At 63.4% G+C, this 57,671-nt stretch carries 47 protein-coding genes, 1 pseudogene and 1 riboswitch (2 of these 49 only partly in view); of the genes and pseudogenes, 26 read left to right on the forward strand and 22 right to left on the reverse strand.

Annotated elements, in window-relative coordinates; genetic code table 11:
- On the forward strand, positions 1-282 hold the 3' portion of the coding sequence (locus OVA12_RS16065; RefSeq protein WP_268139442.1) for a vitamin B12-dependent ribonucleotide reductase. Its footprint begins 3,417 nt before the window's first position; only the last 282 of its 3,699 coding nucleotides appear in the window; the start codon falls outside the window, past its left edge; it ends in the stop codon at positions 280-282.
- 284 nt (positions 283-566) lie between these two features.
- Here the strand turns inward: OVA12_RS16065 and OVA12_RS16070 are convergent, their stop codons facing one another.
- The 4 genes from OVA12_RS16070 to OVA12_RS16085 all read right to left on the reverse strand — a co-directional run bounded on the left by OVA12_RS16070 (position 567) and on the right by OVA12_RS16085 (position 3,666).
- On the reverse strand, positions 567-1,430 hold the full coding sequence (locus OVA12_RS16070) for a CBASS oligonucleotide cyclase (RefSeq protein ID WP_268139083.1): 864 nt from the start codon (positions 1,428-1,430) through the stop codon (positions 567-569).
- A gap of 7 nt (positions 1,431-1,437) precedes the next feature.
- Positions 1,438-2,208 (reverse strand): hypothetical protein, encoded by a 771-nt coding sequence (locus OVA12_RS16075; protein ID WP_268139085.1) that lies wholly within the window; start codon positions 2,206-2,208, stop codon positions 1,438-1,440.
- Positions 2,209-2,225: 17 nt separating this feature from the next.
- A complete protein-coding gene (locus OVA12_RS16080; protein ID WP_268139087.1) occupies positions 2,226-3,074 on the reverse strand; it encodes a nucleotide-binding domain-containing protein in 849 nt (282 codons plus the stop codon).
- Positions 3,075-3,147: 73 nt separating this feature from the next.
- Positions 3,148-3,666 carry an SMODS domain-containing nucleotidyltransferase gene (locus tag OVA12_RS16085; RefSeq protein ID WP_268139089.1) on the reverse strand — a complete coding sequence of 173 codons (519 nt, stop codon included), beginning with the start codon at positions 3,664-3,666 and terminating at the stop codon, positions 3,148-3,150.
- A gap of 744 nt (positions 3,667-4,410) precedes the next feature.
- On the opposite strand from OVA12_RS16085, the gene OVA12_RS16090 reads away from it, so the two are divergent.
- The 4 genes from OVA12_RS16090 to OVA12_RS16105 all read left to right on the forward strand — a co-directional run bounded on the left by OVA12_RS16090 (position 4,411) and on the right by OVA12_RS16105 (position 9,669).
- Positions 4,411-4,836, forward strand: a complete 426-nt coding sequence (locus OVA12_RS16090) for a hypothetical protein (protein WP_268139091.1) — start codon at positions 4,411-4,413, stop codon at positions 4,834-4,836.
- Positions 4,837-4,857: 21 nt separating this feature from the next.
- The gene (locus OVA12_RS16095; RefSeq protein WP_268139093.1) at positions 4,858-5,241 is read left to right on the forward strand and encodes an NHLP leader peptide family natural product precursor; all 384 of its coding nucleotides are present in this window, start codon (positions 4,858-4,860) and stop codon (positions 5,239-5,241) included.
- Between the two features lie 164 nt (positions 5,242-5,405).
- A complete protein-coding gene (locus OVA12_RS16100) occupies positions 5,406-6,536 on the forward strand; it encodes a hypothetical protein (RefSeq protein ID WP_268139095.1) in 1,131 nt (376 codons plus the stop codon).
- 262 nt (positions 6,537-6,798) lie between these two features.
- Positions 6,799-9,669: an adenosylcobalamin-dependent ribonucleoside-diphosphate reductase gene (locus tag OVA12_RS16105; RefSeq protein WP_268139097.1), complete on the forward strand. Its 2,871-nt coding sequence runs from the start codon at positions 6,799-6,801 to the stop codon at positions 9,667-9,669.
- Between the two features lie 411 nt (positions 9,670-10,080).
- Here the strand turns inward: OVA12_RS16105 and OVA12_RS16110 are convergent, their stop codons facing one another.
- From OVA12_RS16110 to OVA12_RS16120, 3 genes are all read right to left on the reverse strand, one after another.
- Positions 10,081-12,255 carry a hypothetical protein gene (locus OVA12_RS16110; protein ID WP_268139099.1) on the reverse strand — a complete coding sequence of 725 codons (2,175 nt, stop codon included), beginning with the start codon at positions 12,253-12,255 and terminating at the stop codon, positions 10,081-10,083.
- 182 nt (positions 12,256-12,437) lie between these two features.
- Positions 12,438-13,601 (reverse strand): hypothetical protein, encoded by a 1,164-nt coding sequence (locus OVA12_RS16115; protein ID WP_268139101.1) that lies wholly within the window; start codon positions 13,599-13,601, stop codon positions 12,438-12,440.
- A 292-nt stretch (positions 13,602-13,893) separates the two neighbouring features.
- Positions 13,894-14,790: a sugar kinase gene (locus OVA12_RS16120; protein ID WP_268139103.1), complete on the reverse strand. Its 897-nt coding sequence runs from the start codon at positions 14,788-14,790 to the stop codon at positions 13,894-13,896.
- Positions 14,791-14,953: 163 nt separating this feature from the next.
- Between OVA12_RS16120 and OVA12_RS16125 the strand changes: the two genes are divergently transcribed.
- Entirely contained in the window at positions 14,954-16,516 is a 1,563-nt protein-coding gene (locus tag OVA12_RS16125) for an EAL domain-containing protein (protein ID WP_268139105.1), read from the forward strand.
- 233 nt (positions 16,517-16,749) lie between these two features.
- On the opposite strand, the gene OVA12_RS16130 is transcribed toward OVA12_RS16125, so the two are convergent.
- From OVA12_RS16130 to aspS, 5 genes are all read right to left on the reverse strand, one after another.
- Positions 16,750-18,069, reverse strand: a complete 1,320-nt coding sequence (locus OVA12_RS16130; RefSeq protein ID WP_268139107.1) for a methyl-accepting chemotaxis protein — start codon at positions 18,067-18,069, stop codon at positions 16,750-16,752.
- 160 nt (positions 18,070-18,229) lie between these two features.
- Entirely contained in the window at positions 18,230-19,063 is an 834-nt protein-coding gene (locus OVA12_RS16135) for an IS5 family transposase (RefSeq protein ID WP_268138618.1), read from the reverse strand.
- The gene (locus OVA12_RS16140) at positions 18,972-19,760 is read right to left on the reverse strand and encodes a hypothetical protein (protein WP_268139109.1); all 789 of its coding nucleotides are present in this window, start codon (positions 19,758-19,760) and stop codon (positions 18,972-18,974) included. Before OVA12_RS16140 ends, OVA12_RS16135 begins: the two co-directional genes overlap by 92 nt.
- A gap of 229 nt (positions 19,761-19,989) precedes the next feature.
- Complete coding sequence (locus tag OVA12_RS16145; RefSeq protein WP_268139111.1) at positions 19,990-21,807, reverse strand: ABC transporter ATP-binding protein; 1,818 nt, start codon at positions 21,805-21,807, stop codon at positions 19,990-19,992.
- Positions 21,808-21,862: 55 nt separating this feature from the next.
- Complete coding sequence (aspS, locus tag OVA12_RS16150; protein ID WP_268139113.1) at positions 21,863-23,647, reverse strand: aspartate--tRNA ligase; 1,785 nt, start codon at positions 23,645-23,647, stop codon at positions 21,863-21,865.
- A 380-nt stretch (positions 23,648-24,027) separates the two neighbouring features.
- Here aspS and OVA12_RS16155 point away from each other — a divergent pair, with 380 nt between their 5' ends.
- Positions 24,028-25,266, forward strand: a complete 1,239-nt coding sequence (locus tag OVA12_RS16155; protein WP_268139115.1) for an MFS transporter — start codon at positions 24,028-24,030, stop codon at positions 25,264-25,266.
- 19 nt (positions 25,267-25,285) lie between these two features.
- Here OVA12_RS16155 and OVA12_RS16160 read toward each other — a convergent pair whose 3' ends face one another.
- On the reverse strand, positions 25,286-25,903 hold the full coding sequence (locus tag OVA12_RS16160; RefSeq protein WP_268139117.1) for a ParA family protein: 618 nt from the start codon (positions 25,901-25,903) through the stop codon (positions 25,286-25,288).
- Positions 25,904-26,032: 129 nt separating this feature from the next.
- Between OVA12_RS16160 and rnd the strand changes: the two genes are divergently transcribed.
- Positions 26,033-27,208: a ribonuclease D gene (gene rnd, locus OVA12_RS16165; protein WP_268139119.1), complete on the forward strand. Its 1,176-nt coding sequence runs from the start codon at positions 26,033-26,035 to the stop codon at positions 27,206-27,208.
- Between the two features lie 82 nt (positions 27,209-27,290).
- Here the strand turns inward: rnd and OVA12_RS16170 are convergent, their stop codons facing one another.
- The 8 genes from OVA12_RS16170 to OVA12_RS16205 all read right to left on the reverse strand — a co-directional run bounded on the left by OVA12_RS16170 (position 27,291) and on the right by OVA12_RS16205 (position 33,949).
- Positions 27,291-28,820, reverse strand: a complete 1,530-nt coding sequence (locus OVA12_RS16170) for a Ppx/GppA phosphatase family protein (RefSeq protein WP_268139121.1) — start codon at positions 28,818-28,820, stop codon at positions 27,291-27,293.
- Positions 28,813-31,083, reverse strand: a complete 2,271-nt coding sequence (locus OVA12_RS16175) for an RNA degradosome polyphosphate kinase (RefSeq protein WP_442793885.1) — start codon at positions 31,081-31,083, stop codon at positions 28,813-28,815. Before OVA12_RS16175 ends, OVA12_RS16170 begins: the two co-directional genes overlap by 8 nt.
- A 37-nt stretch (positions 31,084-31,120) precedes the next feature.
- Positions 31,121-31,804 carry a hypothetical protein gene (locus OVA12_RS16180; RefSeq protein ID WP_268139123.1) on the reverse strand — a complete coding sequence of 228 codons (684 nt, stop codon included), beginning with the start codon at positions 31,802-31,804 and terminating at the stop codon, positions 31,121-31,123.
- Between the two features lie 11 nt (positions 31,805-31,815).
- Positions 31,816-32,919 (reverse strand): AI-2E family transporter, encoded by a 1,104-nt coding sequence (locus tag OVA12_RS16185; RefSeq protein ID WP_268139125.1) that lies wholly within the window; start codon positions 32,917-32,919, stop codon positions 31,816-31,818.
- Between the two features lie 238 nt (positions 32,920-33,157).
- A complete protein-coding gene (locus OVA12_RS16190; RefSeq protein WP_268139127.1) occupies positions 33,158-33,289 on the reverse strand; it encodes a hypothetical protein in 132 nt (43 codons plus the stop codon).
- Between the two features lie 88 nt (positions 33,290-33,377).
- Positions 33,378-33,509, reverse strand: coding sequence for a hypothetical protein (locus OVA12_RS16195; RefSeq protein ID WP_268139129.1), 132 nt, complete (start codon positions 33,507-33,509; stop codon positions 33,378-33,380).
- An 89-nt stretch (positions 33,510-33,598) separates the two neighbouring features.
- Positions 33,599-33,730, reverse strand: coding sequence for a hypothetical protein (locus OVA12_RS16200; RefSeq protein WP_268139127.1), 132 nt, complete (start codon positions 33,728-33,730; stop codon positions 33,599-33,601).
- A gap of 87 nt (positions 33,731-33,817) precedes the next feature.
- Positions 33,818-33,949, reverse strand: a complete 132-nt coding sequence (locus tag OVA12_RS16205) for a hypothetical protein (RefSeq protein WP_268139131.1) — start codon at positions 33,947-33,949, stop codon at positions 33,818-33,820.
- Between the two features lie 289 nt (positions 33,950-34,238).
- Here OVA12_RS16205 and purM point away from each other — a divergent pair, with 289 nt between their 5' ends.
- Together purM and purN are read left to right on the forward strand one after the other, a co-directional pair.
- Complete coding sequence (gene purM / locus OVA12_RS16210; RefSeq protein WP_268139133.1) at positions 34,239-35,330, forward strand: phosphoribosylformylglycinamidine cyclo-ligase; 1,092 nt, start codon at positions 34,239-34,241, stop codon at positions 35,328-35,330.
- Positions 35,327-36,001, forward strand: a complete 675-nt coding sequence (purN, locus tag OVA12_RS16215) for a phosphoribosylglycinamide formyltransferase (RefSeq protein ID WP_268139135.1) — start codon at positions 35,327-35,329, stop codon at positions 35,999-36,001. Before purM ends, purN begins: the two co-directional genes overlap by 4 nt.
- 7 nt (positions 36,002-36,008) lie before the next feature.
- Here the strand turns inward: purN and OVA12_RS16220 are convergent, their stop codons facing one another.
- Positions 36,009-36,929 carry a LysR family transcriptional regulator gene (locus OVA12_RS16220; RefSeq protein ID WP_268139137.1) on the reverse strand — a complete coding sequence of 307 codons (921 nt, stop codon included), beginning with the start codon at positions 36,927-36,929 and terminating at the stop codon, positions 36,009-36,011.
- Positions 36,930-37,209: 280 nt separating this feature from the next.
- On the opposite strand from OVA12_RS16220, the gene OVA12_RS16225 reads away from it, so the two are divergent.
- The 16 genes and pseudogenes from OVA12_RS16225 to OVA12_RS16300 form a co-directional block, all read left to right on the forward strand.
- Positions 37,210-37,974 carry an HAD-IIA family hydrolase gene (locus OVA12_RS16225; RefSeq protein ID WP_268139139.1) on the forward strand — a complete coding sequence of 255 codons (765 nt, stop codon included), beginning with the start codon at positions 37,210-37,212 and terminating at the stop codon, positions 37,972-37,974.
- Between the two features lie 3 nt (positions 37,975-37,977).
- On the forward strand, positions 37,978-38,904 hold the full coding sequence (locus OVA12_RS16230; protein WP_268139141.1) for an ABC transporter permease: 927 nt from the start codon (positions 37,978-37,980) through the stop codon (positions 38,902-38,904).
- A 4-nt stretch (positions 38,905-38,908) separates the two neighbouring features.
- Positions 38,909-39,832 (forward strand): ABC transporter permease, encoded by a 924-nt coding sequence (locus tag OVA12_RS16235; protein ID WP_268139143.1) that lies wholly within the window; start codon positions 38,909-38,911, stop codon positions 39,830-39,832.
- A 62-nt stretch (positions 39,833-39,894) separates the two neighbouring features.
- Complete coding sequence (locus OVA12_RS16240; RefSeq protein ID WP_268139145.1) at positions 39,895-41,445, forward strand: ABC transporter substrate-binding protein; 1,551 nt, start codon at positions 39,895-39,897, stop codon at positions 41,443-41,445.
- A 286-nt stretch (positions 41,446-41,731) separates the two neighbouring features.
- Entirely contained in the window at positions 41,732-42,601 is an 870-nt protein-coding gene (locus OVA12_RS16245; RefSeq protein ID WP_268139147.1) for a metallophosphoesterase family protein, read from the forward strand.
- Positions 42,598-43,916: pseudogene (locus OVA12_RS16250) on the forward strand (ATP-binding cassette domain-containing protein); the annotation flags it as partial. The gene OVA12_RS16245 and the pseudogene OVA12_RS16250, both read left to right, overlap by 4 nt.
- Before the next feature lie 219 nt (positions 43,917-44,135).
- Positions 44,136-44,357 carry a hypothetical protein gene (locus OVA12_RS16255; RefSeq protein ID WP_268139446.1) on the forward strand — a complete coding sequence of 74 codons (222 nt, stop codon included), beginning with the start codon at positions 44,136-44,138 and terminating at the stop codon, positions 44,355-44,357.
- An 87-nt stretch (positions 44,358-44,444) separates the two neighbouring features.
- Positions 44,445-44,668: riboswitch (cobalamin riboswitch) on the forward strand.
- 110 nt (positions 44,669-44,778) lie between these two features.
- The gene (locus OVA12_RS16260; RefSeq protein ID WP_268139149.1) at positions 44,779-46,023 is read left to right on the forward strand and encodes an aromatic ring-hydroxylating oxygenase subunit alpha; all 1,245 of its coding nucleotides are present in this window, start codon (positions 44,779-44,781) and stop codon (positions 46,021-46,023) included.
- 12 nt (positions 46,024-46,035) lie between these two features.
- On the forward strand, positions 46,036-47,289 hold the full coding sequence (locus OVA12_RS16265) for a hybrid-cluster NAD(P)-dependent oxidoreductase (protein WP_268139151.1): 1,254 nt from the start codon (positions 46,036-46,038) through the stop codon (positions 47,287-47,289).
- A gap of 520 nt (positions 47,290-47,809) precedes the next feature.
- The gene (locus OVA12_RS16270) at positions 47,810-49,906 is read left to right on the forward strand and encodes a tetratricopeptide repeat protein (protein ID WP_268139153.1); all 2,097 of its coding nucleotides are present in this window, start codon (positions 47,810-47,812) and stop codon (positions 49,904-49,906) included.
- A gap of 404 nt (positions 49,907-50,310) precedes the next feature.
- Entirely contained in the window at positions 50,311-51,681 is a 1,371-nt protein-coding gene (locus tag OVA12_RS16275; RefSeq protein ID WP_268139155.1) for a phage major capsid protein, read from the forward strand.
- A 353-nt stretch (positions 51,682-52,034) separates the two neighbouring features.
- Positions 52,035-53,342: a UDP-glucose dehydrogenase family protein gene (locus tag OVA12_RS16280; protein ID WP_268139157.1), complete on the forward strand. Its 1,308-nt coding sequence runs from the start codon at positions 52,035-52,037 to the stop codon at positions 53,340-53,342.
- Entirely contained in the window at positions 53,339-54,340 is a 1,002-nt protein-coding gene (locus OVA12_RS16285; protein ID WP_268139159.1) for an NAD-dependent epimerase/dehydratase family protein, read from the forward strand. Before OVA12_RS16280 ends, OVA12_RS16285 begins: the two co-directional genes overlap by 4 nt.
- Positions 54,341-54,466: 126 nt before the next feature.
- The gene (locus OVA12_RS16290) at positions 54,467-55,600 is read left to right on the forward strand and encodes a glycosyltransferase (RefSeq protein WP_268139161.1); all 1,134 of its coding nucleotides are present in this window, start codon (positions 54,467-54,469) and stop codon (positions 55,598-55,600) included.
- Positions 55,601-55,683: 83 nt separating this feature from the next.
- A complete protein-coding gene (locus tag OVA12_RS16295; protein WP_268139163.1) occupies positions 55,684-56,931 on the forward strand; it encodes a lipopolysaccharide biosynthesis protein in 1,248 nt (415 codons plus the stop codon).
- 70 nt (positions 56,932-57,001) lie between these two features.
- Positions 57,002-57,671, forward strand: the 5' portion of a protein-coding gene (locus OVA12_RS16300; RefSeq protein WP_268139165.1) for an O-antigen polymerase. Its footprint extends 680 nt past the window's final position; only the first 670 of its 1,350 coding nucleotides appear in the window; its start codon is at positions 57,002-57,004; its stop codon lies beyond the right edge, outside the window.

The raw sequence follows: 57,671 nt of genomic DNA on the forward strand, positions 1-57,671 counted from the left end.
GCCCCGGTGAAGGCGGCCACCCAGCCGGTCGCCCAGACCTCGGCCGTCGCCACCGCCTTTGCCCGTTCGGGCAACACGGAAGTGGCCCTGAAACTGGAAGCCGCCCCTGCCCCGCAGGCCGCCCCCTCCTCCCCCTCCACTTCGGCAGCCGAGCGCATCGCCCAGGCCCGGATGAAGGGCTATGAAGGCGAAAGCTGCTCGGAATGCGGCAACTTCACCATGGTCCGCAACGGCACCTGCCTGAAATGCGACACCTGTGGCTCGACGAGCGGGTGTAGCTGAGGGAATGACGTGATCCCGAGCCGCTTGGGAAGGCCTGTTCAGGTCATCAGGCGGCTCATGCAGCCCTGAACAAATGAACCTGCCCATCGGAGACGATTGGGCGGGTTTTGTCTTTTTGGGGATTGATGTCGGCTTTGGGGGGACGAGATAGTCCAGACTGAGATGTAGAAAGGCGGTAGCGGACTTAAAAGATTCGAGTACCGTCGTCGAGTTAGGCCCCAAGCTCTCGTCGCCAGGACCTCGCAGTGCAAGGCTATTCGGTAGACAGTGAGCTTGCCGCGATACTATCCGTAAGCTGGGAACTGGTCGCCGAAGATGAAACGCCAGCTCTCAATCGCGTTTTTCGTGAGTCCTCGATTCAGATTGTGTTCCGCGACGAGTGCGGATCGATAGGCGTGATCAAGATCTGCGATCATCTTGTCAGCGTCAGCCCTCAAAAGGTAAGGGGCTACATCATCGTTGTAGCCTGCGGGATCGGCGACCTTGTACCAAACCTTGCTTCGCATCTTATCGAACACAAAGCGGGCGCCGCTGGGATAGTCGGTGATAGTTACGCCCGCCAGGACATCGCGAACGAGAACTTCGATATGAAAGGATCGGAAGCGGCCACCTCTTTGGCGGTTCCAACACTTAAGCATCTTTATCAGCGGGACCAGCGCCCCTTCATGCGCTTTGTTCGATGCGGACCACAATTCAACATGCTTCTTCGGATCGGTGGCAAGCCACCTCGTCATATTGGCGTCGGGTATGAGGAATCCACCTCCGGTCCGGTAGAAGCCTGGAACCACATCCACTTTGAAATCCGAGAACGTGACGGTGACGGCCTGCCCGTCGGGCTTGATCCTCGGCGTGGTGGGGTACTCCTTCTTCAACGTCGTCATCACGGATGTCAAAAGAGAGCTCTGATTTCCGGCCGCATAGTATTTCGGATCGAGCACGACAAAGACGTCGATGTCTGCGGTGTTGAGGGGAGCGATCATCGTGTTTCGACGATAGGAGCCCGTGAGAAAGGTCTCGAGCACGACAAAGTCGCGGGCTACCGAGTCGCGGACGTTTGTCTGACGGGTGGACGTGGTACTTTCCTGAAGACTAGTGATCTCCAGATTGGTCTTGAACTGACGAAAGGCTTCACCGACTGTCGTCGCCATAGGGGTCTCAGAGGCCAAGTTTCTGGCGTATCTGCTCCCACTTGGCAGTCAGGTCCGAATTGTGTTTGTGAAACACGCTCGATGACAGAAGGATTGCAGCCGTGGATTTGGTGCTTTCATAAAAGGAGAAGAGATCGACTGCCTGCGACTGCGCGACCGGACGGGAGAAGGCAGGCTTCGCGACGAACATCGCATTGAGGCTGTCGAAAACCTTTTCACTTCGGCTCCGAAGCCATTCAAGCCGAATCCAGCGCGACAATACATCTTCGCTAAAGAGAACCTGGGCGAGGACCGCGAGAACCTCGAGGTCCGTTGAGCGATAAAGAATTGCCACCAAGTACAGGCAGACGTAACAGAGCGTCGTCGCGCGTTGCCCTACCAGCATTTTCCTCGAGACGTTCGACGTGAAGTACGCGCTCTCCATCGTCGACGCGGCGAGGCGCTTGAGAGAATTGGTTTGCTCGTTGTTATAGTAGCCGACAGTCTCTTCGTTCGTCAGCGCAACGTCGAAACTGTTCTGGAGAAGCTGACGCCTCCGCGCGTCCTCTGCGCGTGGAAAAAAATATAGCTTCTGCGCCTGCCCCAGAGCGAAGAAAAGTAGTACGCAGACGACGAACCCGATTTGGATGGCATCGTAGGCGACAGGATAGGCGGCGCGATCCACAAGAAGAGCCGCGATCGATAGGATCGACACTACCCAAAATAGCCAGCCGGCTACACTCTCGGCACGCTCGAGCGGCTTGTAGTAATTCTCACCGACGGTATCGATTTCTGGCATATTTTTGTTTCCTCGACCTACTTGATGACGACGTAGAAGGGGTCGCTGAAACCAACCAGGCGGTCATCGGCCCTGCGAATTATGAATGCCTCCGTCATATGTACTCCTCGGTATTCCAGGCTCTCCCAAAGGCGGTCACCGTCAGTCGGCTTCTCGAATCCGCCTCGTCCCTTCTTAAGCGCCATCGCCACCGCACCGGTGTTCGTAACCCGCCATCTCACATAACAATTGGTGGGAACCGTTTGAAACTTGTTGACACGGACATCAAACCAAAGTCCGCCACGCGAAGGCAAGGCTTCGCCGGAGTTTATCTGTTGTTTTCGGCTAGAACCCCTAGCCTCGCGATACTCTGCGAATACCTGAACGTTGCGAGATACATTTTCGGCAGGTAACCACGGCGACGGTTGTAGATGCGGCGGCGTCCGAAATTTAGATGGAAGAATATCGACGCCGAAGTCGACTACACTGTCAACAAGACTGTCCAGATGCGCTGCTCCCTCCATGAGCATGGCGCGCACCTGCTGGCGCGCCGACGCTTCCTGCTTCTTTACATTTTCCCCCTTCGCAAAGTCGTCGCCGAATACCTGCCGCCACTTCTCGATGCTGTCTGACCGGGTCGTGGCGTTCACGGCGTCGTCGATCCATTGTCGATACTTGTTCACAAAGCTCCGAAAATTGGCATACTGCGTGTCGTTCCAGAGGTCGGCGAAGTCCTCGGTGGCAAGCGCCGGGTTGGGGACTTTCGGCTTGTCCGGACGGGCCTGAAGCCAATCATCCAGCCTTCCCATCACCGTCTGCAACGCGCTTGGCGTATCGGCAAACTCATTAGAATATTTATCATTCCATTCGATTCGATAACCGATCAATGTTGTAAGGAGAACCGACTGGCAGCTGAACCGCTTCTTGATATCGCGAATGTACTTGATGAGGCGAGTCGCTTTACGGAACGAATTGTTTGCCGGAATATCCGTTCCTCTCCTGTATCCACCTCGTGTAATCGACGGGCTGGGTTTCTTCGAATGTGTCGTTTCGTTTATCGCAGACCTCGAGAGTTCCTTGGAACTCGCGGTCCATGACAAGCGGGGCGATGTCTATCTTGCAATCGTCGGCGTATGTAATCGTGACGCAGTAGTCATAGACTACCGTCTTATCTCCATATCTTCCACTATCAAGAAAAACGCGACCCAAGTCTCTGACGTATTGCGCCGCGCTCCATCCATCAACTGGCAGAACTCTAACGAGCAAGTCGGCGTCGAACTCCCCGCCGTCCACTGGTCGAATGATGGTGTCGTGCGCCCATGACCCTTGCTTGATGAAAGCAGAGATCGTTGGCTCCCAGTCGGAGCCTCGGAGGAACGACTTGATCGTTTCGACGCGCACTTCAAGCAGATCAATCCGGTTCTTGTTGAGGTTCACAGTGTCACGGAGAAAGTCTTTGAAATCACCGATAAGCTTCATTGAGCCCCCCTTTGAGCCCTAAATAGGTTCATAATGGCAAACCTCAACCGAGGCGGGAAAATAGTTTCAATGTTCTTATTGCGTCAGGGTGCAAGGATTCAACTTGCATCAGTTCCGAGGCACATTGATGACTGACGCGCTTTGCGGAAGCCCTAAGCCGACTAGGTGGCTTTCGGGCATTCAATCAAACTGCTTCGTCGTCCGGAATGGACCACAAAGTGGATGCTCGCTTCGCGAAGAACAAACGACGGAACCTAGTCGCAATTGCCCACTCCATCCGAATTGTTTTGAACCGAAGCTTTCCTCGCCTAGCTTCGCATAACGTGCCTTATGAAAGGCTAGTTTTCACACCGTCCCATGCCGGTTCCCCGGAACAAGTTTGCCCCATCCAGCCCACCTCTTACCAATTGGCGATTTGTCGCTACATACTGGCCAATTGGAGACTTTCAAAATGCCGCTGCAGCCGATTGTTGTCACACCGGCAAGTCAGGACCGGTCCGCCATCACCGAGGCGAAGGCCGGGGCGCTGGCGCGGGTGGCGATGAACCTGTTCCGTGCCTAAGGACACGGAACAGGCCCCGGCTGTTGTTTGCAATCCGGGCCGGGGCGGCGCGGTGGGGGGGCATCCATCTTCCAACCCTGAAAGTTTCAAGGTCCAATCCCCGCAAGGGCGGCGAGGTCGGGCAGTGTGGGGTCATGAAGCGGCAAGACCCAAACGGTCTGGCTGACGACAGGAGACCCTAGATGCGTGACGCGACAGACATTCACCCGATGCCAGAGAGCCAGCCGGCACAGGAGACGCCCGCCGGCCAGAGCCTTGAGCGGGTGATCCAGGACCGGGCGGCGGTGGATCCGGTGTTCCGGGCAGCGCTTGTGGCCGATCCGCTGGCGGCAATTGCCGAGGCGTTCCGGCTGGCGCCGATGCCGGGGCTGAAACTGCGGGTGATCGAGGAGCAGCCGGGCGAAGTGGTGCTGGTGCTGCCGCGGGCGGGCGCGACGGAGGCCGACGAGCTCTCCGAGGCAGAGCTGGCGCAAGCGTCCGGCGGCTTTACCGGCGTCAATGGCCAGATCGTTGATTCCGTCACCTGGGCCAACACCAAGATGCCCGGCGGCCCCAATGCCATGGGCAACGTGTTCCTGCGGCCCGGCCGTCCGTTCTTTCCGTTCTGATCCCACACAAAGGACCCTGCCATGACCGAACAGACCTCCTGGAACCGCGCCGACGTCGAGGATGTCATCCGCACGCAGGCGGAGACGGACGCCGCCTTCCGCGCCAGGCTGATCGCCGATCCGCGCGGTGCCATTGCCGAGCTGTTCCGCGCCGAGCCAAAGGCGGACCTCACCTTTTCCGTCATCGAGGAACAACCGGGCGAAGTGGTGCTGGTGCTGCCAGCCGCAAAGGACGAGCTGTCGGTGGCCGAACTGGATCAGGCCTCGGGCGGGGCAACCTATACGATCACCATCAACAACCGGTCGGGACAGGGCAACTACTTCGCGTTTCAGCCGAACCCGGGCTACTGGATCCTGCCCGGTGGCGGCTCGCGCGGCATGCCGCCGTTCTCCTGGTGGGGATGAAGGCGGGCCTGGGCACCCTGCCCGCCGGCATCGGGGCCGCGCGGCGACAGGGGCGCTCGAATCGGCTAGGCTTCAATTCAGGCGTGCGACCCCTCGGGATTAATCCTCTGATAAGGAAAACCCGGCAGGGTTGAACCCAAAGGTCTCGGCCGAGGAGCCAGCCGATGATGATCCTGAACAGCCTGAAGACAGCCACGAGCTTTGCCGGCGGCAGCCTGACCCGCGGCAACGGGAATGGCGCTGGTATCGGTGGCGTCAATGGCAGCGGGCCGTCCGGCGCGGGCGCAAGGTCTGGCGATCCCCTGCCCGGCCTGACCCTCAGCGACGAGCTGGTCGAGGACATCAAGAAAAACGTCGAGACCAGCCAGAGCCTGCAGCGCTCGATGGAGAGCGCCAAGGACGGTGCGCGCGGCGAGAAGGTCGCGCGCCTGAAGGAAAAGATCGAGCAGCTGAAGGAGCGCATCCGCTTCGCCACGCCGCAGCAGGCCAAGGCTCTGATGAAGGAGCTGAAGCAGCTCGCGCGCGAATTCAAGGGCGCGGCCAAGGATCTCGGCAAGGACGGACAGTCCCTCGCCTCCCCCTCCGGTCTCAGTGCCACGCCCGGCCTGTCCGTGAGCCAGACGAGCACACAAGCCGCGACCACCGAGGTTCTGGCCTCCGCCAGCTCCCCCTCCCTGACCGGGGCGCTTTCCACCAGCACGGTGAGCGAGGCCGGAACGGCTGCGGATACGGAGACGGCCGCGCCCACGAGCCAGACGGCAGAGGCCGGCAAGACGTCATCGGACAGCGCTGAGGGCAAGGACGCCGGCACAACGGCGGCCGAGGACGCCAAGCCGCAGACCTCGGCCGAAAAGCAGCAGGAGCTGCGCAAGTCGGTCCTGTCCTATGTCAACGAGCAGGTGCGCGAGGAAATTACCGTCGCTGGCGGGCGCGCCGAGGCGATGAAGCTGGAGCGCGACGAGCTCAAGAAAATCGGCAACGAGATCAAATTCATAGCCGGTCAGATTGAACTCCTGCACAAGCTCGGCAAGGACGATCGCGACGACAAGCTGCGCAAGGATCAGAAGAGCGCGCTGGAGGCCGTCGAGGACGGCATGGACGAACTGAACGATCCCGGCTTTAACCGGAGTCTCGATGCAGCGCTCAGCGCCCGCGACGCGCTGGAAGGTCCGGCTGCGGGCGCGGCCCCCGAGGACCCGGCGGATCCCGGCGTGCCGCCGCAGCTGGGCAGCCTTGCCTATGGCGCGTCATTTTCCCTTGGCCCGATTGCCTCAGCGGCAGACATCATCGCCTGACCTTACCGTCTGACTTCGCCGCCTGACCTCACCACCTGAGCTCACCGGGATTTGTGTTTTATCGTTAACACCCTTGCGCCCAAGCGCGCACAAGGGCTTATCCGGCCACAACCTCAATACACGCGAATTTCACAACCAAAGCTCCCGCTTGGCGCGCATTCATTTCAATTGCAACGATTGTCAAACCTTAACAAAAGATTAACATTATTGACGCGGTCGCCGGTCTCCCGAACCGGTGCATGTCTTGCGTAAGGGGCTCAGCATGCGGATCGAACGTCTTTTTACCCGCGCCGGCGAGGACGCCTACAGCGGGATCAGTTTCAGGTCGCATACCAGTGAGGTACGTACCCATGACGGGCGCGTCCTGTCGCGCCTGGAGGGCATCGAGGTGCCGGCCGCCTTCTCCCAGGTGGCTGCCGATGTGCTGTGCCAGAAGTACCTGCGCCGGCGCGGCGTGCCGGCCCGGCTGAAACGGGTGGCTGAGGCAGGCGTGCCGGAGTGGCTGCAGCGCCAGATCGCAGACGAGGCGGCGCTGGCGGACCTGCCTGAGGCGCTGAGGTCGGGCGGAGAAACCTCGGCCCGGCAAGCCTTCGACCGGCTGGCCGGGGCCTGGACCTATTGGGGCTGGAAGACGGGAACCTTTGCCAGCGAAGACGATGCGCGCGCCTTCCACGACGAGATGCGGGCGATGATGGCGCTGCAGGTGGCCGCGCCCAACTCGCCGCAGTGGTTCAACGCCGGGCTGCACTGGGCCTATGGCATTGCCGGCGAGGCGCAAGGCCACTGGACGATCGACCTTGCCACCGGGCAGGCGATCCCCTCGCCCAACGCCTATGAACGGCCGCAAGTGCACGCCAGCATCATCCTGTCGGTCGAGGACGACCTGGTGAAGGAAAACGGCATCATGGACCTGTGGGTCCGCGAGGCGCGGCTGTTCAAGTACGGGTCTGGCGTCGGCTCCAATTTCTCGCGCCTGCGCGGGGCCGGCGAGCCGCTGGACCATGGCGGCCGTTCGGCCGGTCTCCTGTCCTTCCTGAAGGTAGGCGACGTGGCCGCCGGCAGCCTCAGGACCGGGGCAACCACCCGGGCGGCGGCCAAGATGGTGGTGGTCGACGTCGACCATCCCGATATCGAGGCCTTCATCGACTGGAAGGTGCAGGAAGAGGAAAAGGTCGCCGCGCTGGTGGCCGGCTCAAAGCTCGCCAAGCAATGCCTCACCCGGCTCAATGACCTCATCACCCAGCTGCATGAACGCCACTTTGCCGATGCTGCCTTCAAGCGTGACCTGGACGCCGCCCTGGCCGAAGCCCGCGCTGCACTGATCCCGGACAGCTACATCCAGCGGATCATCCAGTATGCCCGCCAGGGCGAGGACGGGCTGGAGTTGAAGACCTATGACATCAACTGGGACTCGGAAGCCTACCGGACCGTCGCCGGCCAGAACGCCAACAACTCGGTCCGTCTGCCGGACAGTTTCCTGCGGGCTGTCGCGGACGGCGCCGGCTGGACGCTGAGCGGGCGCACCGGCACAGCCCATCGCCGCACGGTTTCCGCGCGCGCCCTGTGGCAGCGCATCACCCGGGCCGCCTGGGCATCGGCTGATCCCGGCCTGCAGTTCGACACGGCGATCAACGCCTGGCACACCTGCCCGAACAGTGGACGCATCAACGGATCGAACTCCTGCTCGGAGTTCATGTTCCTCGACGACAGCGCCTGCGTGCTCGCCTCGCTGAACCTGATGGCCTTCCGCCGTCCGGACGGGCGCATCGACCTTGCCCGCTATCGCCATGCCATCCGGCTCTGGACGATCAGCCTCGACATTTCGACGAGCATGGCCCAGCACCCCTCGCGGGCGGTCGCCGAAAACACTCATGCCTTCCGGCCGCTCGGCCTTGGCTATGCCAATCTCGGCGGACTGCTGATGTCGCTGGGCCTTGGCTATGACAGCGATGCCGCCCGGGCAACAGCCGCTGCCCTGACAGCAGTCCTGACCGGGACGGCCTATGCGACCTCCGCGGAACTGGCCGCGCGGCTGGGGGCGTTCCCCGGCCTTGCCGGTAACGAGGCCGACATGGCGCGCGTGCTCGCCAATCACCGGAGCGCCGCGCACGGCGCCACAGTGCCGGAGGCCTACATGGGCCTTGCCCGGTTGCCACTGCCGCTGGATCTGGCCTCCCTGGCCGATCCGGACCTGCGGCACGCCGCCGAGACGGCGTTCGATGCGGCGGTTGATCTGGGCGCGCGGCATGGCTGGCGCAACGCGCAGGTCAGCCTGATCGCGCCGACCGGTACCATCGGCCTTGTCATGGACTGCGCCACAACGGGCATTGAGCCGGACTTCGCGCTGGTGAAATACAAGACGCTCGCAGGCGGCGGGTTCTTCAAGATCATCAACGCGATGGTGCCAGCGGCGCTGCGCTGTCTCGGCTATGCGGAACATGATGTGCGCGACATCGTCGCCCATGTGGTGGGACGCGGAACGCTGGCGCAGGCGCCGGCCATCAATCTGGCCGCGCTGGCGGCCAAGGGTCTGCCGAAGCACAGTCTTGATGCGCTGGAAGCCGCCCTGCCGAGCGCCTCGCATCTGCGCGACGTGCTGACGCCAACGGTGCTGGGGGCCGAGACGGTCGCAACGGCACTGGGTGTGTCGCTGGAGACGGTGCGGCGGCCCGAATTCGACCTGCCGCAGGCGCTCGGCTTCAGCCGGATGGAACTGGAGGTGGCAAGCGCCCATGCCTGCGGCCTCCAGACCATCGAAGGCGCGCCGCACCTGGCCCCCGAGCACCTGCCGGTGTTCGACTGCGCCACGCCCTGCGGCCGCTCGGGCACGCGGTGGCTGTCGATGGAGGCGCATGTGCGGATGATGGCGGCAGCGCAACCATTCCTGTCTGGCGCAATCTCGAAGACGGTGAACCTGCCGCGGCATGCCCGGGTCGAGGATTGCGAGGCGGCCTATCGCCTCGCCTTTGATCTGGGGCTGAAGGCCATTGCGCTCTATCGCGACGGCTCGAAACTGTCGCAGCCCCTGTCAGTCAGCGGCGCGCAGGCAGACCCGATTGCCGAACTGTTTGCCGCCACGGCGCAGGAGCGCAGCCGGGCTGATCGCCGCACCGATCAGGCCGTGTCCGCCTGATCACCTCTCCACCCGCGCAAGTCCCCCTTGGCCCTTGCGCGGGTGCCCCCGGATTGCGCAGCAGACTTTATTTAGCCGGCAAATTTAGCCATCAGTCTGAGATTATGGAACTATTAAAGATTCCCTAACGAGCCCTTTCCAGGACCAACCCTGCCTGAAAGGCATACGAGTCCGATCTGAAAGAGCAATTCTTTCAATAACTTGTCCGAACTTGATGAAACTGCCCCTTGGGCAGGATTGGCCTGATCGAAACCGAGCTCGGGCGCTGCTGGCCTGTTGCGTCCCGGCGCAAGGCGGGGATGGCGCGGAGCTGGGGTTTCGCGGCCCTTCGCCTGCGGCAGCATTGCAGCCAGGCGGAGGAAGGGTCTGAGGCCGCAGGCGGGCCTCAGACCAGATTGTGGCGGTGTCCGCTTACTTGCTGCGGACCGTGGCGTTCAGGAGATCCGGGATCGCGTTCGGCGAGGCCATCATGCCGATGAGCTGGGTCACCGGGACCGGCTTTTCCGGAGCGATCTCGATGACGATCTCCTTCGGGTCCATCAGGAAGACGCGCAGGGCTTCAACCAGTTCCTTGCCGAACCGGGTCGCCGCCAGCGGACCCATGTCATTGGCTGCGGTGTCGGCAAGCCCCATCGCCAGCGTGTCAGCCGACAGGTTGGCGTCCTTCGCCTGCTTCTCCAGCATTGCCCGGACGATCTTGGCATCGCTCGACCGGATCATGGCGGACTTCACGGTGGCACCGGCAAGGGCGATCTGCGCCATTTCCGGTGTCTCGAACAGGGCGCGGGAGACGCCGCCGAGCGCGAAGGACATCTTGATCGATCCGCCGTCCTTCAGCGTGACGCTGAGGTCTTCCATCACCAGATCACCGGTGGCCTCGTTCCAGGTCACCTTCAGGTTCTGGTCGATGACGACGTCCGTCACCTTCATGGCGTCGAAGACCGAACGCGCATCCTGGTCCTCGATCAGAGACACGGGGAACCGGATGCCGCGCATCGACAGGCCGATGTCGGTCGGGATGCGGTTGATGTGGCCGCGCTCCGTCTGGCGATACTCGTCGACATTGATGATGCCGCCAAGCGAGGGGGCATCGAGGTTGAAGCCGACGATCTCGAACAGGCCGAGCAGCGGCCGGGCGGCCAGCGACTGGGCGACGGTGGGTTCGCCTTCTGACATGCCGATTTCCATCAGCGCCATCAGCGAGGGGAACTCGAGATCGGCAAGTGCGACGCGGTCGAGCTTGAGCTTGCCTTGACCAGTCGCCTCACCGGCGAGACCGTCCATGGCGAACTCGCCGATCCCCTTGGACGACAGGTTGCGCAGCGTGGTGCGGGCCAGCGTGCCATTGACCTCGGGGGCCGTCACCTTGACGCCGTTGATTTCCATCTTGCCGAAGTAGAAGGCGGCGTAGGCCTCCAGGGCGGCGGTCAGGATTTCCATTTCGTCCGGCGACTGGTCGAGCACGGCGGCATCGAGCATCGGCAGGACACGCAAGGGGGTGGTGTCGGTGACGCCGAGATCCTCGGCCGTCAGGCTGGCAACGGTGGCCTCGAAGTCCTTGCCCTTGACGACGATGTCGACAACGGACTGATCCGCCAGGACGGTCTTGCGGGTCGGGTCCGTGCCCTGCCCCAGCAAGGACAGGATGGGCATGAGGTCGGTGCCGCGCACGACCTGCCGTCCGGTGGAGACCTCAATCATGTTCGGCACGGTTGAACCGGGCGTCGGAAATGGCTGGGACTGGACGGTGCGACCAACGGAAAATTCCCCGATCCGGCCATCGGCCTGATTGAGGATGACGTAGTCCTCATACCGCGTCACCGCGTCCATGCCGGGAACACCGGTCTGACGCGTTTCGATGCTGGCGACGGCCATCCGGTCAACCTTGACGTCGAGCAGCAGCTTGGCGAGCGGAAGATACTGGGTGACCGGCTTCTGCGGGTCGTTCGGCAGCGCCGGCAGGGCCGGCCAAGCAAGACCGGTGGCCTCGTAACCCTTCTGGACGATGACCATCTTCAGGTCGGGGAGATCGGCAGCCGGTTCGCTCGCGGCATCGGCATCAGCAGTTGCCTCGCCTTCCGTTGCTTCACCTTCGGTTGCGGTCTCTTCGCCGGTTTCCTCTTCGCCCGTGCCTTCCTCAGTGCCAGCAGTTTCCTCGGCCGAGCTGTCGTCCAGCTTGGCAGAGGTGTCGAACAGTTCGCCCGGCAGATCGGCTTCGATCGTTAGGTCACCAGGGATCTTGATGCTGTCGGCGGTGTAGCCCTTGGCCGAGCGGGCGAGCCCGGTCAGGGTCATTGCATCATAGGTGACGCGCACATCGACCGTTTCCCCGTCCTGTCCCGGCAGCGGGATCGAGAACACGACTTCGCCGTCATGCAGCGTCACGTCACGCTCACTGAGACCGGGTTCGATCCGGCCATAGCGGGCGACGGTCGCGCCCCAGGCCTTGTACTGCTCGTTCCATTCCCGGACGATGTCGGCGGCCGTCTCGGCGTGGGCAGCGACAGGCAGGCTCATCACACTGGCAATGAGGGCTAAACGCAGGGCTGCGCGATTGGCGCGCGGGAATGCGGTGTTGGCGGACATCAGACGCCTCCAGGTCAGATCGCGCAAGGCGTTGCGCGGGTCAAAAAATCAGTGCCGGCGGACCGGCTGAAAAAACCGGACGCGGCCGAAACAGTCCGGCCGCGTCCGCAATCGCTTGTCTCAAGCCTGATCCGCAGTCACGGACGGTGTGACCGGCCGGACCGCAGGACCTCAGGCAGAGATTACTGGCCGTTGGCCATCACCTTCACGCCGAGGACCTGCGGCAGCGTCTGCGGCGCAAGCATGGCGGTGCCCATGATCTGGGCGACCGGCACCGGCTGGGCCGGCTTGGCTTCGATCTTGAGCGAGCCCGGCTTGTCGAGGAACGACGACAGCGCAGTCGACACCGACGTCTGGAACTCCGGGTTCTGCAGGATGGCCAGCATCATCGGCAGACCAGCCTTCAGCTGTGTGACAAAGCCGGCGCGGTCAGTGCCGGCGGCCTTGGCCTGCTGATCCAGAACGCGCTCGACAACGGAATTATTGTCGAAGCCGATGCTGAGCGTGGTCACGCTGAGGCCCTGCAGCAAGGCGAGGCTTTCCTCGGTGTTTTCCTTCGCAGCCTCAAGCTTGTTGACGACGTCTGCCGTCAGGCCACCCACCTTGAGCGCCATCGACAGCTTGCCCATGTCCGCAAAAGTGAGGTCGAGCTGCGGGATGTCCAGATCGCCAGAGGTCGGCGACCAGGTGAAGTTGCTGGCCAGATCCATCGAGAGCTTCTCGTAGCCGAGCTCGGTGAAGGTCTTCTTGCCTTCCTCCTCGAAGTGCGCCGGATCGATGATCAGACCGGTCAGCTGCAGCTCGCCGGCGGTCGGCCACTTGCCCTCCATCGCGCTGGTGGCGAGGTAGAGCGAATCGATCGAAACTTCCTTCTTGCTCTCGTCCAGGATGTTGACGCCTTCAACCTCAACCGTGCCGTAGCCGGGTGCCGACGAGCTGTCACCCTTGGCAATATCGGCAGCGGACGGAATGACCACTTCGGTCGCAACCAGCTGCGCGATGGTGATCACGCTCTTGTCGGCGGTCAGGGTCACTTCCTCGAGGGCGAGACCGCCGAGTGCGAGCTTGCCGTCTGCCTGCTCTTCAGCACCGGTCAGCGTGGTCACGCCGATTTCCAGCTTGCCGGTTTCCGGCTTGCTGCCTTCCAGAACGATCATCTCGATGATCACCTGATCACCGTCCTCGGACACATCGCCGATCGAGACAATCTTGCTGTCACCGGTTTCGATGCGCTTCAGGAACGCGTCGGCGGCGGCATTGCCCGTCGGGTCGAAAGCGAGCGCGCCTTGCGTCAGGAAAAGACCGACGACGGCAGCGCTGACACCGCGCAGGAGAAAGGATCGCATCAAAACACTCCAAAACATGACGATAGGGAACCTGCCCGGCTGGCACGATGCTCCAAGCCAATCCGTGAGGCAAGCGAATTGAGACCATCGGGAGCACTGCACCTGCCCGCAGCGAACCGGCCGGCCGCCTCGCCTTCGCAGGGCCTCCGTCCATGCCCATTTGCGCGGCATTACAAGGGCAATCGACGCGATTTCGGCGGCGAAAATAAGGCCGTCAGCTTGCGTGAAGCCGGGGCCGGCCCTGACCGCCCCTTGCTGTCCACACCTCGTCAGAGTTGACAGGAGCCAGGCTTCAGGCAGCCCGTTCGGGATAGGTCGCAATCGCAGCGGCAATGTCGTCGCGGTCCGGCAGGCTCGCCTCGTTGCCGAGATGCTGCACGGCATGGGCCGAGGCGGCGCGGGCGAAGCGGAAATGGTCTGCCCAGGACCCGTCGCGGTTGGTCAGGTAAGCCGCGACATAAGCACCATGGAACGTGTCGCCGGCGCCATTGGTATCGACCACCTTTTCCTTCGGCACGGCAAGCGAGGGCATGTGCTGCACATCGCCCTTGCCCTCATACCAGTACATGCCACGCTCACCGACCGTTACGCCGCCAACGGGGCAGCCCTTGGCGCGCAGATAGTCCAGGGTCGCGGGAACCGACAGCTTGAGCTGCTCGCAGAAGCGCTCGGAGACGATGGCGACATCAATGAAGGTCAGAAGGTCGGCCGTGTTCTCGCGCACAGCGCCGCCGTCGAGCGAGGTCAGGATGCCCGCCTCGCGGCAGGCCCGCGCATAATGCAGCGCAGCGTCGGGCATGTGACCGTCCAGATGCAGTGCAGAGCAGCCGGTGAGCGTCAACGGCGGGAACGGATGCAGGAAATCGTTGTCGCGGCAGCGGACAATCGCCCGCTTGCCGTCCTTCGGCATGATGAAGGACAGGGACGATTCGCGCACCTTGCGCCCGTGCACCGAAATGCCGTAGCGCGCGGCCATATCGAGGAACATGCGTGCCAGCCAGTCATCGGCCAGCGAGCACAAGACGTCCGGCCGGGCCCCGAGCTTGGCGCAGGCGAAGGCCGCCGTGACTGCATTTCCGCCAAAACTCACGGAATAGTCGTGCGCGATCGCCTTCTCGTCACCGCTGGGCAGCGTGTCGGTGAGGAAGGTGATGTCGATGTAGGATTGACCGATAAACAGCGAACGCATGCCAATCTCCCAACGAAAAGACGCAAATCATGTATAGTTCATGAGACTCGTTCTGCGCCGTTCAAGTGATGTTTACGTCTGTGGCGCAAGGTCGCAAGGACCAACAAGGGGTTTAAGTCGCGCCGTGTCCCGTCGTTACATGATCTTTCTTCGGGCTGTCGGCGTGTCCCTCCTGTTGGCTCTCGCACCGCTTCTCGCTGCCAATTTCATTCTCGACAACTACGCCCTCACCAACGCCCGAACGGAGATGACGGCGATGGCGGAACGTTATGTCGCGCGCGGGGAAAACGCCATCTCCAGCGCTGTCGCCATGCTGCAGAAGCTGCATCGCAACACGGCGATCACCTGTTCGCGCGAAGACCGCCAGATCTTCATCTCGGCGATCGGCGAACTGGGCTATCTGCAGCGCATCGGGCTTGTTGACCGCAACGGCGTGCGCATGTGCATCGTGCCGGACGGTCCCATCGGCGGCGAGGCGATCCTGCCCGCCCTGCGCCCTGATGCGCCGCTGGTTGGCATCGGCATGCTGGAGCAGCAGTTCCTCGGCACCCATGTGGCCGTGGTCAGCTGGAACCTTGGCAATTCGAACCGGCTGTTTGCCGAAGTCGCCCCCGCTTCGATCTCAATCGATGCCGGCCCGGAATATCTGCGCGCCTTCCGCAGGGCGGAACTGCGCCTTGGCAATGACGTGCCCTGGATGGCGGTCGGCGGTTTCAGCTCGGAAATGAACGATCCCGAGCAGGTGATCACCGTCGAACTGTCGTCCGCGCGCTATCCGCTGAAGGCGATCGTCGTGGCGCCCAAGTCCGCCGCGATCAGTCTGGTGAAGGATCTGAAGATGATCGTTGCCACGGCGAGCGCAGGCTTCGCGCTTGTCTTCATCGGCATCGGAGTCTGGTTCTCCTGGCGTCCGGACAGCGAAGCGGATGACGAGTTCATCGCTGCGATCAAGCGCAAGGAATTCATTCCCTATTACCAGCCCGTCATGGACATCGAGACCGGGCGCCTGCGTGGCTGCGAGGTGCTGATGCGCTGGCGGCGGCTGGACGGAACCATGGTCTCGCCGGGCCAGTTCATGCCCTATGCCGAAACGACCGGCCATATTTTCGAGATGACGCGGCAGATGATGCGCCAGACCGTGGTCGAGGTCGGCGAACTGTACTCGGAGAACCCGGATCTCAAACTGTCCGTGAACCTGTTTGCAGGGCACTTCAACGACCGGAAAATCATCGAAGATATCAAGGAGATATACGGAAAATCTCCGATCGCCTACCAGCAGATCGTGGTCGAGGTGACCGAGCGTCTGCCGTTGCAGGATCTCGAGCTTGCCCGCAAGCTGATTGCCGAGATGCAGGCGCTCGGCGTGCGCGTTGCCCTCGACGACGTGGGTACCGGTCACGGCGGCATGGCCTATCTGCAGAAGCTTGGCATCGACATCATCAAGATCGACAAGATGTTCATCGATGCGCTTGGCACCGACGACAGCTCGACGACGATCGTCGACTCCATGGTGGAACTTGCCGACAACCTCGGCATGGGCATCATCGCGGAAGGTGTGGAGCGCATGGAGCAGGTGGAGCGCCTGCGTGAGCTCGGCGTGACAGCCGCCCAGGGCTATCTCTTCGCCCCGCCCCTGCCCGGCAAGCTCTACATCGACCTGGCCAATGCCCTGACGGCCGGAGCGGGCGCTGCCGCAGACGACGAAGAAGACGAAGCCGCCGCCTGATCCGCGCGCTGCCTTCGGGCGCTTGGCCATCCCAAAGGCGCACCCCAGACACTTCACTTTCAATCCTGATGATAGCGCCGTGTGACATCCCTTTGCCCGGCTCTGCAATGGCAAACGCCGGCCCGGACGTGCCGGACCGGCGTTGACTTGTCTCCACAGCTGTGGGGCCCATCCTGCCGGCCAGCCCCCCCCCTGTTCGGGCGTTGCCAACTGGCAGGTGCTTTGCCCGGATCTCAGGCGGCGCGAACGTCCGTCAGGAAGCGCTCGACCTGCGCCTTCAGCCGTTCGGACTTGCTGCTCAGCTCGCCGGCGGTTGCCGTCACCTGGGTCGCAGCCGACCCGGTTTCGCTCGCCGCGCGGGTCACTTCCAGAATGTTGCTGGTGACCTGTTCGGTTCCCGTAGCCGCCTGTTCGACGTTTCTGGCAATCTCGCGGGTTGCGGCGGTCTGTTCCTCGACGGCTGACGCAATGCCTGCGGCGATTTCATTGATTTCGGAAATGGTCGTGCTGATCAGCTGGATCGCAGACACGGCGCCGCTGGTTTCCTGCTGGATGCTGCTGATCTGCTGGCTGATCTCTTCCGTGGCCTTTGCAGTCTGGCTGGCGAGATCCTTGACCTCGGAGGCGACGACAGCAAATCCGCGCCCGGCCGCTCCGGCCCGTGCCGCTTCAATCGTGGCGTTGAGAGCAAGCAGGTTGGTCTGGGCTGCAATGTCGGAGATCAGTCGAACGACCTCGCCAATACGCTGGGCTGCAAGCGCCAGGCCCTGAATCTGACTGTCGGTCTGGTGCGCCTGATCCACGGCGCGTTTGGCGATCTGCGCCGACTGGGACACCTGGCGCGAGATTTCCTGGATCGAGCTCGACAGTTCCTCTGTGGCGGTTGCCACGGTCTGGACGTTTGCCGATGCCTGTTCCGCCGCGCTGGCAACCGCAGTCGCCCGGTGCATCGTGTCTGTCGCGATGCCCGACATGGAATGCGCTGTGCTCTCCATTTCGGTCGAGGCACCCGCGACGGCACTGAGCAACTCGGAGACTCCGGCGTCGAAGTTTTGGGTCAGCTGTTCGATCAACCGGCCACGCTCCTCGCGCAGTCTGGTTTCATGCGCCTCGCGCGCGGCCAGCTCATCGGCACGGATCATGTTGTCCTTGAACACCTGAACGGTCGCAGCCATGGCGCCCATCTCGTCGCGCCGCTCCACACCCGGTATGGCAACCGCCTTGTCGCCCCCCGCCAGCGCCTTCATTGCTGCCGTGATGGCAAGAACTGGCCGTGAAATGCCGCGGCCGATGACCCAAGCGGAGATGATCCCGACCAACAGACTGGTTGCGGCAATCACAACGGTCAGGATTGCGGCGGTTTCCATCGCAGCGCTTGCCTGCGGGCCAAGGACATCCTGTTCCTTCTTGACGGACAGCTTGAGCTCGTCCATCGCTGCCGACATCTTAACGCCCGTGGCATCCAGCTTGTCCTTGATGACTGCGTTGCGGGCGTTGATCGTATCGAAGACAGCGCGCACGGCTGCCTCGTACTGGCGATGCAACTCGCTCACCTCAGACGCAAGCTGAACCCGCCGCGGATCCTGAAGCGACGCCTTCAGCTCTCGTTCGTTTTGTTGCATCGTCGACGAATTCGTAAGCACACGCTCGAAGGCCGTCCGGTCATTGGTCTCAAGGAACCGGATGGCGCTCAGAGTCGGACTCGAAAAGCCTTCAACGATAACCGTACCTTGCAAGTCGCCTTGTGATCAGGCGAATGTGGGCGATGATGATCCAAGCCTCTGATGAGGCGATGGACTTTTCGACATCCTTTGCCAATCTGCGGCATCTGCCGAGCCAGGCGAAGGTCCTTTCGACGACCCAGCGGCGCGGTAGGACTTCGAAGCCTTTCGCCTTGTCCGAGCGCTTGATGATCTCAACCGTCCAGCGCCCGATCTTCTTCAGCCGTCGCTTCAGCTTATCGCCCGCATAGCCGCCATCGGCGAAGACGTGCAGCAACCACGGCCACCTGTGGCGGATGGATTTCAGCAGATCGGGAGCGCCATCGCGATCCTGGATATCGGCCCCATGCACCATGAGGCCAACCATCAGGCCGAGCGTATCGACGATGATGTGGCGCTTGCGGCCTTTGGTTTTCTTCCCCGCGTCATAGCCCCGGATACCGCCGCTTTCGGTGGTTTTGACGCTCTGGCTGTCGATGACACCGGCCGTCGGTGAGGCCTCTCTGCCCTCCAGTTCGCGGGCTTCCATAACCAGATGGTGGTTGATGCGTGACCACAGCCCCAACGCCCGCCATTCATAGAAATAGCGCTGGACGGTCGAGCACGGTGGAAAATCCTTCGGCAGCATGCGCCACTGGCAACCGGTCGTAGCGATGTAAAGCAGCGCGTTGACGACCTCACGCAAGTCCGTGGTCCGCGGGCGACCCAGGCGGCGGGGCATGGGCAGAAAAGGCTCAACCAGTGCCCATTCCCGATCTGTCATGTCGCTTGCATAGCGTGCCGTCCGCCGGGCATAGTACCGACGGGTGATTTCGCTCCAGGCCATTCTGAACTCCATCGAATCTCGCAAATCCGAAGGAACCATAACCTGTTGAAATCACCCACCTCTTTTTGAGGCAGCCTCTCAGGCGCATCAACAACATGCTGCGCTGAACGACCCCCGCATGGTATGCGGCGACCACGTCGTTGTTTTCAAAGGCGCTCTGCGCGATCTCGCTGAGCTTTCGCTCCATCTCGGCACCAGCAGTATCCATGCTGTTGCGCACGATGTCATTCCTTTGGCCCTGAAGCTGCGTTACGTTGTCGAATGCAACCAGATACTGTTGCAGATCCTCTACCGCTTGCCGCGCGACTTGTTTCTTTTCGGGTGAGTTGACCAGCTCGTCCAGTTCGAGCGCCAGCGCACGGGCCTGTCCAGCATCTTCCTTGACCTTCAAGACTGTTTCCGTCGATGGCTGCAAGAGGAAATTCTTGACCGAGATCCGCATCGTGAGCAGCTCGGCCTGAATGAGGCCCGCCTGGTTTGTTTGCCGCGCAATCGACCGGTACCGGCTGAAGCTCTCGTTGCCAGACACGAGATTCAGGCTGGCAATTGTACTGATGAACAAAAGCAAAAGCAGAATAAACCCAAATCCGCCAAATATTTTTGCCGAGATCGATATATTCTTGAACATCGCAAAGCCCCCTCGCACTTGCACCGTCACATAGGCACTGGAACGCAACTGCGAAGCGGCAAAATACATTGCGGCTTTTTACAATGAACAGATATAGCCTGATTTCGATTCGCTCATACGCATTGTTACTTAAGGTGCGTTGTGCGTCGAGACTTGTGCAAGCGAAATTTTACAACCGAAAAAACTCAATCCACGTCGCAGGTTAGCAGTGACATGCGCGCGACAGGACGCAGCTTGCCGACCCTCCAGCAAGCTTTGCCGGATGCGGGATTGTCAGAGGTGATGCTGGATTGTCCGTCTAGACTGCGGCACGCTCGGCGGCATCGCGGAACTGAAGATCGGCAAGGCGGCGGTAGAGGCCATCGCGGGCGACAAGATCGCCGTGCGTGCCGGATTCCACCACTTGCCCCTTGTCGAAGACGAGGATGCAGTCCGCGTCGCGCACGGTAGCCAGTCGGTGGGCGATGACGAGTGTGGTGCGGCCCTGCATCAGGCGCTTCAGCGCGCCCTGGACCTTGGCCTCGGATTCCGCATCAAGGGCAGAGGTTGCCTCGTCGAGCAGCAGGATCGGCGCGTTGCGCAACATGGCGCGGGCAATGGCGATGCGCTGGCGCTGGCCACCGGACAAGCGCCCCCCGCCCTCGCCGACCATCGTGTCATAGCCCTGTTCCAGCGCCTCGATGAACTCATGCGCATTGGCATCCATCGCCGCGCGGATGATGTCGGCGTCATCAGCCCCGGGCCGGCCGAGCGCGATGTTGTCGCGCACGGAGAGGTCGAACAGGAACGTGTCCTGGGTGACGAGGGCGATATGGTCGCGCAGCGAGGCGAGCGTGACATCGCGGATGTCCTGTCCGTCGATCAGGACACGGCCGCCGGTGACATCATAGAAGCGCTCGATCAGGCTGAAGGTGGTCGACTTGCCCGCGCCCGAGCCACCAACCAGAGCGGTTACCTTGCCAGCATCGGCGGTGAAGCTGAGGCCAGCAAGCGCTGGAACCTCGCCATAGGTGAAATGCACCGCCTCGAAGCGGACTTGGCCCTGCGGTACGCTCAGGACGGCCGAGCCCTGCAGGTCGGCATAGGACGGCGGGCGGTCCAGCATCTCGTACATGAGACGCACGCCGACGAGGCTGGAATTGAGGTTGACCTGCAGCCGGGCGAGGCGCTTGACCGGCTCATAGGCGAGTAACAGCGCCGTGATGAAGGCAAAGAAGGTCCCTGGGTCCTGCCCCTGCTCGACCACACTGTAGCCGCCGTAAAGGATCACCAGCGCAACGGCAAAGCCGCCCAGTGTTTCCATCAGCGGCGAGGTGCGCGCGGTGAGCGAGGCGATGCGGTTGGAGCGGTGCTCGACGTCGCGGATGGCCTTGCCCATTTCCTGGCGCATGCGGTCCTCGACGCGGAACGCCTTGACCACGCGAATGCCGAGCGCCGTTTCCTGGACGGCGGAGACGATCTTGGTCGTGGAGACGAACTGCGACTTGGCATGCTTGCGCACTCGGCGGACAAGCAGCGACACGCCGAACACGGCAGGCGGCATGATGAGGAGCGCAATGACGCTGAGCGCCGGGTCCTGCAGCACCATGACGCTGACAAGGCCGATGACCGACAGGACATCGCGGCCCAGCGACAGGATGACCATGTCGATGACGCCGCGCGCAGCTTGCGCGTTGTGCGCCAGACGGGTCGCCAGATCGCCAAGCGGCGTGCGGTCGAAGAAGGCCATGTCCTGGCGGGTCATGACTTCGAACAGGCGGTTCTGGATGCGGGCGACGATGGCGTTGCCGATGCGGCTCATCAGCACCTGCTGGCCATAGGTCGCCAGACCCTTGACGGTGAAGATGCCCATGACCGCGAGCGAGATGATCGTGATCATCGTCTTGTCGCGGTTGATGAAAACCTCGTTGATGACGTCGCGCATGATCCAGGCGCTGGCCGCCGTCGAGGCGGCGATGAGACCCATGAACACGAGGGTCAGCGCATAGCCCGGCACATGCTCGCGGGCATTTTCGGCCAGGAGACGGCGGATCAGGACCAGAGAGCCGTCGGGATCTGAAAACCAGCGCGTGAGGCTCAACGCTGTCGCCTTTCTGTCTGGGACCGGCACACTCATGCGTCGCCGGAAGCGCGTGGCGGCAGGCGTTCAGCGCTGCCGCCACGGACCTGGATCACTTGGCCGGAAGGTTCAGCCGCAGGTGCAGTTCGCGCAGCTGCTGCGTGCTCGGCGGCGTCGGGGCGCCCATCAGGAGGTCCTGCGCCTGCTGGTTCATCGGGAACAGCGAGATTTCACGCAGGTTCTTCGCGCCGACCAGCAGCATGATGATGCGGTCGACACCGGCCGCCATGCCGCCATGCGGAGGTGCGCCATACTGGAAGGCGCGGTAGAGGCCGCCGAAGCGCTCTTCCACGTCCTCAGCCGACAGGCCGACCTTCTCGAAGGCCTTGACCATCAGGTCAGGCGACTGGTTACGGATCGAGCCCGAGGCGATTTCGAAGCCGTTGCAGACCATGTCGTACTGGAAGGCCTTGATCGTCAGCGGATCCTGGTTCTCCAGCGCGTCCATGCCACCCTGCGGCATCGAGAACGGGTTGTGAGCGAAGTCGATCTTCTTCTCGTCCTCGTTCCACTCGTAGAAGGGGAAGTCGACGATCCAGCACAGCTCGAAGCGGTCACGGTCGATGAGGTTCAGCTCGTCGGCGGCGCGGTTGCGGGCCTCACCGGCGAACTTGTAGAACTTCGACGGATCGCCGGCGGCAAAGAAGCAGGCATCGCCGTCGCCAAGGCCGAGCTGCTGGCGGATGGCCTCGGTGCGCTCCTCGCCGATGTTCTTGGCGATCGGGCCGGCGCCCTCGAGCTTGTCGCCCTCGGTGCGCCAGAAGATGTAGCCGAGACCCGGCTGACCCTGGGACTGGGCCCAGGCATTCATGCGGTCGCAGAAGGCGCGGCTGCCGCCAGTCTTGGCCGGGATCGCCCAGACCTCGGCCTTGGGGTTGCCCGCAATCATGTTGGCGAAGACCTTGAAGCCGGAGCCGGCGAAATGCTCGGTGACGGCTTCCATGACGATCGGGTTGCGCAGGTCCGGCTTGTCGGAGCCATACATGCGGATGGCGTCGTCATAGGCGATGCGGCGGAACGTCTGGGTGACGGGCTTGCCTTCGGCAAATTCCTCGAAGATGCCGCGGATCACCGGTTCCATGGTGTTCCAGACGTCTTCCTGGGTAACGAAGCTCATTTCCAGGTCAAGCTGGTAGAACTCGCCCGGCAGGCGGTCAGCGCGCGGGTCCTCGTCGCGGAAGCACGGGGCGATCTGGAAGTAGCGGTCGAAGCCCGCCATCATCAGGAGCTGCTTGTACTGCTGCGGCGCCTGCGGCAGGGCGTAGAAGGTGCCAGGATGGATACGGCTCGGCACGAGGAAGTCGCGCGCACCTTCCGGCGAAGACGCGGTCAGGATCGGCGTCGAATATTCGGTGAAGCCGCCCTTGGTCATCTCGCGGCGCATGGCGGCAATGACTTCGGTGCGCTTGACGATGTTGCGGTGAAGCGTCTCGCGGCGCAGGTCGAGGAAGCGGTAGGTCAGACGCACGTCTTCCGGATAGTCCGGCTCACCGAATACCGGCAGCGGCAATTCCTTGGCCGCGCCCAGGACTTCCAGGTCGCGGATGAACAGCTCGATCTCGCCAGTCGGAAGGTTGGCGTTGACGGTCTCGGCGGTGCGCGCCTTGACGCTGCCGTCGATGCGGATGCACCACTCCGAGCGGACGGTTTCAGCCAGCTTGAAGGCCGGGCTGTCCGGATCAACGACGCACTGGGTGATGCCGTAATGGTCGCGCAGGTCGATGAACAAGAGGCCGCCGTGATCTCGCACGCGGTGCACCCAGCCCGACAGGCGAACGGTTTCCCCGACATGGCTCGCGCGCAATTGCCCGCAGGTGTGGCTCCGGTAACGGTGCATGAAGTCCTCGATGGCTTCCGAAAATGACAAGGGTTCCAGCCACGAACGTGGGCGGAGGTTTGGGTGGACAAGCCACGTCACGCCGCCAAAGTCAAGACGCAGGCGGGGTTGCTCCCCCGTCGCGGCCGATCCTGCATCAGTCCCCAACCCGCGACGCGTGGGGATCGTGGACGGATCAATCACATTTCGTGAAGTGTCCATTCATCGCTTGAATTTCTTTTGCCGGCGCACCCAAGCTACAACAGGGCACTGGGGAAATGCAGGCTTCATGGGAAGCTGAATCGGTCCCGCACCACACCAAAGGGGCAACGCGCCGGAACCGGAACCGCGAAGACCCGATCGGCCTGCCAGGACTGCTGGCAAACCTTCCAGAGAACCGAATGTCGACGATCCGTCCGCTTATTCCCCTCCTTGCCACTGCCGGCATTCTCATCGGCGGCAACGGGTTGCAGGGAACCTTCATTTCGCTGCGGGCGCTGGAGGAGGGATTTTCGCCGCAGGTGATCGGCTTCATCGGCACGGGCTACAACATCGGCTTTGCCCTGGGCTGCATCTACATCACGCGCATCATCAGGGCCATCGGGCACATTCGGGCCTTCTGCGCGCTTGCGGCAATCGCCGCCGCCGCGTCCATGCTGATGTTGCTCTACATCGCTCCCCTGCCCTGGTTCCTGATGCGCCTCGTCCAGGGACTGTGCATCGCCGGTCTGTTTGCCGTTGTGGAAAGCTGGCTCAACGCGCGTGTCACCAATGCCAACCGCGCCCGCACCCTCTCCATCTACCGGTTCGTCGACCTGGGCGCCGTCACCCTGGGGCAGTACATCATTCCGGCCGTCGGGGTCAGTGGCTTTGAGCTTTTCGTGATCATCGCCATGGCGTTGACACTCTCGCTCGTGCCGATTTCCCTGACCGACCGCACCAGCCCGGCAGCCCCCGAGCATGTGCGCTTTGATGTGCGGGTGTTGTGGAAGGTGTCGCCGCTGGCGACCATCGGCTGCATTGTGGTCGGCTTCACCAATGCCAGTTTCCGTTCGCTCGGGCCGGTTTATGCGGACGGGATCGGCATGACGGTGACCTCGATCGCCACATTCATGAGCGCTGGCATATTTGCCGGTGTCGTGTTGCAATATCCGCTGGGGCATTATTCCGACAAGCTGGACCGGCGCCTTATCATCCTCATCGCCACTTTCGGCTCCTTCCTCTCCGGCATTTTTCTTGCCCAGGTGGCGGGCGACAGTGTCTGGCTCAATTACCTGGGCATCTTCGCCTTCGGTGCCTTTGCCATGCCGCTCTATTCCCTGTGTTCTGCCCATGCCAATGACCATGCCGCCCCGGGACAACATGCGCTGGTTTCGGCGGGAACACTGTTCTTCTGGTCGGTCGGCGCGATCGCCGGGCCGCTGTTTGCCTCGCTCCTGATGGGCCACTACGGGCCGCATTCCCTGTTCTGGTACACGGCTGCGGTGCAAGGGCTGTTCATGGTCTACACGGTGATGCGGATGATGCAGCGAGAGGGCGTGCCCGCGGAGGGGCGTCGCAGCCGCTTCCAATCGCTCCTGCGCACCTCGGCCTTCTTCGCAAAGCTGGCGGGACCAGGAAGCGCGAAGGAGAAGCCGTGAGGGTGCTGGCGCACGGCAATCAGTCCAGAGCCTGAATGAGCGGATGCCATTGCGCCAGAACATCCGCCGACGCCGCTGGCGGATCGAAAACGCTTGAACCGCTGGCAGCATGCCGGGCATAGGCCACCCGGTCGGCAATTTCCGTCAACAGCGGATATCCAGCGTCCTGTGCCTGTTGCTGCAGCTGGGCGAGATCCGCCCTGCCACGCCGAACCCGGTTGGCCACAACCAGGATTTCCGCCTTGCCCTTGCGGATCCGTTTCATCTCGGACAGCCGGCGCAGGAAAGCGACTGTTGCATCCCAATCGAATGCAGAAGGCATGATCGGGACGACGATGTCATCGGCTTCGGCCACCAGATCCTTCGCCCGTTCACCGCGCAGACCGCCCGGGCCATCGATGAAGATGAAGCCCTGGCTGACATCTGGCATCTCGTGATCCCCTTTGCTCCAATCGAGCGCGTGGATCGGCGGCAAGCCCTGCGGTCTCCGCTTCAACCAGGCAAGGGACGAGCGCTGCCGGTCGGCATCAGCCAGGAAGACGCGCTTTCCCTTCGCAGCGAACGCGGCCGCCAGCGTGGTGGCGAAGGTCGTCTTGCCGCAGCCACCCTTGCTGTTGACGATGAGAATCCTGCGCATGCTGCTCTCCCCCCGAACCTGAGCGTTGCGCAGGTCGTTTTCTCCTGCAACCTCGCCGGCCCTCGCAACGCGAGGCTGACGGATTGATGGCGACAAGATGGCAAGACTGCGGTATAGACCGGGCCTACCATGAACGTAATTACCACGACCCAAGCCCTCGCCGCCGCCTGTGCCCGCTTCTCCGCCCACGAGTATGTCACCGTGGACACGGAGTTTCTGCGCGAAACCACATTCTGGCCCAAACTCTGCGTCATCCAGCTGGCAGGTCCGGACGATGCCTGCATTGTCGATGCCCTGGCAGACGGGCTTGATCTGGCGCCCTTTTTCGACCTCATGCGCGACGAGCGCGTGACAAAGGTGTTCCACGCCGCAAGGCAGGACATCGAGATCGTGTTCCACCTTGGCGGACTGATCCCGCATCCCCTGTTCGACACACAGGTAGCGGCGATGGTCTGCGGCTTCGGTGATTCGGTCTCCTATGACCAGCTGGTGCAGCGGATCACCGGTGCCAGGATCGACAAGTCCTCGCGCTTTACCGACTGGGCCCGCCGGCCGCTGACCCAGAAGCAGCTGGAATACGCCCTGGCGGATGTGACCTATCTGCGCGACGTCTACCAGTTCCTGAAGGCGAACCTTGCCGAACAGAACCGGTCGAACTGGGTCGCGGACGAGATGGAGATCCTGACGTCCGAAGGCACCTATCACACCGAACCGGAACACGCCTGGCAGCGGCTGAAGATGCGCGTGCGCAAGCCGATCGAGCTGGCCGTGCTGATGCAGGTGGCCGCCTGGCGCGAGCGTGAGGCGCAGTCGCGCGACGTGCCCCGGTCGCGCGTGCTCAAGGACGATGCCATCTACGAGATCGCGGCGCAGCAGCCGGCGAATGTGGAAGCGCTGGGGCGGCTCAGGACCATTCCGCGCGGCTTCGAACGGTCCAAGCCGGCCGAAGACATCCTGAAGGCCGTCAATGCGGCGCTGGCCCTGCCGAAGGACAAGCTGCCGAGACTGCCAAAGGGAAAGCAGGCGCCGGACGGCTCCGCCGCCGCCGTTGACCTGTTGAAGGTCCTGCTCAAGCTGGTCAGCGAGCAGCAGGGCGTTGCCGCCAAGGTGATTGCAACGGTCGAGGAACTCGAGCACATCGCGGCCGATGACCACGCCGATGTCCCCGCGCTCCATGGTTGGCGCCGGGAGATGTTCGGCGAGCTGGCGCTGAAGCTGAAGCGCGGCGAGATCGCGCTTGCCTTCGATGGACGTCAGGTCGTCGCCCTCGATCAAGGCAAACAGAACTCGGCCGCCGCCGAATAGTCTTTCGGCAACGCCGCGATCGGCTATTTTCCGGGATGTGAGCCCCTGCGGTTACCCGCAGGGGCTTTTTTTTTGTTGCAGCTTAGGGAAGCGGCAGGACGTTGCCCTTGGCACCGATCAGCTTGGCGAACTGGGACACGCGCTTGCGCAGGCGTTCGCCGTCCATATAGGCGAGCTTGGCCGGAAGTTTCAGCATCAGCTCGTCCTCGGTGCGCAGGAACTCGGTGTCGAGCAACACGCCGGGCATGGACGCGGAGACGAGCGAGGCCACCCGCAGGGCCGCACCCAGGATGCGGGCGCGTTCCTTCAGCCGGGTCGGCGTCAGTTCGCGCAGGCGCGGCGACAACGCATCATCGTTGAGGCCGGCGTGGCGATAGAACACCGCCATCGACAGGAACGCCCGGCCCGGATGATCGATGCCGACAAAGGCCGCGTTGGAGATGATGTTGAGGCTCTGCTCACCGCGATAATCTGGATGCGCGCGCCAGCCAATATCGGACAGAAGACACGAGGCATGGCGCAGCCGGCGCTCTTCCTCGGTTTCCTCGATGCCGATGACCGGATAGAGGCGGTCGGTCCAGGAGACGAGTTCTTCGGCGTGCTCCGGCGAGCGGGCGCGCAGCATCGCCAGTTCCCGCGCCGCCTCCAGCAGCGGATCCTGCTTGCGCACAGCCGGGGGCAGCAGCTCGTACAGCAACCCTTCGCGCACGCCGGTGGCCGACATGACGACCTTGTCCGCCTTCATCAGGCGCAGCACCCGTTCCATCACCACGGCACCGAAAGGCAGCAGGGCGCGGCGCTGGCGCGAGACGGATTCGATGAAGTCGAGGCTTTCCACGTCGCGCTGAGCGACCATGCGGCAGAACTCGATCGCCTCTTCCGCCGGGATCTCGTAATTGTGCATCACATGCAGCGGGTAGCCGGCTTCGAAGAGATGCAGCCGCGCCAGCGACCGCCAGGTGCCGCCAACGGCGTAGAAGGTGTGGCGCGCCATGCGTGTCGGCCATTTGGCAGTGGCGAGCGCGTCCTCGACGATCTTCTGCGCCCTCGCGATCTTGCCGCCCGAGGCTTCCTGCAGGCGCAGGCCGCCAAGCGGATAGGTCTCGCCCTGCCCCACACCGCGCGGTCCGATGGTGACCAGCTCGAGGCTGCCGCCGCCAAGATCGCCGACGATGCCCTGGGGCTTCCAGAAGCCAGAGACAATGCCGAGCGCGGAGTAATAGGCCTCTTCGGCGCCGTTGAGGATGCGCACCGGCACGCCGGTGACACGTTCAACTTCAGCAACGAAGGCGGCCCCGTTGCTGGCATCGCGCGCGGCGGCGGTTGCCAGCACATGCACGGCCCTGACGCCGATGTGCTCACACAGGCAGCGGAAACGATACAGGGCGGCAAGCGCGGCCTGGACCGGCTCCTGCATCAACTCGCCCGTCGTGGCGAGACCTCGCCCGAGCCCTGCCAGGATCTTTTCGTTGAACAGGATCGTCGGCGCACGGGCCTCGCGCTCATAGACGACAAGGCGAACGGAGTTGGAGCCGATGTCGATGACGGCGATAGGCCCGGACCCGCTGAGGCGGCCCCGGGCGGGGGGATGCTTGGCGCTGGCGTCAGGCACGCTGCGGTCGCTCCTTGAAGTGGCGGGGCTTTTCGGTGGTCACCGTCTTGCCGCGCCCGGACAGGGACGGGTTTGTCATGAAATAGCGATGGGCATTGAAAGGTTCCTCGCCCGGAGCAGGCGCCATGCGCTCGTGCGAGCCATCGGGCAGGATGCGCCAGCTCTGCTGGTTGTCCTTGAGATTGGCGACCATGATCTGGTCGAGAACCTGTTCGTGCACGGTCGGGGTGATCATCGGCGCCAGGATCTCGACACGGCGGTCGATGTTGCGCGGCATCATGTCGGCCGACCCGATATAGACATGGGCATGCGGCGACGGCAGCCCGTGACCATTGCCGAAGCAGAAGATACGGCTGTGTTCCAGGAAACGGCCGACAATCGACTTGGCGCGGATGTTCTCCGACAGGCCCGGTATGCCCGGCCGCAGGCAGCAGATGCCGCGCACGACGAGATCGATCTGCACGCCGGCCTGGCTCGCCCGGTAAAGCGCATCAATGACGCCAGCATCGACGAGCGAGTTCATCTTCATCCAGATCTGGGCCGGACGGCCAGCCTTGGCGTGCTCGATCTCGGCCTCGGTCAGCTCGATGATGCGGCTGCGCATGCTGATCGGTGAGACAGCCAGCCGCTTCAGTTCCGCCGGTTCGGCGTAGCCGGTGATGAAGTTGAAGACCCGTGCTGCGTCGGCCGCGATGTCCGGATCATCGGTGAAATAGGACAGGTCCGTGTACACGCGGGCGGTGATCGGGTGATAGTTGCCCGTGCCGATATGGACATAGGTCTTGAGTTCGCCGTTCTCGCGCCGGACCACCATCGACAGCTTGGCGTGGGTCTTCAGCTCGATGAAGCCGAAGACGACCTGAACACCGGCCCGTTCCAGATCGCGGGCCCAGCGGATGTTGGCTTCCTCGTCGAACCGCGCCTTCAACTCGACCAGGGCCGTCACCGACTTGCCGGCTTCCGCAGCCTCGGCAAGCGCCTTGACGATCGGGCTGTCCTTCGAGGTGCGGTACAGCGTCTGCTTGATGGCGACGACATCGGGATCCTGCGCGGCCTGGCGCAGGTACTGCACCACCACGTCGAAGGACTCGTAAGGGTGATGGACGATCAGGTCCTTCTGCTGGATCGCGGCCAGACAGTCGCCGCCATGCTGGCGGATGCGCTCGGGAAAACGGGCGGTGTAAGGCTCGAACTTCAGATCGTCGCGGTCGAGGGCAACGAGCTGGGACAGGTTGTCGAGGGCGAGCAAACCATCAACGAGGAAGGTTTCCGCGTCGGACACGCCAAGCGCGTTGGTGACGAAGGCACGCAGGGACGCGGGAGCTGCACCGTCGATTTCCAGCCGGATCACCGAGCCACGGCGGCGGCGCTTCAGCGCGCTCTCGAACAGGCGAACGAGGTCTTCGGCTTCTTCCTCGATTTCGATGTCGCTGTCGCGGATGACACGGAAGGCACCCTTGCCCTTGATCTCGTAGCCCGGGAACAGGCGACCGACAAAAAGGCCAATCACCTTTTCAATGGTAATGAAGCGGACCTCGCCCTGCCCCATGTCCGGCAGGCGGATGAAGCGGTCCATGTGGCTGGGCACGCGCAGGAGCGCCGTCATGCCGCGGCCGCCGCGGATCGGTGCCAGCTCGAACACGACCGAGAAGCCGAGATTCGGAATGAAGGGGAACGGATGCGCCGGATCGATGGCCAGCGGTGTCAGAACCGGGAAAATGTGGCCGAGGAAGTGGTTCTCGAGCCAGGCGCGCTCGTCCGCCGTCAGATCCTGGGCAAGGAGAATACGGATGCCGGTTTCCACCAGCTCCGAGCGGATCTGCCGCCACAGGCGCTGCTGTTCGCTCTGCAGGCGCTGGCAGGCTGAGGTGATGCGCTCGAGCTGTTCGCTCGGCGTCAGGCCATCGTCAGACCGCAGGGTCACGTCGGCGCGCTGCTGGCCGCGCAGGCCGGCGACGCGGACCATGAAGAATTCATCGAGGTTGTTGGCCGAGATCGACAGGAAGCGCAGCCGTTCCAGCAGCGGGTGCTGCTTGTTGACGGACTCCTCGAGCACCCGGTGATTGAACTGAAGCCAGGAGAGTTCGCGGTTCATGAAGCGGGCTGGAGAGTGCATCAGCTCATGCACCGGATCGGCGACCGGTCCGGGCTGAAGCGCACTGAGATTGGTCTCTGGCGCAACGCCGGCGGCAACGGGAACCTTGGCGCCGATCTGCGACACCTCCAACTCGTCCTGCACGACGCTCTCCTTTTCAACACTCATCGATCTTCACCCTTCGCTTTCGCCCGAGGCTTCGCGTTCAGTCCGCGCCGCCCTCGAGCCGCTCCAGAACCCGGGCGGCAAGCGACCGGCTGATTCGGCAGCCACCGGCCAACGCCTCTGCATCGAGCGCTTCTACGACCTGGCCGGCAACACCAAGTGAACGTTCCATGCGTACCACAAGATAATCAACAACCGATGGATCGGTCATGATCTGGCGGTCGGCAAAGAGCTTCACCAGGACGCGGCGCAGGAGATCATCATCCGGCTCAGGAATTTCGACGGGCGTTGCCGCGCGCAGGCGCGAGATGAGATCGGGCAGCGTCAAGTTCCAGGCCTGAGGCCAGGTGCGGCTGGTGATCAAGAGGCTGCTGCCGGCCTGACGCGCCGCATTGATGAGGTGGAACAGCGCCGTCTCGTTGACGCCGCGGTGGGCGTTCTCAAGGGCGACAGGACCGGCGGCGACAAGCCTGTCCACCGCGTCTTCCGTCAGCTCGCGCGCTTCCAGGACCGTCGCGCCGGAGAGGCGGCGCCAGATCTCGACCAGATGCGTCTTGCCGCTTCCGACCGGCCCGGCCAGGATCGTGACCGGAGCCGGCCAGGCGGGCCAGCTTTCGATCATTTCCAGTGCCGCGCGGTTCGCCTCGCCCACCAGATAATCGTCGCGGCCAAGCGCCTGCTCATGGGGCAGGATCAGGGGTAGCTGGCGCGGAAACTCGGCCATGGCGGGTGCCGTTACTCGTCGTTGGCGGAACTGGCCACCGATTGTTCGGTTGAGCGGCCAGTGCCCCTGTACAATGGACTTGCTAGGTACTGCGTCAAGGCAAAGCGCGCAAGCACACCCACCATGGCTGCAGCCGGGACAGCCACCAGCAATCCAACGAAACCGAACAGATATCCAAAGGCAAACAACGCGAACATCAGCCAGACCGGGTGCAGGCCGACGCTGGCCCCGACCAGCTTGGGCTGAAGGATGTTGCCTTCGATGAACTGGCCGACGCCGAAGACCACGGCAACGGCGACAATCCAGGGCCAGTCCGGCCAGAACTGGACAATGGCCACCGACATGGAGGCGACCAGGCCAAGCGCTGCACCGACAAAGGGAATGAAACTGACGAGCCCCGCGCCGATGCCGATTAGCAGACCGAAGTTGAGCCCCAGCAGCACCAGCGAGACGGCATAGAACAGGCCAAGCAGGACACAGACCGAGACCTGCCCGCGCACGAAACCGGCCACCGCGCCATCCATCTCGCGCGCCAGGGACCGGACAGTGTCGACATGCTCGCGCGGCAGCCAGCTGTCGATGCGCTCGATCATGTGATCCCAGTCGAGCAGCAGATAGAAGGCAACCACCGGCGTGATGACGAAGAGCGAGAGAATGGACAGAAGCGCCTGTCCGCCGCTCCAGACCGAATTGAGCAGCCCGCCAAGCCAGGACGCCCCCTTCGACATGATGTCGCCGAGCGAAGACTGCAGGTCGGCGACGGAGAGACCGGACACCTTGGTCAGCCGGTCGCCGAGATTTTCGGTGATCAGGCTCTGCAGCGAGCGGACCAGCCCGGGCAACCGGTCGATGAAGCCCAGCATCTGGTTGCCGAGCACCGGCACCAGCAGGATCAGGACGATGCCAAGCACCAATACGAAGGCGAACAGGATCGACAGGGTTGCCGCCAGCCGGCTCATTCCCATGCGCTCCAGCCGGTCAGCGACGGGATCAAGCAGATAGGCCAGCGCCATGCCGGCGACAAAGGGCAGCAGCACCGCGCTGAACACCGTCATGAACAGGATGAAGGCAATCAGGGACAGCAGCCAGAACTGGACTTGGCGGCGCAGGGTCATGCGAGGTCTCCACGGGCAGCCCCTATCGGGCCTTCCCCGCCAGATAGGAGCGCGCGAGCGTCATGGTCAAGCGCGCATCATTGCACCCGGTCCGCGCCGATCGTTCTTTTTGCTGTCCTCCGAAGCGCTGGAAAGGGTCATCCGCTCTAAGATTTACGCTTCGTCATGCCATGACTTGATCATGGCATCCATGCCGCGACCTGACGTTCCGGCCGGCAGCCGTTGGACACACCCCTTGTCAGTCAGTACCGTTTGGAAAGGCAACGGCATGGATGCCATGGTCGAGCCATGGCATGACGAAAGCGTTGAAGAATAGTCGTGAGGATGGGTTGCCGAAGCTGTGGGGGCGCAGGTCGCGGGATGCCGTCATGTCCCTCTCCTTCGTCATGCCATGACTTGATCATGGCATCCATGCCGTCACCTGACGTTCCGGCCGGCAGCCGTTGGACACACCCTTCTCAGTCCGTACCGTTCGGAAAGGCAACGGCATGGATGCCATGGTCGAGCCATGGCATGACGACGGTGGTGAAGAATAGTCGTGAGGATGGGTTGCCGAAACTGTGGGGGCGCAGGTCGCGGGATGCCGTCATGTCCCTCTCCTTCGTCATGCCATGACTTGATCATGGCATCCATGCCGTCACCTGACGTTCCGGCCGGCAGCCGTTGGACACACCCCTTGTCAGTCCGTACCGTTCGGAAAGGCAACGGCATGGATGCCATGGTCGAGCCATGGCATGACGAAAGCGTTGAAGAATAGTCGTGAGGATGGGTTGCCGAAGCTGTGGGGGCGCAGGTCGCGGGATGCCGTCAATCCCCTCTTCTTCGTCATGCCATGACTTGATCATGGCTCCATGCCGTCACCTGACGTTCCGGCCGGCAGCCGTTGGACACACCCTTCTCAGTCCGTACCGTTCGGAAAGGCAACGGCATGGATGCCATGGTCGAGCCATGGCATGACGAAGGTGGTGAAGAATAGTCGTGAGAATGGGTTGCCGAAGCTGTGGGGGCGCAGGTCGCGGGATGCCGTCATGTCCCTCTCCTTCGTCATGCCATGACTTGATCATGGCATCCATGCCGCGACCTGACGTTCCGGCCGGCAGCCGTTGGACGCACCCTTCTCAGTCCGTACCGTTCGGAAAGGCAACGGCATGGATGCCATGGTCGAGCCATGGCATGACGAATGGAGGGCAGACAGGTGAAGCGCCCTGGCAAGATCCGCCGGAAAAGCGGCAGCGGCGGCCGTTCCCGATTGCATGGCCTGACAAAATGAGGCATTGCCCTGCGGCATCAGACATAACCGGCTTACGGAGACGTGACCCATGAGCGCGCAGGACCGCGGGGGGCAGAACGGCCTCACCTATTCCCAATCGGGTGTGGACATCGACGCGGGCAACGCGCTCGTCAAGCGCATCGCGCCGCTGGTCAAGGCGACGGCCCGTTCCGGCGCAGACAGCGCCATCGGCGGCTTCGGCGGCATCTTCGATCTCAAGGCGGCCGGCTTCTCCGATCCGCTGCTGGTGGCCGCCAATGACGGCGTCGGCACCAAGCTGAAGGTTGCCATCGACACCGGCTGCCATGACACGGTCGGCATCGACCTCGTCGCCATGTGCGTCAACGATCTGGTGGTGCAGGGCGCCGAGCCGCTGTTCTTCCTCGACTATTACGCCACCGGCGCGCTGGACGTGGACACGGCCACGGCCGTCGTCGGCGGCATTGCGGAGGGCTGCAAGATCGCCGGCTGCGCGCTGATCGGCGGCGAGACGGCGGAAATGCCGGGCATGTATTCCAAGGGCGACTATGACCTTGCCGGGTTTGCCGTCGGCGCGGTCGAGCGCGAGAACCTGCTGCCGCGCCCCGACGTGACGGAGGGCGACGTGCTTCTCGCCCTCTCCTCCTCCGGCGTCCATTCCAACGGCTATTCGCTGGTGCGCAAGATCGTCGAGGTCTCCGGGCTCACCTATGAGGCCGACGCCCCGTTCCAGGCCGGCACCAAGCTCGGCGAGGCGCTGATGGCGCCGACCCGCATCTATGTGAAGCCGCTGCTTGCCGCCCTCAAGGCGACCTCCGGCATCAAGGCGCTGGCGCATATCACCGGTGGCGGCCTGACCGAGAACCTGCCGCGCGTGCTGCCGAAGGGCAGCGTTGCCCGCATCGACCTGGCGAAGATTGCGGTGCCGGGCGTGTTCAAGTGGCTGGCGAGGGCCGGCAACGTCGCAGAAAGCGAAATGCTGCGCACCTTCAACTGCGGCGTCGGCATGGTCGTCGTGGTCGAGGCCGGCGCGGAAGCCGCCGTGCGGGCCGCGCTGGAAGCTGCCGGCGAGACCGTCTTCACCCTCGGCCGCATCGAGGCCGGCTCAGGCGACGGCGAAGCGCATGTCGCCTACGCCAATCACCTGGACCTCGGCGCATGAGCAAGCGCCAGAAGGTCGGCGTGCTGATCTCGGGTCGCGGCAGCAACATGCTGTCGCTGATCCAGGCTGCGCAGGCGCCTGACTACCCGGCCGAGATCGCGCTGGTCCTGTCGAACCGGCCGGACGCCGGCGGACTCGAGCGGGCAGCCGCTTTCGGCATTGCCACGGAGGTGGTCGATCACAAGCCCTTCGGCCGCGACCGCGAGGCCTTCGAGAAGGCCGTCGACGCCGAACTGCAGGCGGCCGGCATCGAGCTGGTGGCGCTGGCCGGTTTCATGCGGCTCCTGTCGCCCTGGCTGGTGGAGCGCTGGGCCGGGCGCATGCTCAACATCCATCCCGCCCTGCTGCCGTCCTTCAAGGGCCTCGACACGCATGAGCGCGCGCTGGAAACCGGCGTGAAACTGCATGGCGCGACCGTTCACTTCGTTTCCAGTGAAATGGATGCCGGACCGATCATCATGCAGGGCGCGGTGCCGGTTCTGGATGGCGATACACCCGACACGCTGGGCGCCCGCGTGCTCGAGGTCGAGCACCGGATCTACCCGGAAGCCCTGGCGCTGACTGCCTCCGGCACGGCACGGCTCGACGGCAACCGCGTCGTCCTCACGAACACCGCCCGCGAGGCCACTGGCCACCTGATCGCCCCGACGCTCCTGAACGGGCAGGACTGACCGTCCTTCACGGCGCGGCGAGCGGCGACACTGCGTCCCGCCCTGCCCCGCCGTCCTGTTCGGCGCGGAAGGCGGAGACGGTGGCGAAGAAGGCGTCGTGCAGGACGCTTTTTTCCTCGGACAGGGCAAAGACCATCTCGTCATATTCCCGGCTCATCTCGGTGACCGTCAGCCGGCGGACGATGTCGGTGCGGCCCGTGCCGTTGCGCCACATGAAGCCGACACCGAGACCGTTCACCACCGCCTCATAGACCGCATCGCGTGTGTCCAGCGTCAGCAGCGGCACCGGCTCGACGCCGGCTGCGCGAAAGGCGCGGTCGACGACGCGCTGGGTGGACGAGCCGCGCGTGCGGAAGATCAGTGGTTCCTGCAGGAGGCGCTGGCAACTGACGCTGGGAAGGCCAGCCAGAGGGCTGGCGGGATGCACGATGGCGACCACATTCTGGCGCATCAGCAGGTCATGCCGGAAGCGGCCATCGCGCGGCACGTCCGGCAGGATGCCAATGTCGACGGCGCGGGTCAGCACGGCCCGGGTGATCGCCTCGTGCGAGCCGGTCTCGACCGCGATCTCGATGCTGGGGTGGCGCTTGTGGAAGGCGGCGATGAGCGCCATGCCGGGCATGGAATTGCCGAGGCCGATGGTCAGGCGGCCATTCAGCAGCGTGTTGTGGCGCATCAGGATGCGCATGGCGTGGCGCTCGGCCTCGGCCATGCGCTCGGCCACGTCGCAGAGCTCTAGACAGACGGGGGTGGCCTGCAGCAGGCCGTTCTTGCGGTCGAACAGGCGGACACCGAACTCGGCCTCCAGATCGCGCACATGGCGGGAGATGGCCGGCTGGGACAGGCCCAGCGCGCGGGCGGCGGCGGCATAGGAACCGCCGGCGGCAACGGCATTGACGGCGCGGATGCGGGACAGGGTCAGGGACATCGGACGGCTCAGCTGGCAAGAGTTCGGCAAGAGTTCGGCAAAAGATCCGCATGACCAAACCAAGTGTTTGATCTGCCCATACCCTAGGCTTTGTCTGTAACGGCCACGTCACAGTGGCGGCGCAGTGTTGCCTCAACGCGGGCCGGCCTCCCGAGGGCATCCAAAGGGCATCCAAAGGTCCGGCCGCATTCCACATCAACCGGGCATCCGTCCGGCGCAGGATTCACATTCTTGCGCCAACGGCAGAGGCTTGTCCGGCGCAAATAGGGCTGAAGACGCGATGCAAGCAGCAGGACCGATCACCGTGGCACGGCTCGAAAACGGGCTGGCGGATGCCTATCGGGCGGTGCTCTGCGACCTCGATGGCTGCCTGGTGTCGGGAGCGACGGCGCTGCCGGGCGCGGTGGAGTTTGCCTTGTCCTGCGGGCCGCGGCTCTGGATCGTCTCCAACAATTCCTCCGACACGGCAGCAAGCCTGTCGGAACGGCTGGCCACCCTCGGCTTCGACATTCCGCCGGAGCGGATCCTGCTGGCCGGCGAACAGGCCTTGCGCGACATCGCGGATCGCTGCCCCGGCGCACGGATCTATCTGGCAGCGTCCGGCCGGCTGGAGGCGCTGGCCAGAGCGCTGGGGCTCAGCCCAGTGACGCAGATGGCCGATGTGGCGCTGCTGGCGCGGGATCCGGACTTCGGACTGGTGCGCCTGTCGCAGCTGGTCCGGGTGCTGGCGGGCGGTGCCGAGCTGGTGGTGGCCAATCCGGATCTGGTGCATCCGGGCGCCGATGGCCTGCCGGAACCGGAGACCGGCGCACTGCTGGCCTCGCTGGCTGCCTGCTGGCCCGACCTCACCTACCAGACCGTCGGCAAGCCGCAGACGGCCCTGCTCAGCGAAGCCATGCGGCGGGCGGGTGTCGAGGCGGCAGAAGCTCTCTTTGTCGGCGACAACCCGCTCACCGACGGCATCGCCGCCCAGCGCGCCGGGATTGCCTTCCTGCATGTGCTGCCCCCGGTGCTCGCCGCGCCCGGCCCGACCAAGGGAGACTGACCGATGCTGGCCTATACCCTGCGCACGCTGGCCAAGATGGTGATCACGCTGTTTGCGATCGTGACCCTCGTGTTCTTCGCCACCCGTCTCTCCGGCAATCCGATCGACTTCGTGCTGGGCGAAGGGATCACCAAGGAGGACCGGGAGCTGCTGATTGCCTATTACGGGCTCGATGGCAGCGTGTGGACGCAGTACCTGCGCTATCTGGCGGCCTTCGTCGACGGCCAGTTCGGGCTCTCCTTCCTGGAGCGGCGGCCGGTGGCCGATGTGGTGGCCGAACGGCTGTGGCCGACGGCCCAGCTGATCCTGAGCGCCACGGCATTCACGCTGCTGGTGTCCATCCCCCTTGGCATCCTGGCCGCGCTGAAGCGCAAGTCCTGGGTGGGTAGTGCCGTGATGACGGTGGCCTTCCTCGGGCTGGCAGTGCCCAACTTCGTGCTGGCGACGCTCCTGGTGCTGGTCTTTGCCTATCTGCTCAACTGGCTGCCGATCGTGGGCAATGGCACGCCGGCGCATTTCATCCTGCCGACCATCGCCCTCTCCGGCCTGCTGATCGCCGCCCTCACCCGCTTCACCCGCAACGCCATGCTGGATGTGCTCAGCCAGGACTACATGCGCACGGCCCGGGCCAAGGGGCTGAAGGAACGGCGGGTGATCCTGAAGCACGGCCTCGGTAATGCCTCGATCACGCTGCTGTCGGTCATCGGCCTGCAGGTGGCGGGGCTCGCAGCAGCCGGCAGCGTGGTGATCGAGAGCATCTTTGCCTGGCCCGGCATCGGCCAGCTGCTCGTGCGCTCGGCGATCCTGCGCGATTACCCGGTGCTGCAGTTCGGCGTCCTCACCGTTGCCATCGCCGTCATCGTCATCAACGCCGTGATCGACATTGCCTATGCCTATGCCGATCCGCGCATCCGCCTTGCGAAAGGATAAGCCCATGACCGATCACGCGCTCTCTCAGGCCGGTGTGATCCGGCCAGCAGGCTCCCGCCGCAGCATTCCCGGTCTTGCCGCTCTCCTCAATCTGTGGCGCGAGGCGAATGCGGTGCAGCGGACCGCCATGGTGCTGGCCCTCATCCTGCTGCTTCTCGCCCTCGCCGCGCCGCTCATTGCCCCGTTCGATCCCAACGCACAGAGCCTCCTGTCCCGGCTGCGCCCGCCGGTCGGTTTCGAGCGGGCGAAGCTTGCCTACCTGCTGGGCACGGACGAACTGGGCCGCGATATCCTGTCGCGCTGCCTCTACGGGCTGCGGCTGACCTTCACACTGGCGCTTTGCGGTGCCGTGATCGGCCTTGCCATCGGCTTTGTTCTTGGAATGTTCTCTGGCCTTGCCGGCGGCATGACCGATGACCTGATCATGGGGCTGGTGGATGCGCAGATCGCCATTCCCTTCACGCTGGTGGCGCTGCTGATCCTGGCCGTGTTCGGCTCCGGGCTCGACGTGATGATCCTGGTGCTCGGTCTCTATGGCTGGGAGCAATACACCCGCATCGTCCGCGGCGAGGTACGCAAGCTGAAGGAAATGCCCTTCATCGAGGCGGCGCGGGCTGCAGGTGCCACCCCCTGGCGCATCGCCCGCCGGCATATCCTGCCCAACATCGTCTCGCCGCTGGTGGTGCAGTTCACCTTGAGCTTCTCCAACATCGTGCTGCTGGAATCGACCCTGTCCTTCCTCGGGCTCGGCGTGCAGCCGCCCACCGCGACGCTGGGCTCGATGGTGGGCATCGGCCGCGACTACCTGCCGACCGCCCCCTGGATCGTGCTCGCCCCGGCGGCGGTGATCCTTCTCCTGACCTTTGCCGTGCAGATCCTGGGCGACTGGCTCCGGGACCGCGCCGACGTGCGCCTGCGCAGCCGCTGAAACAACAGAAGCCAGAACGGCCGACGTCCTACTCCCTCACCTACCCCTTTGTGGAGGCATTCATGCTGAGACTTCTTGCAAGCACTGCCCTGATCAGCGCCGCTCTTGCCGGCGCTGCCCTGTCCGCCGAGATCACCGTTGGCGCGGCTAACGTCTCGACCTACCTGGATCCGGGCCGCGACCATTCCAACGTGGGCTCGCAGTTCTACTACAACAGCTTCGACACGCTGATCGGCCGCAACCACGACACGACCAAGACCGAGTGGACCCCGGCCCTGGCAACCTCGTGGAAGCTGATCGACGACACCACCATGGAGCTGAAGCTGCGCGACGGCGTGAAGTTCCACAACGGTGCGGCCATGACCGCCGATGATGTGGTGTTCTCGCTGAACCGCATGTTCCAGGCCGACTTCCCGCCCTACCAGGTGCGCGCCCGCGACCGCTTCAACAACTTCGCCGGAGCCGAGAAGGTCGATGACCTGACCATCCGCGTGAAGGCCAAGCGCGCCGAGCCGCTGTGGGAGACGCTCCTGAACCTGCAGCAGGTCATGATCATCCCGGCTGCCTACACCATGAGCCTTGCCGGCGACCCGGCCAAGCTGGAACACGACGACTTCGAAGCCTTCTCGCTGAAGCCGGTCGGCACCGGCCCCTACAAGGTGTCCGAGTTCGTTCCGGGCCAGACCATCGTCTGGGAGCGCTTCGCCGACTTCTGGGGCGACAAGGCCCCGCTCGACAAGGTGACCGTCAAGCACATGCCGGAAACCGCCTCGCGCATCACCGCCCTGAAGACCGGTGAAGCCGACATCGTGACGAACATCGCCCCGGACCAGCTCGACATGATCGACAAGGACCCGGACATGAAGGCCTTCGGCGCGCCGACCGCCCTGTTCCACGTCATGATCATGAACCAGAACCATCCGAAGCTGAAGGATGCCCGCATCCGTCAGGCGCTGTCGCTGGCGATCGACCGTGACGCGCTGAACGAGGCGCTGTGGCTCGGCAAGGCCGTGGTTCCGGCCTCGCACACCATGGAAGAGTTCGGCGAGCTCTACATGCCGGAGCTGAAGACCTTCGAATACAACCCCGAGAAGGCCAAGGAACTGCTCAAGGAAGCCGGTTACGACGGCTCCGAAATCACCTTCGACACGGCGGCCGGCTATTACACCAACGGATTGCTGGCGACCCAGGCGATCATGGAAATGTGGGCCGAAGTCGGCGTGAAGGGCAAGATCAACGTCGGTGACAAGTGGACCGGCAACTCGCCGGAGCTGATGGTCCGCAACTGGTCCAACCCGATGTATTTCGCCGATCCGTTCGGCTCCTTCGGCGTGATGTGGGCGCCGGGCGGCCCGTCGCAGTCGGAAGGCCGCTTCAACACGGATGACGCCTATGCCGCCGCCTGGGAGAAGTTCCGCTTCTCCGGCGACGTCGAGCTGCGCCGCGCGGCCTATGCCGAGCTGATGGACCGCGTGAAGGCCGATCCGGCCCTGCTGCCGCTCTATCGTCCCTATGAAGCCTGGGCGATGAAGAACTCGGTCAACTGGCAGACCAAGCCGGGCCACATCCCGTATGTGCTCGACTTCCGCGCCGGCTCCATCTCCTTCAACTGAGCCTGACCTCAAGCCGGAGCGCTGCCCCTCGCGGTGCTCCGGTCAGACTGCTGACACACCCTCTATCGTCATCCCGGGCGCAGCGCAGCTGAGACCCGGGACCGGAGAGCCAAGGTCTCTCCTGGGGTAACTCATTGAAAGATAGAGACCCCGGCTCTCCGGTCCCGGCTCGGCGCTTCGCTTGGCCGGGATGACTTCGGTGAGGTCGAGGTTTTTCATCAAGCTCGCCGGAGCGCTGCCCCTCGCAGTGCTCCGGTTTCCCCCAATGCCAAAAGGATCCCTTGCCGTGACCGTCCGTCTTGCCCTCGTTGCCGATATCCATCATGGCGCGCCCTCCGCCACCAAGCGCGGCGACACCGCCCTTGGCCTGATGGAGGAGTTCGCCCGCTTCACCAACGCCGCACGCCCGGATCTGGTCATCGATCTCGGCGACCGGATTTCCGACATCGACCGCGACACCGACCTGCGGCTGGAGCGCGAGGTGGCCGAAGCCTTCGCCCCGATCACCGCGCCGGTACGCCATATCTGCGGCAACCATGACCGCGACCATCTGGAGGTCGCCGACAACGAGGCGATCCTCGGCCAGAGCCTTGCAAACGAGACCATCGACATCGGCGGTTGGCGCATCGCGCTGTGGCGCGCTGACAGCCGCATCATCCGCACGCCGGAGCATTCCGGTTTCGTGCTGAAGGAAGCCGACCTCCTGTGGCTGTCACGCGTGGCGCAGACCGCCGACCGGCCGCTGCTCGTCATGAGCCACGTGCCGATCTCCAGCCATGCCCAGACCGGCAACTACTATTTCCAGAACAACCCGTCCGCCTCGACCTATCCCCATGCCGAGCGCGCCCGTGCGGCGCTGGCCCAGGCCCGGGTGCCGGTGGTCTGCATGGCTGGCCACGTGCACTGGAACACGATCACGAAGGTCGACGGCATCGTCCACATGACGCAGCAGTCGCTGACCGAGAGCTTCACCACTTCCGGAGAGCCGGCCGGGGCCTTCGGCCTCCTGGAGCTTGGCGACACCGTCTCCTGGCAGGTCGAGGGCAAGGACCCGATGCGCTTTGCCTTCGCGCCGACGGCGGACCGCTGGACGCCGGTGATGCCGGTGTTCGACAGCCTGCCCGAATTTGCCGCCCGCCGGCGGACCGCAGCATGACCGCCGCGCCGGAGGCACAGCCGGTCCTGGCCGTCGAGGGCCTGAAAGTCGCCTTCGGCGCGCATGAGGCCGTGAAGGGTCTGAGCTTCTCCATCCGCGCCGGCGAGACGCTGGCGCTGGTGGGGGAATCCGGTTCCGGCAAGTCGGCGACGGCGCTCGCCATCCTGCGGCTGATCGAGCGCGAAGGCGGACGGATCGCGGGCGGGCGCATCCTGCTCGGTACAGGCGCCGACCAGATCGACCTGACCGCCCTGTCCGATGACGCCCTGACTGACATTCGCGGCGACCGGGTGTCGATGGTGTTCCAGGAGCCGATGACCTCGCTGAACCCGGTGATGACCGTCGGGGCGCAGCTGGCCGAGGTGTTCATCCGGCATCGCGGCATGAGCGCGCGCGCGGCGCTTGAGGAAGCCCGCGCCGGGCTCGACGCCGTGCGCATTCCCGACTCGCAGCGCCGGCTGGGGCAATACCCGCACGAGCTGTCGGGCGGCCTGCGCCAGCGGGTGATGATCGCCATGGCACTGGCCTGCCGTCCGGATCTTCTCATTGCAGATGAACCGACCACGGCGCTGGATGTGACGACACAGGCCGAGATCCTCGACCTGATCCGTTCATTGCAAAATGAAATCGGCATGGGTCTTCTTTTCATTACGCATGACATGGGCGTCGTCTCGGAAATCGCCGACCGGGTGCTGGTGTTGCGGCATGGCCAGGCCATCGAGGAGGCAGCCACGGCCGAGCTGTTCCGCGCGCCGCAGGCGGCCTATTCCCGCGCCCTGATGGAGGCAACGCCGCGCCTCGGCAGCGGCAGCCTGACCACGCCGGCAAGCGCGACGCCCGTGCTGACCGTGCGCGACCTTTCGACCCGCTTCCCTGTCCGCAAGGGGTTCCTGCGCCGCCTGCAGGGGGAGCTTCATGCCGTGCGCAATGTCAGCCTGACGCTGAACGAGGGCGAGACGCTCGGCCTGGTGGGCGAATCCGGCTGCGGCAAGTCCACGCTGGCCCGCAGCATCCTGCGGTTGGTGGGTAGGCCGAGGGCCGGGTGGATCTGGCCGGACGGGAGCTGACCGGCAAGCGGCTTGCCGCGCTCAGGCCCGACCGGCGGCTGGCGCAGATGGTGTTCCAGGACCCCTTTGCCAGCCTCAACCCGCGCCTGCCGGTGCATGAGCTGGTGACCGAGCCCGCGCGCATTCACGGCCTGATCGGCGAGAAGGACCAGAAGCAGCTGGCCGCCGATCTCGTGACGCGGGTCGGGCTAGAGGCGGACTGCATTACCCGCTATCCGCACCAGTTCTCCGGCGGGCAGCGCCAGCGGCTCTGCATCGCGCGGGCGCTGTCGGTACGGCCAAAACTGATCGTTGCAGATGAAGCGGTGTCGGCCCTCGACGTCTCGATTGCGCGGCAGGTGACGGACCTGATGCTGGACCTGCAGCAGCGCGAAGGCATGGCATTTCTTTTCATTTCGCATGACATTGCCGTGGTCGAGCGGGTCAGCCACCGCATCGCGGTGATGTATGGCGGCGAGATCGTCGAGATGGGCGCGACCGCCGACATTCTGGCGCGGCCGCAGCACAGCTACACCCGCCGCCTGCTGGCCGCTGTGCCGTCTGGCAAACCGGGCGAGAACCGCAAGGACGGCCGGCTGCGCGAGGCGGTTGCCCCGAAGCTGGCCTTCACGCGTCCAGGCGAACGGCTCGTCCAGCTGCCGCTGGTCGAGGTGCTGCCCGGCCATTTCGTGCGGGCGGAGGCCGCCTGAGCCGCCGCCCTCTGCCCGCAACTTGCAACGTCGCAGAACCGGCATGGCGTGTCGTTTTCGGATTATCCGCAACGGCCCGCCCGTGGTGGATTGGGCCGTGACCAGGGTGCCCTGCTTCGGCGACGCGGCAGGGAGAATTGGGAAGCCGGTGACATGGGCCTTGTGGCGCATGGCAAGCCGGCGCTGCCCCCGCAACGGTGGCGAGGACAGGAGCGCGGTGGAGGAGCCACTGGGGCAACCCGGGAAGGTGCCGCGTCCGGGCCGCAAGGCCGCCTCGAAGCCCGGAAACCAGCCCTGGCCAGAGACAACCCAACGGATCGCGGAGGGCGGACCGGGGCGGCCGGAGCTGTGGCGGAGGGAGACCGCCGGAGCAAGCCTGTCCCTGACCCAAGTCCCCCGCCGGCAAGCGGAATGTGAGGCCATGGACGTTCGCAATGACATGCTGAGCCGCGTGCGCAACCGGCGCGAAGGCTTTTCTCTCGATCAGGCCTTCTACATCGATCCGGAGTATTTCAAGCTCGACCTGGATCTCATCTGGTACCGCGACTGGCTGTTCGTCGGCCATGACTGCGAGGTGGCCAAGGCCGGCAGCTTCTTTACCGTGCAGGTGGGCGACTATCCGGTGGTGATCTTGCGCGACAGCGACGGTCAGATCCGCGCCTTCCACAATTCCTGCCGGCATCGCGGCAGCCGGGTTTGCACCGAGCATCGCGGCTCCAGCGCAAGGCTCGTCTGCCCCTATCACCAGTGGACCTATGACCTCGACGGCAGCCTGCTCTACGCGCGGCAGATGGCGGAAGATTTCGACAAGTCGCAGTTCTCGCTGAAACCCGTCGCCTGCGAAAGCGTGGCCGGCTACATCTTTATCTGCCTTGCGGAGAAGCCGGCCGAGTTCGCGCCTTTCGCGCAGCTGATGGAGCCCTATTTCGCGCCGCACCGCCTCACCGAGGCCAAGGTCGCCTTCGAGAGCACGATCATCGAGAAGGGCAACTGGAAGCTGGTGTGGGAGAACAACCGCGAGTGCTACCACTGCGCCGGCAACCACCCCGAACTCTGCAAGACCTATCCGGAAGCCCCGACGGTGACCGGTGTTGCCGGCGGCGACGAGGACCCGGACCTGACCGAGCACTGGACGCGGCTGGAGGCGGGCGGCCTGCCGAGCCGGTTCCAGATGCATGAGAGCGGCCAGTTCCGCGCCTGCCGCACGCCGCTGATCGGCGATGCGGTGAGCTACACCATTTCCGGCCGCTCGGCGGTGCAGGAGCTTCTGTCGGCGGATGTCAGCCAGGAGCGGATCGGGGCGCTGCTGCTGTTCCATTATCCGACCACCTGGAACCATGTGCTCGGCGACCATGCGGTGACCTTCCGCGTGCTGCCGATCAGCGCCACCGAGACGGCCGTGACCACCAAGTGGCTGGTCAACAAGGACGCGGTCGAGGGCGTCGACTATGACCTCGACACGCTGACGCATGTATGGATGCAGACCAACGACCAGGACCGGCGCATCGTCGAGGAGAATGCCTTCGGCATCAAGTCGCCCGCCTATGAGCCGGGTCCCTATTCCGAACTGCACGAGGGCGGCGTGATGCAGTTCGTCGACTGGTATTGCCGCAATGTCGAAACGCGCCTGACGACAGGTGCCAAGCCGTTGCGCAGCGTCGCCTGAGGATCCTGATCCATGACCGTCAAACCGGATTTTGCCGCAGGCCTCGCCCTGCCCTTCGCCAGCACCGCCCCCTGGAAGGGACCGGCAACGCGGCTGGAGGTGCTGGCCGTGATCGACGAGACCGCCGACGTGAAGACCTTCGTCTTCCGGCCCGAAGGCGGCGGCTGGTTTTCCTACAAGCCCGGCCAGTTCGTGACCCTGGAACTGCCGGTGCCCGGCGGGCCGGTGTGGCGGACCTATACGCTCTCCTCCACGCCGACGCGGCCCTTCTCCGCCTCGGTGACCGTGAAGGCACAGGCCGGCAGCATCGGCACGCGCTGGATGTTCGACACGCTGGTGCCGGGCATGACGCTGACGGCCAGCGGCCCGGCCGGACATTTCAGCCACTGGAACCATCTGGCCGAGCGCTATTTGTTCCTGTCGGCCGGATCAGGCATCACGCCGATGATGTCGATGCTGCGCGCGATGGCCGACACGGCCCCGGCCAGCGACGTGGCGTTCCTGACCTGCGGCCGCACGCCCGGCGACCTTCTGTTCCGCGACGAACTGGAGATGCTGGCGCGGCAGATGCCGAACCTTGAGCTGGGGCTGATGGTGGAGCGCAAGATCGCGGCCGACCGCTGGCACGGCCTGACCGGGCGCATCGACATGGCGCGGCTGAAGTTCCTGGTGCGCGACTACCGCCAGCGGGAAATCTTCTGCTGCGGCCCGGAACCCTTCATGGCCGGCGTGCGCCTGATGCTGGAAGACGCCGGCTTCGACATGCGCCACTATCACGAGGAAAGCTTCGGCGCGCCGTCGAAGGCCCAAACGCAGCCCCAGACCAAAGTCCAGACCCAGAGTCAGGCCCAGGTCCAGGCCACCAGCGCCAAGGCTGCCAGCGCAGCAAAGACGGTGACGAATGATGCCATGGCTGGCCGCGTCCCGTCGCAGGTGCAAGGCGCAGCGCCGACTGCCGCCACCCCGGCGCAGGACGGCACCGCTCCCGCAGGGTATGCCGGCGATGGGGTACAACTGCAGTTCAGCCGCAGCGACGCCACGACGACCTGTGCCCCCGGCACGACCTTGCTGGAAGCCGCCCGCACGGCCGCCGTCCGCATCCCGGCCGCCTGCGAGGCCGGCATGTGCGGCACCTGCAAGGTGAAGAAGACGGCCGGCGACGTCACCATGGCCCACAATGGCGGCATCACGGACGAGGAAATCGCCAATGGCTACATCCTCGCCTGCTGCTCACATCCCCTGACCGCGGTGACACTGGAGATCTGAGCGGGGAGGATTGCGGCTGGCGCAAGCGGAGGTGAGCGCCGGCCTGTTGCCCGTTGTGCAGGCCGACAAGCGATCAGTTCACGCCCTCAGCCAGACAACATGCCCGTCAGAGCCCCTGCCCGCACCGCAGGGGCTTTTTTGTGGGCGCAAGACCGGTCCGAATTCCCCTCCGCCGGCCCCCTTAGACCGCGCGCCGTCCCGGCCCATCGCCCGGCAAACCAGGATGGCGTGGCCTTTAGCCGGCGAACGCTACGTGCCTGCCATCGAAACTCGCACCAAACGAACACGTCAGTAAAAGTCGAATCAATACGCTACAGCCTTCAATTTTTCACAATTTTGCCAAATTCAATACTCTATATCCACGTATACTACCGCTTTATATAAGAAAAATCATGTTATCCAGCTGTATTGTTACAAGTAAAAAACTGATTGACTGAGACGGAACCAGACCTAAACTGAGATCAGCAGTTCCGTGTGACCTTTTCCTGATTTTTCTTTTCCTCGATATTGGAGGTTTGTTATGCTTCAACAACCACTTAAGCTCTCGCTTCGACTGTCGGGCCTTTTGTGCACGGTGGCGCTGTCCGTTCCGCTGGTCATGGGTGCTGGCACATTCGTGCGCGCCGAGGACACCCAGAAGCCGGCTTCCGTGAGCGACCTGCGCAAGGTGGTGCAGGAGGGGACATCTACTGACGAGGTCAAGTCCGCCCTTGCCCAGATCGAGGCACGCGCGGCGGCGGGCGACAAGGACGCCCTGCATGTGCTGGGTGACTTTTACTCGCGCGGCAACACCGTCACGCAGGATCCTACCAAGGCCATCGACCTGCTCACGCGAGCGGCAGAGGCCGGCAACGCCTGGAGCAATGTCCGCCTCGGCGAGATTTACCGCGATGGTATTGGCGTCGCCAAGGATGCAGCCAAGGCTTTCGCCTATTTCCTGGCCGCTGCCGAGGCCGGCAACACCGGCGGCAAGATCGCCTATGCCCGGGCCCTGATCGCCGGTCAGGGCACTGACGCCAATCCGGATCAGGGTCTCGCCCTTCTGACCGAAGTTGCCGAGACCGGTGACCGGGGTGCGCTCTACACGCTCGGTGATGTCTACACCCGTGGCGGTGCGGTTCCTGTTGATGGTGCCAAGGCAACCGAGTTTCTGACCAAGGCCGCAGAGGCCGGTAATATCGCCGGCAATGTTCGTCTCGGCGAGATCCACCGCGATGGCATCGGCGTCGCCAAGGATGCGGCCAAGGCTTTCACCTATTTCCAGGCCGCCGCTGAGGCTGGCCACACAGGAAGCAAGATCAACGTCGCCCGCGCGCTGATCAGCGGCCAGGGCACTGACGCCAGTCCGGACCAGGGTCTCGCCCTTCTGACCGAAGTTGCCGAGACCGGTGACCGGGGTGCCCTCTACACGCTCGGTGACGTCTACACCCGTGGCGGGCCAATTGCCGTCGACGGCACCAAGGCCATCGATTATCTCACGAAATCGGCTGAGGCTGGAAACAGCGGGGCCTATACGCGGCTCGGCGAGATTTACCGGGATGGCATTGGCGTTCCGGTCGATGCCGCGCGTGCGGTGAGCTACTTCGCGCAGGCACAGGCGGCCGGATCGACCAGCGCCGGCTTGCGTCTGGCGGAAGCGGCACTCTGGGGCCTTGGCGAGGCCCAGGATGTGGACAAGGGGCTGAGCCTGCTTCGCGCGGCAGCGGATGGCGGCGATGTCTCTGCGAAACTGACCCTGTCGGATGTTCTCCTGCGCGGTGAACTGGTTGCACCCGATGTCCGTCAAGGCCTCAAGCTGCTTGAGGAGGCCGCGGCAACCGGCAACGCATCCGCCCTGACCCGGCTTGGCAATGCCTATCGCGGCGGCGGGGCGATCGGCAAGGATCCGCAGAAATCCCTCGCCTACTTCGAGAAGGCCGTGGCCGCTGGCAATGCGTCGGCGCTGCTGGATCTGGCCCGCGGGCACATGAACGGCGACTTCGGCCGCAGCTCCAGCCAGAAACTGGCCCTCGGCTATGCCCGGGATGCGGAAGCCCGGGGCCTTTCCGGGGCCAGCGTACTGATGGCCGACTGGATGCTGCGCGGCACCGGCCAACGCGCCGATGTGCGCGGCGCGCTTGCCAAACTCGAGGCTGCCGCCAAGTCCGGCAATGGCGATGCGGCCCGGCGCCTGATCGCGCTTTACCGCAGCGGTTCCGGCAAGGCGCTCTCTGCCAATCCAGCGAAGGCACAGGCAACCCTTGCCACCTATGGCGGGCTTCTGACCCCGGCGCAGCGAACCCAGGAAGAGCTGTTGATCCTCGGCACCGGTGCCACGTCGCGTGGCGATCTTGAGCGTCTCGCTGAGGCCTTCAAGGCCGCGCCGCAGGCCACCCGCATCACCCTGCTGACCACCCTGCGCTGGTCCAATGCCAATGCCTTTGTCTATCTGGTGCAGGACGAGCTGAAGACACGCGGGCTCTACAAGGGCGCGCTCAACGGCCTTCTGACCCGCGACACAATCCGCGCCGTGACGACCCTCTGCGAGGCCGGCCCATCCGGCGAGCGGTGCCGCCAGGGCCCGCTGACGGGCGATGCCGCCCGCCTGATCGCCGTCCGCGTCGCCACCGGCGCCTGACGATCCTTCCACCCGGTCCGGCAGGCGTGATCTGCCGGACCGGGTGCATGATCGAGTGCCAGAGCGGGGACTTGACCGCTTGCCCGATCCCGCATGCGCGCCCTCACCCGGACGTCATCCCGGGCGCAGCGCAGCGAAGACCCGGGACCGGAGAGCCCAAGGCTTTCAAGCAATTGGCCAGCCAACCCCGGCTGATCACTGCCTGATCTCGACCCAAAGCCCGCTTGCCGGATGTATCCCGACGTTCGGACAGGTTCAGCAGTTCAGCGGCGCATTCCTCAGCGCGCAAAACCTGCGCAACGCGTCAACCACAATCCCTGACTGCAAACTTATCCCCGGGCAGCCACGCTGTGAGACACTCTTGCTGTTCCCGTTTTCCGGGAACGGCAACAGGAGTGTCATGAATGAGTGAACCGAACACGCCACAGGATGGCCTTCTTGAATATGGCGCCCCCGTCGGCGGACTGGAAATCCGTGCCGATGCGGACGACTTCCACGCGCCCTATCGCAGGCCGGGCATGCCCTTTCTGGAAACCAAGGCCTATATGCAGCCTGCCTTTGCTGAGGCCCGACCCGACCCGCAGGTGGAAGGCCTGGCCCGGGTGCTGGACGAGCACCGGCGCAGCTTCGAGGAGTTCAAGCAGGCAAATGACCAGCAGCTTCTGGAGCTGAAATCCCTGCGCGGCCCCGATGTTCTCACCGAAGACAAGTTGAAGCGCGTTGAACGGCGCATGGACGATCTGGCCTTGACCGTTCGGCGCATGCACCTGCACGGCGGCGAGCCTTACGAGGACCCGGACAAGATCGAGCTGAAAAGTGCGATCGACAATTACGTCCGCCGCGGCCGCACAGATGGCTTCCATGCGCTGGAGACACGCGGCATGTCCGTCGGATCGGAAGCCGATGGTGGCTATCTCGTCCATCCGGACATGGAAAAGGCGCTGTTTGCGCGGCTGCGCAAGGACACGCCAATCCGTGCCTTGGCCAGCCAGTTGACCATTTCGACGGGGCTCTACAAGCGCCCCTTCGTGATCAGCGGCGCAGGCGCGGGCTGGGTGGCGGAAACCCAGGTCCGGCCGACCACATCCAGCCCGCAGATCGCTGAACTGAACTTCCCGACGCATGAACTTTATGCCTGCCCTGTCGCAACCAAGCAGCTTCTTGATGACGGCGTCATCGACATCGAGGCCTGGCTGGCCGTGGAGCTCTATTCGGCCTTTTGCGCCCAGGAGGCGACCGCCTTCATCACGGGCAATGGCACATCACAGCCGAAAGGAATTTTGTCCTACCCACAAGTCAACCCGGCAACGGCGGGCTTTGGCGAAGTGGGCACGCTTGTAACCGGGGCGAATGGTGGCTTCCAGCCGGATGCCCCAATCGATTGCCTGATGGATCTGGTGCATTCGCTACCGGCCGTCTATCGCAAGAACGGCACCTTCCTGATGAACCGCATGACGCTGAGCGCCGTGCGGCGGCTGAAGACGGAGAGCGGCGACTACCTCTACCAGACCCGGATGTCCAACAAGCTGGAAGAGACGCTGATGGGCTTTCCGCTGGTCGAATGCGACGACATGCCGGGAATCAGCCCGGGCAGCACCGCAATCGCCTTTGCCGATTTCCAGCGGGCCTATCTGATCATTGACCGCCAGGGCATCCAGATCCTGCGCGATCCCTATTCGGCCAAGCCCTACATCACCTTCTATGCCACCATGCGGGTCGGCGGCGGCATTGCCGATTTCAACGCCATCCGCCTGTTGAAATTCGCGGCCAGCTGAGCGCAGAAACGCGCTGAAAAGGCTGAGGTCCGGCCCGTCCTGCGATGGGCCGGACAAGCCCCGGCACACCATCACCGGCCTGGTGGCGCTGCCCATGGCTTAACCTTGATGAAACGTTAAGCGGCACAAGCCTCTCCCGGCGGCAACGGCGAATTGAAACCGACACTAAACTCGGGTAACAACAAGTCATGTGGCCTGCTGCGCTGCAAACAAGCGCGCAGATCATCCGGAATGTTGACAGGGCACCCCGTCGCGCCAGCAGATTGGTTGGTACCGGCTGCTGGTAGCAGGATATCGTCCCTGACACACCGATTGCTATTGTACAGTTCTATTCGCTTGGTCGGGATTTTGACATGAAGATTGCGATGATCGGCTCCGGTTATGTGGGCCTGGTTTCTGGCGCCTGCCTTGCCGATTTCGGCCATGAAGTGACCTGCGTCGACAAGGCCGTCGACAAGATCGAGGCGCTGAAGCGCGGCGAGATCCCGATCTTCGAGCCGGGCCTCGACCAGCTGGTCGCCACCAACGTCAAGGCCGGGCGCCTCGCCTTTACCACAGATCTTTCCGGCCCCGTGGGCGAGGCCGACGTGGTGTTCATCGCCGTTGGCACGCCGTCGCGGCGCGGCGATGGCCATGCGGATCTGTCCTATGTCTATGGCTGCGCCCGCGAGATCGCGGCGGCCGTGAAGGGCTTCACTGTCGTTGTCACCAAGTCGACCGTGCCGGTCGGCACCGGCGACGAGGTTGAGCGCATCATCCGCGACACCAACCCGGATGCCGATGTGGTCGTCGTCTCCAACCCGGAATTCCTGCGCGAGGGCGCGGCGATCGGCGATTTCAAGCGTCCGGACCGCATCGTCATCGGCATCGAGGACGAGCGCGCCCGCGAGCCGATGACCGAGGTCTACCGCCCGCTCTATCTCAACCAGGCCCCCCTGCTGTTCACCGCCCGGCGCACGTCGGAGCTGATCAAATATGCCGGCAACGCCTTCCTCGCCATGAAGATCACCTTCATCAACGAGATGGCGGACCTGTGCGAACGCGTCGGCGCCGATGTGCAGGACGTGGCGCGCGGCATCGGCCTTGACGGCCGCATCGGCTCGAAGTTCCTGCATGCCGGCCCCGGCTATGGCGGCTCGTGCTTCCCGAAGGACACGCTGGCCCTCGTCAAGACCGCGCAGGACCATGACAGCCCCGTGCGCCTGATCGAGACGACAGTGGCGATCAACGACCAGCGCAAGCGCGCCATGGCGCGCAAGGTGGTGGCGGCCGTTGGCGGTGACCTGCGCGGCAAGACGATCGCCATTCTCGGCCTCACCTTCAAGCCGAACACCGACGACATGCGCGAGGCCCCCTCGCTGTCGATCATCCAGGCGCTGCAGGATGGCGGCGCCACCGTGCGCGGCTACGACCCAGAGGGCATGGAGGCGGCCAAGGGCCTGCTCGACAACGTGACCTACACCAAGGACGCCTATGACTGCGCCACCGGCGCGGACGCCCTCGTCATCGTCACTGAATGGGATGCCTTCCGCGCCCTTGACTTCCCGCGCCTCAAGACCGTGATGACCGCCCCGGTCCTCGTCGACCTGCGCAATGTCTACAAGGCCGCCGACGTGACCCGGCACGGGTTTGCCTATGCGAGCGTGGGACGGGTGGCATGATGCAGACATGCGCCACTCAAGTCACCACGACATCTGCTTCCGGGACCATTGTCGTTTTCGGAGGCAGCGGTTTCATTGGCAGCCACCTTATCCGGACGCTTCAGGCACGGGGCGCCGACAAAATTGTCAGCGTTGACCGACGTGCGCCGAAGACCCGGATCAACAACGTCACTTACATCGATGGCGATGTACGCGATCTCAGTGCATTCGACGTCTCTGGACCCGTCGCGACAATCTACAATCTGGCAGCTGTCCATACGACGCCCGGGCATCCGACACACGAGTACTACGAAACAAACGTAGCCGGTGCCTCTCAGATCACCGCATTTGCCCGGCGCAAAGGCGTGCGCGAGATCGTCTTCACCAGTTCGATTTCTGTCTATGGCCCGGGCGAGGAAACAAAAAGCGAGAGTTCTGTTCCTGCCCCCGAATCGGCCTATGGCTGGTCTAAATGGCTCGCCGAGGGCATTCATCGCGACTGGCTGCAAGAGCATGAAGACCGGCGCCTCGTCATTTGCCGCCCAGCCGTGATCTTCGGCCCCGGCGAAGGAGGCAACTTCACCCGGCTCGCCAAACTGATGAAGAAGGGGCTTTTCGTCTATCCGGGACGCAAGGACACCATCAAGGCTTGCTTCTATGTCGACGACCTCGTCGATTCACTTCTATATGCCAAGGACCTCGGTCGGCCTTACGTGCTTTTCAACGGGTGCTACTCTGATCGCTATACCCTGGAACAGATCGTCGATACCTTCAGGTCTCAGCATTTTCCCAAGGTCCGGACCTTCATGATCCCTCTCTGGGTGGTTTTGGGCGCTGCCAAGGCGCTACGCCCCTTTTCGATGCTCGGGCTTGGGATCCACCCCGACAGGGTCATGAAACTCGTTCGCTCGACGGACATCGTCCCGAACTGGCTGGAGGCGGAAGGCAAGTCAGCACCTGGGCGCCTTCCCTCAGCCTTCGAGCGATGGTCAACTGGATCAGACGGCGCGTTCATCTGAGACCATTTTCGGCGCATCCGACAAACTCACAGGATGCGCCGCTGACTTACAAATATTTTTTTCATCAGTGGCATACATCGAGAAAGCTTGAGTTTCTCAAGTCGTGTTCGCCGGGAGGTCCGCATCATGTCGCTCGCGCTGGGAATTTCACTGTCCATTACATTGGTTTGCGCGATCCTCGTCATCTATCCCTACCTGATCTACCCATTGCTCCTGCGGTCATTAAAGACGCGTCCTGTCGCCGCTCGCGAAGGCAATAAAGTATCAGCCACGCTTGTCTTTTGTGCCTTCAACGAGGCAAAGGCAATGCCTGACAAGATCGCCAACGTCGCATTGCTCAAGGCACGGCATCCTGATCTCGAAGTCCTTGCCTTCGATGACGGTTCGGCCGACAGCACGTTTGAACAGCTAGCCGCGCATCCCGAACTCCTCACGGTCGTCCGGGGCGGAGGGCGCAACGGCAAGGCCCATGGTATGAAGTTGTTGGCTGCCAGGGCGCAGGGTGAGGTCATGATTTTCACCGATGCGAACGTGACTCTCAAGGAAGATGCGATCGACCGGCTGATGGCTTATTATGCTGACCCGCAGGTTGGCGGTGTGTGTGGCTCGCTCCACTACAAGGGCGAAGACAGTTCGGCCACGGCAGCGGTGGGTTCGCTTTACTGGCGGCTCGAGGAATATCTCAAGAAGGAAGAATCTCGCACCGGAAATGTCATGGGTGCAGATGGCTCGATCTTCTCCCTGCGCCGCAAGCTCTACCCGAGCTTTCCCGACACGGTGCTCGACGACCTGACCGTTTCGATGGCAGCCGTCTTCTCCGGCCATCGGCTGATCAAGGCAGAAGATGTGATTGCCTATGAGGGCCTGGTTGCCAAGCGTGGCGAGGAATTCGCCCGAAAAGTACGGATCGCAGCCCGTGCCTTCCACACCCATCTCTTTCTATCGCCACAGCTGCGCCAGATGGCGCTGCTCGACAAGTTCAAGTATGGCTCCCGCAAGATGGTGCGCTGGTTCGGTGCCGCTTTCCTGACGATCGGAGCGCTGTCTGCAGCACTTACCGCCGCGCTTATCTCGCCTATTCTCCTGGCCTTGGGCCTCGGAGTGACGCTCGCTCTGGTCCTCCTGGGACTGCGGGCAGAGAAAGGCCCGCTCGCCTCGATCATGGAAATCGTAATTGCTCTCTATGCCACCCTGCTGGGTGTCTTCCGAGCCCTGCGCGGCCAGACATTTGCCGTCTGGAACCCGGCGAAATCTCGGTGAAGGCCTGACACGATCTGGAAAAGGCGAGCCGCAGGACGGACGCAAAGGTCCCGCATCGCGTCTCAGAGGAACCGGAACGACGCATGCAATATGTTGCCGCAATAGCCTCGCGTTACGGCGCACTGGCCATCCAGTTTCTCCTGGTGCTACTCGTCACCCACGCTCTGCCGCAGGAGATGGCAGGGCAATACTTCGTGGCCTTCGGCCTCGTCGCCACCCTGTTCTGCATCACTGGCCTCGGCCTGCCGGACGGTCTGGTGAAGACCATCGGCGACCAGATCGCGGATGGCAATTTGGGTCTGATCAGGTCGGCGCTCTGGCGCACGCTCCTCGTGGGCGGCCTGAGCGGTGTCCTTCTTTTTGGCCTTGGCGCCGCCGTCAGCGTGATCTTTGGCGCGGCCCCGGTTCTTGCCGGACTGACCGCGACTTGGTGCCTGCTCTACGGTCTTGTCTTTGTCGTTGCGCAGTGTCTCGTCGCCCTGCGCCACTCCGGGCTTGGATCCTTTTTCTTCTATAGCTCGACAAACATCTTTTATCTGCTCACGTCGATCCCCTACCTGCTTCTGGCGCAGGACCCGCAACTCGACCGACTGCTGAGCCTCAGCCTCCTTGCCGCAACCCTCTCCCTCGCCCTAGCGCTTGGCGCATTGTGGCGGCTCACGCGACAACTGCCGCAGAGCGACGAAAAGGCAGAGCTGCGAGCCGCCTTCGAGATCGGTGGGTTCATTGCCGTTTCACGATTTCTGCAAAGTGCCCTGTTCTGGATCCCGGTTTGGGTCACGACGCTTTATCTGGGAGAGGCGCAGGCGGCCGTGATCGGCACAGCCGGGCGTCTGCTTGTTGCGGTGGCTGCCGTGGTGGCTGCATTGCGGTTTTCGGTGAGGCCCGCGATCGTCGCTGCGGCCGCGGCCAATGACTGGCCGGCAATTGAAAGGACAGGTCGCAAGATCGCGCTGTTTGCCTCCGCCTCGACCGTCTGCGCCATGTTCGGCACATGGCTTCTCGGTCAGTGGGCCATCGCAATGCTGTTCGAGCCTGGCTACGCAGCGGTGTGGCCGGTGCTGCTTGTGCTTCTGCTCGGAGCGCTCGGAGAGACCATCGGAGGGCCGGTCGATGAAGTTCTCAAGCTTACCGGGTATGGCAAGGTCGTCCTTTTCGGCCTGATCGCGACCGCCCTCGGCGAAACCCTGCTTGCAGTTCTGCTTTCGCCCTTCGGTCTTTTAGGCATCGCCAGCGCACAGGCCGCTGCATTCTGGTTGATGTATGCTTTTCAGATTTTTTATCTTAATCGGGTAAGATGTGTGCTGATCATCCCTTGGAGATTCAAATAGCAAACGCAAGAGAATGACAGCTCTTAATAGAGCGCAATTGTTGATCACAGAAATCTACGAGATCAAACGCATGAACGCGATGATGGCAGCATTATTGATATTCTCCACGTATATGTCGTTGCGTGGACCTCATATTTTTTCGCCTCTGCGTCTCTGGCTGGCTACTTGGTCTATTGCGTTCACCGTCAACGCGCTGCTCGGATGGAGTTATTATTATAGCACTGAGATAACTGGTTTTGTTTTTGCTTCGATCATAATGTTCAGCCTTGGCGCCTGCACGTTCAAGTCTCTCACGCCTTCAAGATCTTTGGCAGTCAGAAAGCCACAGACTGAAATTGCCGACGTCCTTGCCGAGCGGAAAGTGGGACTGTTGATCCTGCTTCTTTTGCTTTCGTGTCTTCCGTTGATTGATCTGGGAATGCGCTCTTTCTCATCGGTTTCCCTGCTTGGATTGCTGAGCAGCGGTGATCGGATGTTCTCGATCATGAAGGAAAATCAGGCGGCACTCTATCAAGACAACGAACTTAATTTTCCAGGCTCTTTCAAGCTAGTTACAATGATCCTAGTGTTTTCAGCAGCGCTTATTCCCATCACACTGTTATCGAGGAAGAACCGCTACCCCGTCGCGAATGCGATCTTGCTTCTCATCGTCTCCTTCCTTTTCAGTGCGGCATCCAATGTTCGTTCGCTTTTGCTTGTTCCGCTTCTGATGTTTTCGTTTTCCTTTGTTGCCGCCTGTG

This window comes from Pannonibacter sp. SL95, assembly GCF_026672425.1.
In the GTDB taxonomy this organism is placed as follows: domain Bacteria; phylum Pseudomonadota; class Alphaproteobacteria; order Rhizobiales; family Stappiaceae; genus Pannonibacter.

Coding starts and splice junctions, on each gene's coding strand:
- OVA12_RS16090 (WP_268139091.1), top strand. CDS start 4,411: ATGCGTGACGCGACAGACATTCACCCGATGCCAGAGAGCCAGCCGGCA.
- OVA12_RS16225 (WP_268139139.1), top strand. CDS start 37,210: ATGCAAGCAGCAGGACCGATCACCGTGGCACGGCTCGAAAACGGGCTG.
- OVA12_RS16255 (WP_268139446.1), top strand. CDS start 44,136: ATGGGCGCGACCGCCGACATTCTGGCGCGGCCGCAGCACAGCTACACC.
- OVA12_RS16260 (WP_268139149.1), top strand. CDS start 44,779: ATGGACGTTCGCAATGACATGCTGAGCCGCGTGCGCAACCGGCGCGAA.
- OVA12_RS16265 (WP_268139151.1), top strand. CDS start 46,036: ATGACCGTCAAACCGGATTTTGCCGCAGGCCTCGCCCTGCCCTTCGCC.
- OVA12_RS16230 (WP_268139141.1), top strand. CDS start 37,978: ATGCTGGCCTATACCCTGCGCACGCTGGCCAAGATGGTGATCACGCTG.
- OVA12_RS16275 (WP_268139155.1), top strand. CDS start 50,311: ATGAGTGAACCGAACACGCCACAGGATGGCCTTCTTGAATATGGCGCC.
- OVA12_RS16100 (WP_268139095.1), top strand. CDS start 5,406: ATGATGATCCTGAACAGCCTGAAGACAGCCACGAGCTTTGCCGGCGGC.
- OVA12_RS16075 (WP_268139085.1), bottom strand. CDS start 2,208: ATGCCAGAAATCGATACCGTCGGTGAGAATTACTACAAGCCGCTCGAG.
- OVA12_RS16195 (WP_268139129.1), bottom strand. CDS start 33,509: ATGACGGCATCCCGCGACCTGCGCCCCCACAGTTTCGGCAACCCATCC.
- OVA12_RS16270 (WP_268139153.1), top strand. CDS start 47,810: ATGCTTCAACAACCACTTAAGCTCTCGCTTCGACTGTCGGGCCTTTTG.
- aspS (WP_268139113.1), bottom strand. CDS start 23,647: ATGCACCGTTACCGGAGCCACACCTGCGGGCAATTGCGCGCGAGCCAT.
- OVA12_RS16280 (WP_268139157.1), top strand. CDS start 52,035: ATGAAGATTGCGATGATCGGCTCCGGTTATGTGGGCCTGGTTTCTGGC.
- OVA12_RS16180 (WP_268139123.1), bottom strand. CDS start 31,804: ATGGCCGAGTTTCCGCGCCAGCTACCCCTGATCCTGCCCCATGAGCAG.
- OVA12_RS16290 (WP_268139161.1), top strand. CDS start 54,467: ATGTCGCTCGCGCTGGGAATTTCACTGTCCATTACATTGGTTTGCGCG.
- OVA12_RS16235 (WP_268139143.1), top strand. CDS start 38,909: ATGACCGATCACGCGCTCTCTCAGGCCGGTGTGATCCGGCCAGCAGGC.
- OVA12_RS16095 (WP_268139093.1), top strand. CDS start 4,858: ATGACCGAACAGACCTCCTGGAACCGCGCCGACGTCGAGGATGTCATC.
- purN (WP_268139135.1), top strand. CDS start 35,327: ATGAGCAAGCGCCAGAAGGTCGGCGTGCTGATCTCGGGTCGCGGCAGC.
- OVA12_RS16155 (WP_268139115.1), top strand. CDS start 24,028: ATGTCGACGATCCGTCCGCTTATTCCCCTCCTTGCCACTGCCGGCATT.
- OVA12_RS16110 (WP_268139099.1), bottom strand. CDS start 12,255: ATGTCCGCCAACACCGCATTCCCGCGCGCCAATCGCGCAGCCCTGCGT.
- OVA12_RS16105 (WP_268139097.1), top strand. CDS start 6,799: ATGCGGATCGAACGTCTTTTTACCCGCGCCGGCGAGGACGCCTACAGC.
- OVA12_RS16135 (WP_268138618.1), bottom strand. CDS start 19,063: ATGGCCTGGAGCGAAATCACCCGTCGGTACTATGCCCGGCGGACGGCA.
- rnd (WP_268139119.1), top strand. CDS start 26,033: ATGAACGTAATTACCACGACCCAAGCCCTCGCCGCCGCCTGTGCCCGC.
- OVA12_RS16295 (WP_268139163.1), top strand. CDS start 55,684: ATGCAATATGTTGCCGCAATAGCCTCGCGTTACGGCGCACTGGCCATC.
- OVA12_RS16205 (WP_268139131.1), bottom strand. CDS start 33,949: ATGACGGCATCCCGCGACCTGCGCCCCCACAGCTTCGGCAACCCATTC.
- OVA12_RS16190 (WP_268139127.1), bottom strand. CDS start 33,289: ATGACGGCATCCCGCGACCTGCGCCCCCACAGCTTCGGCAACCCATCC.
- OVA12_RS16240 (WP_268139145.1), top strand. CDS start 39,895: ATGCTGAGACTTCTTGCAAGCACTGCCCTGATCAGCGCCGCTCTTGCC.
- OVA12_RS16185 (WP_268139125.1), bottom strand. CDS start 32,919: ATGACCCTGCGCCGCCAAGTCCAGTTCTGGCTGCTGTCCCTGATTGCC.
- OVA12_RS16285 (WP_268139159.1), top strand. CDS start 53,339: ATGATGCAGACATGCGCCACTCAAGTCACCACGACATCTGCTTCCGGG.
- OVA12_RS16175 (WP_442793885.1), bottom strand. CDS start 31,083: ATGAGTGTTGAAAAGGAGAGCGTCGTGCAGGACGAGTTGGAGGTGTCG.
- OVA12_RS16140 (WP_268139109.1), bottom strand. CDS start 19,760: ATGTATTTTGCCGCTTCGCAGTTGCGTTCCAGTGCCTATGTGACGGTG.
- OVA12_RS16085 (WP_268139089.1), bottom strand. CDS start 3,666: ATGAAGCTTATCGGTGATTTCAAAGACTTTCTCCGTGACACTGTGAAC.
- purM (WP_268139133.1), top strand. CDS start 34,239: ATGAGCGCGCAGGACCGCGGGGGGCAGAACGGCCTCACCTATTCCCAA.
- OVA12_RS16160 (WP_268139117.1), bottom strand. CDS start 25,903: ATGCGCAGGATTCTCATCGTCAACAGCAAGGGTGGCTGCGGCAAGACG.
- OVA12_RS16220 (WP_268139137.1), bottom strand. CDS start 36,929: ATGTCCCTGACCCTGTCCCGCATCCGCGCCGTCAATGCCGTTGCCGCC.
- OVA12_RS16120 (WP_268139103.1), bottom strand. CDS start 14,790: ATGCGTTCGCTGTTTATCGGTCAATCCTACATCGACATCACCTTCCTC.
- OVA12_RS16115 (WP_268139101.1), bottom strand. CDS start 13,601: ATGCGATCCTTTCTCCTGCGCGGTGTCAGCGCTGCCGTCGTCGGTCTT.
- OVA12_RS16145 (WP_268139111.1), bottom strand. CDS start 21,807: ATGAGTGTGCCGGTCCCAGACAGAAAGGCGACAGCGTTGAGCCTCACG.
- OVA12_RS16070 (WP_268139083.1), bottom strand. CDS start 1,430: ATGGCGACGACAGTCGGTGAAGCCTTTCGTCAGTTCAAGACCAATCTG.